The organism is Corallococcus sp. AB045 (genome assembly GCF_003668895.1).
In the GTDB taxonomy this organism is placed as follows: Bacteria; Myxococcota; Myxococcia; order Myxococcales; family Myxococcaceae; genus Corallococcus; species Corallococcus coralloides.
Genome location: NZ_RAWN01000064.1, coordinates 1 through 47,623 on the forward strand (window position 1 = coordinate 1; position 47,623 = coordinate 47,623).

The 47,623-nt window shown below is 70.4% G+C and carries 27 protein-coding genes; 13 read left to right on the forward strand and 14 right to left on the reverse strand.

Annotation, left to right across the window (positions count from 1 at the left end; translation table 11 throughout):
- Positions 1–171 precede the first annotated feature (171 nt).
- Entirely contained in the window at positions 172–690 is a 519-nt protein-coding gene (locus D7Y21_RS17390) for a GNAT family N-acetyltransferase (protein WP_120563597.1), read from the reverse strand.
- 173 nt (positions 691–863) lie between these two features.
- Here D7Y21_RS17390 and D7Y21_RS17395 point away from each other — a divergent pair, with 173 nt between their 5' ends.
- Positions 864–2,360 (forward strand): NAD(P)/FAD-dependent oxidoreductase, encoded by a 1,497-nt coding sequence (locus tag D7Y21_RS17395; protein WP_233591568.1) that lies wholly within the window; start codon positions 864–866, stop codon positions 2,358–2,360.
- A 15-nt stretch (positions 2,361–2,375) separates the two neighbouring features.
- On the opposite strand, the gene D7Y21_RS17400 is transcribed toward D7Y21_RS17395, so the two are convergent.
- Positions 2,376–2,846: a DUF6321 domain-containing protein gene (locus D7Y21_RS17400; protein WP_120563596.1), complete on the reverse strand. Its 471-nt coding sequence runs from the start codon at positions 2,844–2,846 to the stop codon at positions 2,376–2,378.
- A 94-nt stretch (positions 2,847–2,940) separates the two neighbouring features.
- On the reverse strand, positions 2,941–4,341 hold the full coding sequence (locus D7Y21_RS17405) for a S41 family peptidase (RefSeq protein WP_158627305.1): 1,401 nt from the start codon (positions 4,339–4,341) through the stop codon (positions 2,941–2,943).
- A 115-nt stretch (positions 4,342–4,456) separates the two neighbouring features.
- Here D7Y21_RS17405 and D7Y21_RS17410 point away from each other — a divergent pair, with 115 nt between their 5' ends.
- The 4 genes from D7Y21_RS17410 (at position 4,457) to D7Y21_RS17425 (ending at position 9,650) form a co-directional block, all read left to right on the forward strand.
- Positions 4,457–6,523, forward strand: coding sequence for a carbon starvation CstA family protein (locus D7Y21_RS17410; RefSeq protein ID WP_120563762.1), 2,067 nt, complete (start codon positions 4,457–4,459; stop codon positions 6,521–6,523).
- Positions 6,520–6,726, forward strand: a complete 207-nt coding sequence (locus tag D7Y21_RS17415) for a YbdD/YjiX family protein (RefSeq protein ID WP_120563595.1) — start codon at positions 6,520–6,522, stop codon at positions 6,724–6,726. Before D7Y21_RS17410 ends, D7Y21_RS17415 begins: the two co-directional genes overlap by 4 nt.
- A gap of 86 nt (positions 6,727–6,812) precedes the next feature.
- Positions 6,813–8,234: an RICIN domain-containing protein gene (locus D7Y21_RS17420; RefSeq protein ID WP_120563594.1), complete on the forward strand. Its 1,422-nt coding sequence runs from the start codon at positions 6,813–6,815 to the stop codon at positions 8,232–8,234.
- 84 nt (positions 8,235–8,318) lie between these two features.
- The gene (locus D7Y21_RS17425; protein WP_120563593.1) at positions 8,319–9,650 is read left to right on the forward strand and encodes a hypothetical protein; all 1,332 of its coding nucleotides are present in this window, start codon (positions 8,319–8,321) and stop codon (positions 9,648–9,650) included.
- 6 nt (positions 9,651–9,656) lie between these two features.
- Here the strand turns inward: D7Y21_RS17425 and D7Y21_RS17430 are convergent, their stop codons facing one another.
- From D7Y21_RS17430 to D7Y21_RS17450, 5 genes are all read right to left on the reverse strand, one after another.
- Positions 9,657–19,961, reverse strand: a complete 10,305-nt coding sequence (locus D7Y21_RS17430) for a non-ribosomal peptide synthetase (RefSeq protein ID WP_120563592.1) — start codon at positions 19,959–19,961, stop codon at positions 9,657–9,659.
- 13 nt (positions 19,962–19,974) lie between these two features.
- Entirely contained in the window at positions 19,975–21,210 is a 1,236-nt protein-coding gene (locus D7Y21_RS17435) for an MFS transporter (protein WP_199724318.1), read from the reverse strand.
- Between the two features lie 94 nt (positions 21,211–21,304).
- Complete coding sequence (locus tag D7Y21_RS17440; RefSeq protein ID WP_120563591.1) at positions 21,305–22,381, reverse strand: HAMP domain-containing sensor histidine kinase; 1,077 nt, start codon at positions 22,379–22,381, stop codon at positions 21,305–21,307.
- Positions 22,378–23,844, reverse strand: a complete 1,467-nt coding sequence (locus tag D7Y21_RS17445) for an ATPase domain-containing protein (RefSeq protein ID WP_121714522.1) — start codon at positions 23,842–23,844, stop codon at positions 22,378–22,380. Before D7Y21_RS17445 ends, D7Y21_RS17440 begins: the two co-directional genes overlap by 4 nt.
- Before the next feature lie 223 nt (positions 23,845–24,067).
- The gene (locus D7Y21_RS17450; RefSeq protein WP_121714504.1) at positions 24,068–25,408 is read right to left on the reverse strand and encodes an MFS transporter; all 1,341 of its coding nucleotides are present in this window, start codon (positions 25,406–25,408) and stop codon (positions 24,068–24,070) included.
- Between the two features lie 237 nt (positions 25,409–25,645).
- On the opposite strand from D7Y21_RS17450, the gene D7Y21_RS17455 reads away from it, so the two are divergent.
- From D7Y21_RS17455 to D7Y21_RS17470, 4 genes are all read left to right on the forward strand, one after another.
- A complete protein-coding gene (locus tag D7Y21_RS17455) occupies positions 25,646–26,878 on the forward strand; it encodes a serine/threonine-protein kinase (RefSeq protein WP_233612142.1) in 1,233 nt (410 codons plus the stop codon).
- Between the two features lie 43 nt (positions 26,879–26,921).
- Complete coding sequence (locus tag D7Y21_RS17460; RefSeq protein WP_121714524.1) at positions 26,922–27,989, forward strand: PEGA domain-containing protein; 1,068 nt, start codon at positions 26,922–26,924, stop codon at positions 27,987–27,989.
- Positions 27,990–28,077: 88 nt separating this feature from the next.
- Positions 28,078–30,135, forward strand: a complete 2,058-nt coding sequence (locus tag D7Y21_RS17465; protein ID WP_120563588.1) for a TonB-dependent siderophore receptor — start codon at positions 28,078–28,080, stop codon at positions 30,133–30,135.
- Positions 30,136–30,204: 69 nt separating this feature from the next.
- Positions 30,205–33,150 (forward strand): DEAD/DEAH box helicase, encoded by a 2,946-nt coding sequence (locus D7Y21_RS17470; protein ID WP_121714508.1) that lies wholly within the window; start codon positions 30,205–30,207, stop codon positions 33,148–33,150.
- On the opposite strand, the gene D7Y21_RS42780 is transcribed toward D7Y21_RS17470, so the two are convergent.
- The 4 genes from D7Y21_RS42780 to D7Y21_RS17490 form a co-directional block, all read right to left on the reverse strand.
- Positions 33,116–33,883, reverse strand: coding sequence for an immunity 52 family protein (locus D7Y21_RS42780; RefSeq protein WP_233612144.1), 768 nt, complete (start codon positions 33,881–33,883; stop codon positions 33,116–33,118). The genes D7Y21_RS17470 and D7Y21_RS42780 overlap by 35 nt on opposite strands.
- Positions 33,884–33,895: 12 nt before the next feature.
- Positions 33,896–35,329, reverse strand: a complete 1,434-nt coding sequence (locus D7Y21_RS17480) for a Tox-REase-5 domain-containing protein (RefSeq protein WP_255427332.1) — start codon at positions 35,327–35,329, stop codon at positions 33,896–33,898.
- Positions 35,330–35,677: 348 nt separating this feature from the next.
- Positions 35,678–36,784, reverse strand: a complete 1,107-nt coding sequence (locus D7Y21_RS17485; protein ID WP_233612146.1) for a winged helix DNA-binding domain-containing protein — start codon at positions 36,782–36,784, stop codon at positions 35,678–35,680.
- A 23-nt stretch (positions 36,785–36,807) separates the two neighbouring features.
- Positions 36,808–37,770, reverse strand: coding sequence for a TIGR03885 family FMN-dependent LLM class oxidoreductase (locus D7Y21_RS17490; protein WP_121714514.1), 963 nt, complete (start codon positions 37,768–37,770; stop codon positions 36,808–36,810).
- 158 nt (positions 37,771–37,928) lie between these two features.
- Here D7Y21_RS17490 and D7Y21_RS17495 point away from each other — a divergent pair, with 158 nt between their 5' ends.
- Positions 37,929–39,593, forward strand: a complete 1,665-nt coding sequence (locus D7Y21_RS17495) for an alpha-amylase family protein (protein WP_121714516.1) — start codon at positions 37,929–37,931, stop codon at positions 39,591–39,593.
- On the opposite strand, the gene D7Y21_RS17500 is transcribed toward D7Y21_RS17495, so the two are convergent.
- The gene (locus tag D7Y21_RS17500) at positions 39,590–40,771 is read right to left on the reverse strand and encodes a hypothetical protein (protein ID WP_120563581.1); all 1,182 of its coding nucleotides are present in this window, start codon (positions 40,769–40,771) and stop codon (positions 39,590–39,592) included. The two genes, D7Y21_RS17495 and D7Y21_RS17500, sit on opposite strands and share 4 nt — an antisense overlap.
- 226 nt (positions 40,772–40,997) lie before the next feature.
- Here D7Y21_RS17500 and D7Y21_RS17505 point away from each other — a divergent pair, with 226 nt between their 5' ends.
- From D7Y21_RS17505 to D7Y21_RS42785, 3 genes are read left to right on the forward strand one after another with little or no spacing between them, the layout of a single operon-like run.
- Positions 40,998–41,774 carry a CPBP family intramembrane glutamic endopeptidase gene (locus tag D7Y21_RS17505; RefSeq protein WP_120563757.1) on the forward strand — a complete coding sequence of 259 codons (777 nt, stop codon included), beginning with the start codon at positions 40,998–41,000 and terminating at the stop codon, positions 41,772–41,774.
- 50 nt (positions 41,775–41,824) lie between these two features.
- On the forward strand, positions 41,825–43,486 hold the full coding sequence (locus D7Y21_RS17510) for a DUF262 domain-containing protein (RefSeq protein ID WP_120563580.1): 1,662 nt from the start codon (positions 41,825–41,827) through the stop codon (positions 43,484–43,486).
- Between the two features lies 1 nt (position 43,487).
- Positions 43,488–45,482, forward strand: a complete 1,995-nt coding sequence (locus D7Y21_RS42785) for a HipA domain-containing protein (RefSeq protein WP_233612155.1) — start codon at positions 43,488–43,490, stop codon at positions 45,480–45,482.
- On the opposite strand, the gene D7Y21_RS17520 is transcribed toward D7Y21_RS42785, so the two are convergent.
- Positions 45,479–47,371, reverse strand: coding sequence for a Hint domain-containing protein (locus tag D7Y21_RS17520; protein ID WP_121714518.1), 1,893 nt, complete (start codon positions 47,369–47,371; stop codon positions 45,479–45,481). The genes D7Y21_RS42785 and D7Y21_RS17520 overlap by 4 nt on opposite strands.
- Positions 47,372–47,623 lie beyond the last annotated feature (252 nt).

A 47,623-nucleotide genomic window follows, 5' to 3' on the forward strand; every position in this document is an offset into this window, starting at 1 on the left:
GGGGGTGGCGGCAGTGGCGGGAGTGGTGGCAACGCGGGCGGGACCCTCCCGGGCACGACGACGAACGTCGACGCCGCCGTGGGCATGGGCGGCTACTTCCTCCAGACCATTGCCCCGGAACCCGAGACGCTGCTGGGTCTGTAGGCGCGGGGCCTCACGGGACCGGCATGCTCACCTGCCGCCGGTTCTTGCGTCGCCCTCCGGAGCCCGCCACTGGAGCTCCAGGTAAGGCGACGCCGGGTCGCTTCCCGGCACGGACGTGAAGCCGTGCCGGGTGTAGAGCCGCCGCGCCGGATTGTCGCGCGTGACATGCAGCAGCACGGGCACGCGCGCCCGCGCCGCCTCCGCTTGAATCGCTTTCAGCAGGTGCGTGCCCAGGCCTTGTCCCCGCCGCGTGGGAAGCAGGGTCACGTCCACGAGCAGCAGCTCCGAGGAGGTGCGCACGAGCCACTGGCGGCCCACGGGCACTCCCTCCACTTCGATGATGGCGTGGCCCTCCGGGGGATATGTCGCCGCGTAGTGGCGGGCCTGTGCCTGGTGCTGCATGCGCAGGAACAGCTCCGTTTGCGCGGGCGGCCAGCCCCACGCGGCCAGTTCCTGTTCGCGCGTGCTCGCGTAGAGCGTGAAGAGGAACGGTTCGTCCTCTGAGGTGACCGTGCGCAGGCAGGGCGCGAAGGAGGGGGGCGTCATCACGGCGGGGAATCCTACGCCGCGCGAACCTGTCCGACAGTCGGACAGGTTTGGGCCACCTCGGCTGGCGTCCCCAGTCCGCCGGACCTTCCCGTGGGTGCCGTGGCGGGCGGAATATGCACAGCATGAAGTTCAGGGGCTCCGTGCCCCATCGCTTCCAGGAGGTCCGTCCGGTGTCTTCCCGTCTTCCTCAGCACGTGCGCGTCGCCATCGTGGGCGCGGGCTTCGCCGGGCTGGGCATGGCCATCCGGTTGAAGCAGGAAGGCATCGACGACTTCGTCGTCCTGGAGCGCGCGGGCGACGTGGGCGGCGTCTGGCGCGACAACGTCTATCCCGGCTGCGCATGCGACGTGCAGTCGCTGCTGTATTCGTTCTCCTTCGCGCCGAACGCCGGCTGGTCGCGCGCCTACTCACCGGGCTGGGAGATCCAGGAGTACCTGCGCGACTGTGTGCGGCGGTTCCAGTTGGAATCCTTCCTGCGCTTCGGGCACGCGGTCCTCCGCGCGAAGTGGGACGTGGCGACGCGGCGCTGGGTGCTGGAGACATCCCACGGCACCCTCACCGCGGACGTCCTCGTGGCGGCGGTGGGCACGTTGAGCGAGCCCGTGATTCCACCCCTGCCCGGGCTGGAGCGCTTCCAGGGCAAGGTGATGCACTCGGCGCGGTGGGATGCGGGCTACACACTGGCCGGGCGTCAGGTGGGGGTGGTGGGCACGGGCGCGTCGGCGGTGCAGATCGTGCCGGCCATCCAGCCGGAGGTGGGCCGGCTCGTCCTCTTCCAGCGCACGCCCGCATGGGTATTGCCCCGGGGCGACAAACCCAACAGCGCCCTGCGAAAGGCCCTGTACCGGTGGGTGCCAGGCGCGCGGTGGCTTCTTCGTGGGGCGCTGCGCATCCTGCGCGACAGCCTGGCTTTGGGCTTCCAGCACCCATGGATCCTCCGGCTCGCGCAGCGATGGGTGCTCCGGCACATGTTGAAGGGGGTGAAGGATCCTTCGCTCCGCGAGCGGCTCACGCCCCGGTACACGATGGGGTGCAAGCGCATCCTCGTCTCCGACGACTATCTGCCGGCCCTCACGCGCCCGAACGTGGAGGTCGTCACCGCGTCCATCCGCGAGGTGCGCGAGGACGCGGTCGTCACCGGCGATGGTGCGGTCCACCCGGTGGACACGCTCATCTTCGGCACCGGGTTCCAGGCGACGGACATGCCCATGGGGCACCACATCCAGGGCCGGGACGGCCGGACGCTCGCGCAGGTGTGGGCGGGCAGTCCCCGGGCCTTCCTGGGCACCACCGTGAGCGGCTTCCCCAACCTCTTCCTGCTTCAGGGGCCCCACACCACCCTGGGCCACACCTCCGTGCTGTTGATGATGGAGGCCCAGGTGGAGCACGTGCTGGGCGCGCTGCGCTACCTGGAGGCCCGGGGCGCCGCCGCCGTGGAGCCGGATCCAAAGGCCCAGGACGCGTTCGTGCGTGAGCTGGAGGCGCGACTGTCCCGCTCGGTGTGGAACCAGGGGGGATGCCGGAGCTGGTACATGGACGCCACGGGGCGCAACTCCGCCCTCTGGCCCGGCACCACCGGGGCCTTCCGCCACCGGGTGGAGCACTTCGAACCGTCGGACTACGTCACGCTTCCGCGGGCGAGCGTGCCTCTCACGCTCCGGCCTTGAGGCAAGAGCGGGGCTTCAGGACTTCTTCGCGCGCTTCCGGGTCGTGGTCTTCCTCGCCGTCGCACGGCGGGCGGCCACGGCGGTCCGCGTCTTCTTGGCACCGGAGCGTTTGGCGGCGGGCTTCGAGCGCTCCTGCGACGCGTGGTAGCGCTCCAGGAGCTTCGTGCCCTTGGTGGCGAGCCGCTTCGCTCCAGCGCTGTCCTTCGGCACGGGTTCGCCCCAGGCGCGAGCGGACAGGGCGAGGCGCGTGGGCTTGCCCTTGTCATCCACCATGGGCCCGCGCGGGTGCGCGAAGTGGCGGAGCAGGAAGCTGCCCTTCCTGCGCATCTTCTCCGGTGTGTCCGCCTTGCCCTTCACGCCGGGCTTGAGGTTCGCGCCTTCCTTCTCGTGGAACCACTCGCGGCCCGCCGCGGTGAGGCCGCCCTTCGGATCCTTCAGGCGCCGCGTCCGCGTGACGCTCTTGCGAGTGGGGGAACGGGTCGGCATCGGACGTGCTCCTCTTTGGACGGAGGTGAAGGCTTCCGCATGAGAGGTAGGTCGTCCCGTCCTTGTTGGCACGCCGTGACAGGCTGCCTGCTTCCTACGGCGTGGGCTTCGCCTCCGGGGGCACCAGCGAATCCGCCAGCGCACGGATGGCGCGCGCGTGCGAGTGCCACAAGTCCTCGCCCTTGAAGAGGTCCAGCGGACGCTGGGGCGGCAGACCCCGGGCCTCGAAGTCCTGGCCCTGCGCGTCGGCGTAGTGCTCGTTCGACAGGTGCACCGTCCACCCGTTGGGTAGCGGCTTGACGAGCATGTCGGAGAACGCGCCCCGCGTGGCCATGCCCACGTGGACGACGTTCGGAAGCGCTCGCAGGGCCAGCGTGAGGACCTCGCCCGCGCTGACCGTGACGTCGCTCGTCACCACGTACACGGGCCCGTGGAAGGACGGACGCGATGAGGGCTGGAGTGTGAACACCTGCGGCGGAACATCCTTCGCGCCCGTCGCCCATTTGGAATACGCGCGCACGGGTTGGGCCGTGAAGCGCTCCGCGACGGCGCGGGCCACGGCGTCGTAGCCGCCCCGGTTGTTGCTCACGTCCAGGATGACCGCGTCCGCACCCGCGAAGGCCGTCAGCGCCTCGTCCAGCACCGGCTCCAGCGCGGCCAGTTCCTGGGCCAGCGTGGGCGTCTGTTCTCCCTCGCTGGCGACGAAGCCGCCCATCGTCAGCAGGTTGAGGTATGCGACGCGGGGCGCGGCGAAGCCCCTGAGGACGCGCTGGTTCGCGGCGTGATGCCCCTCGCCGCGCAGCACCGTCTGGAGGATGCCGTCGCGGTAGGCGCGCATCCATTCGCGCTGCACCTCGCGCTCGGGACGCCCCATCACGACCGCCGCCTGCTTCAACATGGCGAACGTGCCCGTGGAACGGGGCTCGTACGTCAACGTGTCCGAAGACGCATCGTCAGCGATCAGCTCCACGTGCGCATCGTTGAGCGAACGGAGTGCGTCCGCGAAGAGGGTGAACAGCGCGTGGCCGTCCATGCCCGGTGTCACCCGCGAGCGCTGCGCGTCCAGGCGGGCCAGCCAGTCCGGGTCTCGCTGGGGGAAGGCGGCGTAGTGCTCCGCGAAGGTCGCCCGGAACACGTCGAACATCTCCAGCGCGCTCCACACGTGTGGCGTGTCGCAGCTGGCGGGCAGGGCAGCCAGGCGGTCGAAGCGGTAGCGCGTCTCCCCTGGCCCGGCGAGGAAGTCACGGACGTCCGCCGAGGGCCCCGGCTCCTGCACACCGAACATCTCCACGAGCTCCGCCGACGATGACGGATCCGGATGGCACCCCGCCGCCGTCTCGTGGTGCAGGCGCAGGCCCTCCGGCGTCACCGAGAGCAGCCAGCCGTAGCCGCGAGAGCGCCACACGCCGTACGCGTCCGCGGCGCTGGCCTTCGACGCGGCATGCGGCGCGGCGCACGCGGTGAGCAGGCCCGCGAGGCCGAGGAGAACGGCCACGCGCCAACTTCCTCCACCACCCGACACCCCGCCGTGAGCGGGGCGGGGGGATGCGGGGCGTGCGCTATAAACCCCGCGCGGGGTGGGGGTGGCCTGCCCGCTGATGGGAGACATCATGGGTGGAGTCGCTCGGAAGTTGGGATGGGTGGCCCTGGCGCTGGCCGGGGCCTTCTGTCTGGGCGTGGTGGCGCTGCACCGGGGAGAGTCCATCAGCGCCATCTGGCTGGTGGTCGCCTCGGTCGCAACGTTCATGCTGGGATATCGTTTCTACGGCCGTTTCATTGCCGAAAAAGCGCTCCAGGTGGACCCCTCGCGCGCCACCCCCGCCGAGCGCCGCAACGACGGCCTGGACTACGTGCCCACGGACCGGTGGGTCGTGTTCGGCCACCACTTCGCGGCCATCGCGGGCGCGGGGCCGCTGGTGGGCCCGGTGCTGGCGGCGCAGATGGGCTACCTGCCCGGCACGCTCTGGATTCTCGCGGGCGTGGTGGTGGCCGGCGCGGTGCAGGACTTCGTGACGCTGTTCCTGTCCGTGCGCCGCGACGGCAAGTCGCTGGGCGACATGGTGCGCATGGAGCTGGGGCCCGCAGCCGGCGTGACGGCCATGGTGGGCGTGCTGATGATCATGATGATCATCCTGGCGGTGCTGGCGCTGGTGGTGGTGAAGGCGCTGACGCACAGCCCCTGGGGCACCTTCACCGTGGCGATGACCATCCCCATCGCGGTGGCCATGGGCCTGTACCTGCGCTACGTGCGGCCCGGCAAGGTGCTGGAGGTGTCCATCGTCGGCTTCGTGCTGCTGATGCTCAGCATCTGGCTGGGCGGCCAGGTCTCCGAGTCCGCCACCTGGGGCCCCTGGTTCACCTTCGACAGCCGCACGCTGGCGTGGCTGCTCATCGGTTACGGGTTCTGCGCGGCGGTGCTGCCGGTGTGGCTGTTGCTCGCGCCGCGCGACTACCTGTCCACCTTCCTCAAGATTGGCACCGTGCTGCTCTTGGCGGTGGGCATCATCCTGGCGGCGCCGCACATGAAGATGCCGGCGGTGACGCGTTTCGTGGACGGCTCCGGGCCGGTGTTCTCCGGCAGCCTGTTCCCGTTCCTCTTCATCACCATCGCGTGCGGCGCGGTGTCCGGGTGGCACTCGCTCATCGCGTCCGGCACCACGCCGAAGATGCTCGCCACGGAGGGCGACGCGAAGCTCGTGGGCTACGGCGCCATGCTGATGGAGGCCTTCGTGGCCATCATGGCGCTCATCGCCGCGTCGGTGCTGGAGCCGGGCGTCTACTTCGCCATGAACTCGCCCGCGGCGCTCATCGGCACCGAAGCGGCGCAGGCGGCGGCGACGATCAGCCAGTGGGGCTTCGTCATCACCCCGGAGGTGCTGGAGCAGACGGCGCGCGACATCGGTGAGACGACCATCCTGTCCCGCGCGGGCGGCGCGCCCACCCTGGCGGTGGGCATGGCGCAGATCCTCCACGGGCTGGTGTCCGGTAAGGGGATGATGGCCTTCTGGTACCACTACGCCATCCTCTTCGAGGCCCTCTTCATCCTCACCACCGTGGACGCCGGCACGCGCGTGGGGCGCTTCATGATTCAAGAGCTGGCGGGCCTGGTGTACGCGCCGCTCAAGCGCACGGAGTCCTGGGGCGCGAACCTGCTGGCCACCGGGCTGTGCGTGGCCGCCTGGGGCTACTTCCTCTACCAGGGCGTGGTGGATCCGCTGGGCGGCATCAACACGCTGTGGCCGCTGTTCGGCATCGCCAACCAGATGCTCGCCGCGGTGGCGCTCACGTTGGGCTGCGTGGCGCTGGTGAAGATGAAGCGCGAGCGCTACGTCTGGGTGCCCGGCATCCCCGCCGCGTGGCTGGTGCTGTGCACGCTCACCGCCGGCTTCCAGAAGGTGTTCGGCGGTGACGTGCGCGTGAGCTTCGTGGCCCACGCGCGGGCCTTCTCCCAGGCGGTGGCCGAAGGGCGTCTCATCGCCCCCGCGAAGTCCGTGGAGGAGATGGAGGCCATCATCCACAATGACTACCTGGATGCCGGCCTCACCGTGTTCTTCATGGGGGTGGTGGTGGCGACAATCCTCTTCGGCGTGCGCGCCGCGCTCCGGGCCCGGAGTTCGCCGGTGCCCACGTCGCACGAGACGCCCTACGTGGCCGCGGCCGTCCCGGTGAAGCCGTGAGGCGCGCACTCACGCAGGCGCTCCAGCGCGGCTGGCGGCAGGCCGTGCGCACCGCGCGGCTGATGATTGGCGTGCCGGATTACGACACCTACGTCGCCCACATGCGCCGTCATCATCCGGACAGGCCGGTGATGACCTACGCGGAGTTTTTCAACGACCGCCTCCAGGCCCGCTACCGCGGCGGTGGCGGCCGGTGCTGCTGAGAAGATGAATCGTTGAGTCTTCCAGATAAAGCTGCTTAGTGGGTTTTACGGGTCAAGCCCGTTCAACCCCTTCGCAGGAGTCTGCCGTGTCTCGTACCTCGACGCCGTTCCGGACGTGGGCGCTGGGCGCCGTGTTTCTCGCATCGTTGGGCGGCTGCTCGGGCCCGGAGGACGCGCCTGTCGCCGGGGAGCCGGTGGGGAACGTGGAGTCGGCCGCGCTGTCGACGCGGGTGGTGGGCTACCTGCCGACGTGGGCGGGGGATGTGAATGCGCTGCAGTACTCGAAGCTGTCTCACATCAACTACGCGTTCGTGTTGCCCACGGCGTCCGGCGGGCTCACGGGGGTGAGCAGCTCTGACGCGCGGCTGCGCTCGCTGGTGACGCAGGCGCATGCGCAGGGTGTGAAGGTGCTCATTGCCGTAGGCGGCTGGAACGACGGCAACGACAGCGCCTTCGAGCAGATGGCGGCCAACGCGAGCACGCGCACGGCGTTCGTGAACTCGGTGGTGAACTTCGTCAACGCGGCCGGGCTGGACGGCGTGGACATCGACTGGGAGTACCCGGACCCCGGCACGTCGGGGAACAACTACGCGGCGCTGATGCGCGAGCTGGGCGTGGCCATGCACAGCCGGGGCAAGCTGCTCACGGCGGCGGTGGTGGCCAACGGCTACACGGGCGGCGGCGTGCAGGCGTCCGTGTTCAACGACGTCGATTTCCTCAACATCATGGCCTACGACGGCGGGCAGCCGCATTCGACGTATGACCTGGCGGTCCAGTCGCTGAACTACTGGAAGGGGCGCGGGCTGCCGGCGTCGAAGGCGGTGCTGGGCGTGCCGTTCTACGGGCGCTCGCCGTCGAGCTACGTGGGCTATTCGGAGCTCGTCGCTCGCGACTCGCAGGCGCCCTACAAGGACAACGTGGGGGACGTCTATTACAACGGCATCGCGACCATCCAGGCGAAGACGCAGCTGGGGAAGCAGAACGGCGGCGTGATGATCTGGGAGCTGTCCCAGGACACGTCCGGGAGCACATCGCTGCTCAACGCCATCTACTCCGTGGCGCAGGGCACGGGCGGCGGCACGGGGGCGTACCGGCTGGTGAACAAGGCCTCCAGCCGGTGCATGGACATCAACGGCCCCAGCACGGCGGACGGCGCCACCATCCACCAGTGGGCCTGCCACACGGGCGCAAGCCAGCAGTGGTCGATGGAGGCGACGGACAGCGGCTACTACCGCTTCGTGTCGCGCTACAGCGGCAAGGCGCTGGACGTGCGGGACGTGAGCACGGCGGACGGCGCGGGGCTCCAGCAGTGGTCCTACGGCGGCGGGAGCAACCAGCAGTTCAAGCCGGTGGCCCTGGGCAACGGCTACCACCGCCTGGAGGCGCGCCACAGCGGCAAGGTGCTGGACGTGACGGGCTGCCAGCAGGGCAGCGGTGACGGCACGCTGCTCCAGCAGTGGACCTGGTCCAACAACGACTGCCAGCAGTTCCGGCTGGAAGCGCTGTAGCCCCTTGGCGGGAGGCGGGACCGGCGCCGTGCCGGCCCCGTCGTGCCCCGGGAGCACGGGGCGGATGGTATAGGGGCGTCCGCGATGACCGACTCATTCTCCCGGTGGGGGCAGCTGCTCCGTCGTCCCATCGACCTGGGGTGGGAGCGCCTGCGCGCCCCGTACGCGACGGCGCTGGGGTTGTGCTTCGCGGTGCTGGCGCTGCGCTCGCACGCGCGGCTCTTCCAGGCGCACCTGTGGGCGGAAGATGGAGCGGTGTTCCTGACGGATGCGCTCGCGCACGGCCTGGGCGCCACGTTCATCCCCTACGCGGGCTATCTGCACATCGTTCCCCGGTTGCTGGCCTGGGGCCTGTCGTTCCTGCCCATCGAGGCGTTCGCGCTTGGGCTGGCGTTCGTCATCCTGGCCATCGACGCGGCGGTGTTCGCGCTCATCGCGCGGGTCCGCTTCCGCTGGCTGGTGCCCCATGACGGCGTCCGCGTGCTCGCCGCCATGGCGTTCTGCTTCCTGCCGGGGACCTGGGAGGTGACGGGCAACCTCGCCAACCTCCACTCCATCCTCTTCTACGCGGCCATGCTCGTGGCGCTCCAGGACCTGGAGCGGCCGCTGGGAATCGCCGACGGCGTGGTGCTGCTCGCGGCGGCCTCGAGCGCGGGCGAGAGCGTGTTGCTCGCGCCGGTCTTCCTGCTGCGTGGCGTGATGCGGTGGCGCGACGGCCGGCCCGCGCGTGAGGTGCTCTGGGAGGGGATTGCGGTGGTGGTGCTGACCGTGCCGGCGGGGGTGAACATGGTGCTCTTCCGTCAGTCGGGCATGCCCGCTTCGGACTTCGCCCACTGGCCGCTCTCCCGCATGGCCGAGCACCTCTGGAACACGTTCAACGTCCGCTACGTGCTGCACCCGGTGCTGGGCGACGGAGGGACGCTGTCCTACTTCCGCCGGCCGCTCGTGGTCCGGATCCTGGTGGCGTGCGGGTTCATCGCCGTGCTCGTCCTGGGCCTCCGCCGGGTGCCCGCGCGTCCACGCGTGTTGCTGGTGGCCGCCTGCGCGTGTGTCTTCCTGTTGATCCCGCTCACCTGGTACGTGCGCTCCGGATCCGCCGAGTACCCCACGTTCGGCGCGTTCCGGGATCCGGGGGTGGTGGAGGACCGCTACATGCTGTTCGCGCTCCCGGCGGGTGTCGTCCTCTGGGTGGCGGCGCTGGCGAGGTTCCGGCCCCTCTTCGCCGCGGGCCTGTGCGTCGCCGTGATGGTGCTGGCCTATCCACGGTGGGCCTTCGAGCCGTGGGGCCCCGAGCGCGACTGGGCCCGGACCGCCCACCTCATCCGCGTGACCCGCGAGACACCGGGCGCGGAGGCTTACGTGCCCATCAATCCCATCGGGTGGTCCGTCTTTGTCCGAGGCGCCCCGCGCCCGTGACCGCTGTCAGGGCTCCTGGGCCTTCGAGAGCGCGTCGCGCAGCCTGTCGGCCAGCACCTGGACGTGGGGTGACTTCAGGAAGGAGTAGTGGTCTCCGGGCACCGGGTGCACGTCCAGTCCGCCAGGCGCGTAGGCGGCCCAGCCGTGGTCCCAGCGTGAGTCCTCCGCTTCGAACACGGTGAAGGGCCCGCTGGCCGGAGGCGGTGCGTAGACCCAGGCCGCGTGCAGGTGGACCTCGAACGCGTGGCGCATCTCGCGCAGCGGTTGCTCCGACGCGAACAGGGGCTGGCTGGCCTGTTCCAGCGCTTCCATCCACTGGTGGGGGGAGAGCCCTTCGTTCGGAGGCAGCGGCTGGCCCGAGGCGCGCAGTAGATCCTCCAGGAACATCGCGCTCAGCCGCGCCTTCGCGTTCACGTCATCCGGGTTGCCCGAGTGCAGTCTCGCGGAGGTGTCCAGCAGCGCGAGCAGCGCCACCGTCTCGCCTTCGCGCCGCAGCTGGTGGGCCATCTCCCACGCGACGCTGCCGCCCATGGACCAGCCGCCCAGCAGATAGGGGCCGTGCGGTTGGACCTCGCGTATCGCGCGCACGTAGAGGGCCGCCATCTTCGGGATGGATTCGCAGGGGGGCTCCGCGCCGTCCAGACCGCGGGCCTGGAGTCCGTAGAACGGCTGCTGGGGCCCCAGGGCTCGGGCCAGCTCCGCGTAGGGGACGACGTTGCCTCCCACCGCGTGGACGCAGAAGAAGGGACGCACGCCTTCCTGTCCCTCCTGGATCGCGACGAGGGGCGTCCAGGGCGCGGCGTCGTCCCGGAGCAGGCCCGCCAGGTGCTCCACGGTCGCGTTCTGGAAGAGGGCCGCCACGGGCAGCGGACGGCCCAGCCTGGCGCGGATGGCGGACTGCAACCGCAAGGTCAGCAGCGAGTGCCCGCCCAGTTCGAAGAAGTTGTCGCGCACGCCAATGGGGTGCACGCCCAGCACCTCCTCCCAGATGCGCACGAGCCGCAGCTCCAGCGGCGTCCGGGGCGCCACCAGGGTCCGCGTGTCTTCACGACCTCCTTCGGGCGCGGGCAGCGCCTTGCGGTTCACCTTGCCCGAGGGCGTCAGCGGGAACCTCTCCATCGGGACCCAGCGCGCGGGCACCATGTATTCCGGCAGCCGCTGCTGGAGGAAGCTCCGCAGCGCGCCGACGTCCAGGGACTTCCCGGCGGCGCCCACCACCCAGGCCACCAGTCGCTTCTGGCCGCCGCCGTCGTCCCTTGCGTCGACGATGCAGTCCCGCACCGACGGGTGCTGCGCCAGCGCCGCTTCGACTTCTCCCAGCTCGATGCGGAAGCCGCGCACCTTCACCTGCGCGTCGCGCCGGCCGAGGAACTCCAGCGTGCCGTCCGGCAGGAACCGGGCCCAGTCGCCCGTGCGGTACAGCCGGCCTCCCGGCGTGGGGCTGTGGGGGTCGGGGATGAAGCGGTCGGCGGTGAGGCCGGGCTGCTCCAGGTAGCCGCGGCAGACCTGGACGCCGCCCACGTACAGCTCGCCCGTCACGCCTCGCGGCACCGGGCGCAGGTGCGCGTCCAGCACGTGGATGGCCACGTTGCTCAGGGGCTTGCCAATGGAGGGCAGGTCCGGCCACGCCGCCGGGTCGCCCTTCAGCGACAGCGACGTCACCGCGTGGGCTTCGGAGGGCCCGTAGTGGTTGTGCAGCACGGCGCCCGTGCGCTTCATGAAGCGGCGGAGCGCGGGCGTCATGCGCAGCTGCTCACCCGCGACCATGATCTCCCGGACGCGCGTGGGGAAGGTGCCCTCGCGCTCGGCCACCTCCGCCAGGTTCTGGAGCGCGACGAAGGGCATGAAGAACCGCTCGATGCCCGCGCCCTCCAAAAGCGCGAGCAGCTGGCTTGCGTCTCGGCGGACCTCGTCGGTGAGCAGCACCAGCTCGCCGCCCGCGGCCCAGGTCGCGAACAGCTCCTGGAAGGATACGTCGAAGCTCAGCGCGGAGAACTGGAGCGTGCGCGCCCCGGGCGCCACCGAGTCCCCCAACTGCCAGTGGAGCAGGTTCACCAGCGCCTCGCGGTGCATCGCGATGCCCTTGGGCGTGCCGGTGGAGCCGGAGGTGAAGATGACGTAGGCGAGCGCCTGCGCGTTGCCCACGGGGTCGGGACGCGCGTCGGACTCGCGGGTGAGGAGGTCCGCCTGCGTGTCGAGCTCCAGCGACAGCGCGGTGCCACTGGCCAGGACGCCGCGCAGCGCACGCGACGTGAGCAGCACCGCCGCCCCCGACGCTTGGAGCATCGCGGAGAGCCGCTCCGGCGGATAGGCCGGATCCAGCGGCACGTAGGCGCCCCCCGCCTTGAGCGTTCCCAGCACGGCCACGGCCAGCTCCAGCGAGCGGTGCAGATGGATGCCCACGCGGACGTCGGCGCTCACGCCGTGCCGGCGCAGGTGGTGCGCGAGTTGGTTGGAGCGGCGCTCCAGCTCTCCGTAGGTGAGCGTCTGAGCTCCGAAGCGCACCGCGATGGCGTCAGGCGTGCTCGTGGCCGTGGCTTCGAAGAAGGCATGGACGCTGGGCACGGCGGGGTAGGGCACCGATTGGAGCGTCCACTGCGCGAGCTGTCGTTGCTCCGTGTCGGTGAGCAGGGGCAGCGTGGTCAGCGGGGCATCCGGTGCCGCGAGCGCGCTTTCGAGGAGCTGCGTGTAGTGGTCCGCGAAGCGCGCGACCGTGTCCTCGTCGAAGAGGGCGGTGTTGTACTCCCAGGCGCTCGACCATCCATCGGGCGACTCGCGCACGAAGAGGGTGAGGTCGAACTTGGCCATTCCAGGCTCGAAGGTCAGCGCCCGCACGGAGACACCGGGCAGCTCCCAGGGAGCGCCCGCGTTCTGGAAGACGAACATCACCTGGAACAGCGGCGAGCGGCTCAGGTCACGCGAGGGAACGAGCGCATCGACGAGCTGTTCGAAGGGCATGTCCTGGTGGGCGTAGGCACCGAGGCAGGCCTCGCGGACGCGGCCCAGCAGCGCGCGGAAGCTCTCCGCGCCGGAGGCATCCACGCGAAGCGCGAGGGTGTTGGTGAAGAAGCCAATGAGGTTCTCCACCTCGCGACGGCCGCGCCCGGCGATGGGCGTGCCGACGACGATGTCCTCCTGGCCGCTGTGACGGGCGAGCAGCGCATGGAAGCCCGCGAGCAGCAGCATGAAGGGAGTGACACCGGCATCGCGCGCCAGCGATTGGATGGCGGCGGGTAGAGAAGCAGGCAATGGGCGTGAGAACTGGAGGCCCTTGAAGGACTGCACGGGCGGACGCGGCCGGTCCGTGGGCAGGTCCAACGTGGGAGGAGCACCCTCGAGGTGCTGTTTCCACCACGTGCGCTGCGCCTCCAGGGTTTCCCCCTGCATCACCTGTCGCTGCCAGACAGCGAAGTCCGGGTACTGCACGGGGAGCTGGGACAGGGCCGAGGACTCGCGCCGCACGCTGGCGGCGTAAAGGGCCCTGAGCTCGCGCACCAGGATGTCGATGGACCAGAAGTCACAGACGATGTGGTGCATGACCAGCAGCAACGCGTGACGCTCCGGCGCGGTGCGTACCAGCGTGGCGCGCACGAGCGGCCCATGCTCCAGGTCGAAGGGCTTGCGCACCTCCGCTTCCGCACGCTGGCGGAGCGCATCGTCCGAGGCCTCCTCCAGTGCGAGCGTCAGGGGCTGATGCGCACGGACGTGCTGCACGGGCTGTCCGTGCGCTTCGGAGAAGGTGGTGCGCAGGGCTTCATGGCGCTGGACGAGCGCGTCCAACGCGGCCTCCAACGCGCGAGCATCCAGCGGTCCCTCCAACTGGAAGAAGAAGGGCACGTTGTACGCGTACCCTTCCGGCTCCAGCCGCGCGAGGAACCACAGCCGCTGCTGCGCGAAGGACAGGGGAAGGGACTGCTCGCGCGACACCTCGACGATGGGCGGCACCAACTGCCCGGTGCCTCCCTTCTTCATCGCCTCCAGCCGCTCGGCGAACCTCGCCACCGTGGGCGCCTCGAAGAGCAGGCGCACGGGGACGTCCTGCTGGAGTACGTCCCGCAGGCGCGACACCACGCGCGTGGCCAGGAGCGAGTGGCCTCCCAGCTCGAAGAAGTTGTCGTGCGCACCCACGCGGCTCACGTTCAGGAGCGGCGCCCACAGCTCCGCGACCAGGGACTCCCAGCCCTCTCGCGGCGCGACGTAGGTGTCCTTGCTCCCGCTCGCGTCCGGTGCGGGCAGTGCCTTGCGGTCCACCTTCCCCGAAGGCGTGAGCGGCAGCCGCTCCAGCTTCACGATGGCGGAGGGCACCATGTGCGCCGGCAGCTTCGCGGCGAGGCTGGTGCGCAGCGCGACCTGCTCCACCTCCGCGCCGACGACGTAGGCCACCAGGCGCTTGTCGCCGGGGACGTCCTCGCGCACGACGACGACCGCGTCCGTGACGCCCTCCGAGTCCTTGAGGGCGGTCTCGATTTCTCCCGGCTCGATGCGGAAGCCGCGCACCTTCACCTGTGAGTCGTTCCGGCCGAGGAAGTCGAGCACGCCGTCGGCGCGCCACCTCGCGCGGTCACCCGTGCGATACAGCCGCGCTCCTGGCGTGGTGCTGAATGGATGCGGAACGAAGCGCTCCGCCGTCAACGCGGGCTGGTACAGGTAGCCCCACGCCAGACCGTCACCGCCCACGTACAGCTCGCCCGCCACACCCACGGGGGCCGGGGCGCCCAGCGCGTCCAGCACGTAGGCCTGCGAGTTGGCGATGGGCTGGCCAATGGAAATGGGGGCTCGCGCATCCGCGGGTACGGTCAGCCGGTGCGCGGTGGAGAGGGTCGTGTTCTCCGTGGGGCCATAGGCGTTGACGATGAGCTGGCCCTCTTCCAGAAGTCTCCGCGCGGCCACCGGGGACATCACGTCTCCGCCCGTCAACACCTGCCGTACGCGCGCGAGCGCGCGGGGCTGTGCCATCACCATCTGCTCGAACAGCGCGGTGGTGAGGAACAGCGTGGTGATGCCTTCGCGCTCCAGCGTGGAACCCAGCTCCTCCAGTGACGGCTGGTGCGCCGGGAAGACGACCAGCTTCGCGCCGTGCAGCAGCGCGCCCCACAGCTCCAGCGTCGCCGCGTCGAAGGAGATGGGCGCCAGCTGGAGGAACACCTCCTCCGGCCCGAACCGCGCGTAGTTCGCGCCCGTCACCAGCCGCACCACGCCCCTGTGCGGGATGCACACGCCCTTGGGCCGGCCGGTGCTGCCGGATGTGTACATGACGTAGGCCAGCGCCTCGGGAGGCACGTGGATGCGCGGCGCGTGCGTGGACTCCCTCGCGAACGGACGCCACGACGGCTCCAGCACCACCACCCGCGCCTCCAGCGCCGCGAGCTTCTCCTCCTGTCCCGGTTGCACGAGCAACACCGGCAATTGCGTGTCCCGGGCCATGAAGAGGAGGCGCTCGGCCGGGTAGGACGGATCCAACGGGACGTAGGCGCCACCGGCCTTGAGGATGGCCAGCGTGGCCACCACCATCTCCAGCGAGCGGCCGGTGCACAGGCCCACCGGGGTGCCTGCGCCCACGCCCAGTCCTCGAAGGTGGTGCGCGAGCTGGTTCGCGCGGGCATCCAGCTCCGCGTACGTCAGTTGGCTGCCTTCAAACGACACCGCGATGGCATGCGGCGCGCGCGCGGCCTGCGCTTCGAAGAGGGAGGGCAGGGACGCATCGCGTGGATAGTCGGCTTGGGTGTCGTTCCAGGACACCAGCAGCTGCTGACGCTCCTCCTTGGAGAGCAGCGAGATGCGGGAGAGGGGCCGCTCGAAGTCGGAGACGGCGGCCTCCAGCAGGCGCGTGTAGTGCGCGGCCATGCGCGCCACCGTCGCCTCCTCGAAGAGGGCGGTGTTGTACTCCCAGAGGAAGCCCAGGCCCTCCTGGGCCTCCTGCGCGAAGAGGGTGAGGTCGAACTTCGACATCCCTGTCTCCACGTCCAGCGGCTCCACGGCCAGGTCCGGCAGCGCCCGCGCCGGAGCGCCTCCGGCGTTCTGCAGGACGAACATCACCTGGAACAGCGGCGCGCGGCTGGAGTCGCGCTCGGGCTGGAGCGCGTTCACCAACTGCTCGAAGGGCAGGTCCTGGTGGACGAAGGACTCCAACGTGACGTCGCGCGCGAGCCCCACCAGGTCGTGGAAGCTCGTGTCCCGGGTCGCGGTGATCCGCAAAGGCACCGTGTTGATGAAGAAGCCGACCAGGCCTTCCAGCTCCTGCCGCTGACGGCCCGCGAGCGGCGCTCCGATGACGAGGTCGTCCTGCCCGCTGTAGCGGGAGAGCAGGGCGTGGAATCCCGCAAGCAGCAACATGAAGGGTGTCACGCCGTGGCGCTGGCCCAGGGCCTCCACGGCCCGAGACAGCGCGGGCGAGGCCTTCCATGCCAGGTGCGCGCCCTCGAAGGTCTGCACCGCCGGACGAGGAAGGTCCGTGGGCAGCATCAGGGCGGGAGGCGCATCCTGGAGCCGGGCCTTCCACCATCCGAGCCGCTCATCCACCGTCGCGCCCACCCACGACAGGCGCTGCCAGCGAGCGAAGTCCGCGGGCTGGAGCGGCATCGCGGGCAGCTCCGCCGAGGATCCACCCGTCTCCTCGCGGTAGAGCGCCGTCAGCTCGCGCTCCATCACGCCCAGCGACCAACCGTCGCAGATGATGTGGTGCAGCGTGATGAGCAGGGCATGGTCCCCGTCACCCACGCGCACCAGCGTCGCGCGCAGCAGGGGGCCTTCGGCGAGGTCGAAGGGACGGCGCACCTCTGCCTCCGCCCGACGCGTGAGCGCGTCCGGCGAAGACACCTGCTCGCGGAGCAAGGGCACATCCAGCACCGAGGCAATGCGCTGCACCGGCTGGCCCTGGTGCTCCACGAAGGTCGTGCGCAGCGCCTCGTGCCGCTGGACCAGACGCTGGAGGCCGCGCTCCAACGCGTCCGCGTCCAGAGGGCCCGTCCAGCGCGTGAACCAGGGCAGGTTGTACGAGAACCCGTCCGGATCCATCCGGGTGAGGAACCACAGGCGCGCCTGCGCGAAGGACAGGGGCGTCTCTCCAGGTGGGCGCGGCACGAGCGGCGGCTCCGCGCCCTGGCCGGCCTCCGGCTTCAGCGAGGCCAGATGCTCCGCCAATTCCTCCACGGTGGGGAAGGCGAACAGCGCGCGCACGGGCAGGTCCACCTGGAGCCGGTCGCGCAGCCGAGACGTCACCTGCGTCGCCAGGAGAGAGTGCCCACCGAGCTCGAAGAAATGGCCGTGCACGCCCACGCGAGACAGTTGCAGCAGCGAGGCGAAGACGGCCGCCACCTCCGTCTCCAGCGGCGTGCGCGGGGCCACGAAGTCCCGAGCTGCTTCCGCGTCGTCGTCCGGGGCCGGCAGGGCGCGGCGGTCCAGCTTGCCGCTGGGCGTGAGCGGGAACGCATCCAGCAGCACGAAGGCTGCGGGCACCATGTACTCCGGCAGCCGCTCGCGCAGCGCCGCCTTGAGCTCGCTGGCATCCACGGCCGCCCCTGGCTGTGTCACCACGTAGGCCACCAGGTGCTTGCCCCGGGCCGCGTCCTCGCGGGCCACCACCGCCACGTCCTTCACGCCCGGCAGCTTCGCCACCGCCGCCTCCACCTCCGGCAGCTCGATGCGGTAGCCGCGCAACTTCACCTGCGCGTCGCGCCGGCCCAGGAACTCCAGCGTGCCGTCCGGCAGATACCTGGCGAAGTCACCGGCGCGGTACATCCGCGCGCCCGGGTGCGGGCTCAGCGGATCCGGCACGAAGCGCTCCGCCGTCAGGTCCGGCCGGTGCAGGTAGCCTCGCGCCAGTCCCGCGCCGCCGATGTACAGCTCGCCCGCGACGCCCACCGGCACCGGCTCGCCGCGCGTGTCCAGCAGGTACGTCCGCGCGTTGGTGATGGTGCGGCCAATGGGCGGCAGGTCCGGCCACGCATCCGGGTTCCCCTTCAGCACGTGCGCGGTGGCCGCATGCGTCTCCGTGGGGCCGTAGTGGTTGTCCAGCACGCACCCGTCCAGCGCGTGGAGCAGCCTGCGCAGCGCGGGGGTCATCCGCAGTTGCTCGCCGGCGGTGTTGATCTCCCGCAGCGTCGTGGGCACGAGCCCTTCCGCGTCCGCCACCTCCGCCAGGTGCTGGAGCGCCACGAAGGGCAGGAAGATGCGCTCCACGCCGTGGGCGCGCATCAGCGTGAGCAGGGCCCGGCCGTCGCGCCGCGTGTCCTCCGGCATGAGCACCAGCTCTCCGCCCGCGGCGAAGGTGGGCAGCATCTCCTGGAAGCAGACGTCGAAGCTCAGCGCGGAGAACTGGAGCGTGCGTCCCCGGGGCGCGGCGGAGCGGCGCACCTGCCACTGGATGAGGTTGAGCAGCGGGCGGTGCGGCATCGCCACGCCCTTGGGCACGCCCGTGGAGCCGGACGTGAAGATGACGTAGGCCAGCGTGTCCGGCCCTCCCACTGGCACGGGCGCTGTCGCGGGTGTGCCAGGGTCGTCCTCCAGGAACAGCCGCTCCACGCCGTCCTCCGGTAGGCCGGACGCCAGCGAGCGCCGGGTGACGAGCACCTTCGCGCGAGACGTCTGGAGCATCAGCGCCAGCCGCTCCGGCGGATAGGCCGGATCCAACGGGCAGTAGGCCGCCCCCGACTTGAGGATGCCCAGCACGCCCACCGCCAGCTCCAGCGAGCGGTCCACGCACAGCCCCACCGCCGTGTCCGGCGTCACGCCGCGCGCCCGCAGCGCATGGGCCACGCGGTTCGCCCGGGCCTCCAGCTCCGCGTACGTCAGGTGCGCGTCTCCAAAGCGCACCGCCACCGCGTCCGGGCTCCTGCGCACGCTGTCCTCGAAGAGGGCGTGCACGCCGGAGCGCACCGGCACCTCCGCGAAGGTGTCGTTCCAGTCCACCACCGCGCGCTCCCGCTCGCGCGGCGTCAGCAGGGGGAGCTCGGAGACGGCAGACTCCGGCCGGGCGACGGCGCCCTCCAGCAGGCGCGCGTAGTGCGCGGCCATGCGCGCCACCGTCGCCTCGTCGAAGAGGTCCGCGTTGTACTCCCAGCGGGCCTCCATGCCGCCGGGGTCCTCGTAGAGGAAGAGGGTGACGTCGAAGCGCGCGACGCCGGGCTCGAAGTCCACCTCCGTCACGGTGAGGCCGGGCCACTTGAGCGCGGCCCACGGCGAGTTCACGTGCACGAACATCGCCTGGAACAGCGGCGAGCGGCTGGGGTCGCGCTGGGGCACCAGCAGGTCCACCAGCTGTTCGAAGGGCATGTCCGGATGCGCGTACGCGCCCATGCACACGTCGCGCACGCGGGCGAGCAGCGCGAGGAACGTCGGGTCGCCAGAGGCGTCCAGCCGCAGCGCCAGCGTGTTGGCGAAGAAGCCGATGAGCCGCTCCACCTCGCGACGGCCGCGCCCCGCCACGGGCGTGCCCACCACCAGGTCCTCCTGCCCGCTGTAGCGCAGCAGCAGCACCTGGAACGCCGCCAGCAGCGCCATGTACGGCGTGACGGCCGCCTTGCGGCTCAGCTCGCGGATGCCCGTGGCCAGCGCCGGAGACATGGGCAGGCGGTACACCGCGCCCCGCGACGTCTGGCGCGGCGGGCGGGGCCGGTCCGTGGGCAGCTCCAGCGCGGGCGGCGCCCCCGAAAGCCGCTCCTTCCACCACGCGCGCTCGGCCTCCAGGAAGTCGCCCGTGAGCGCCTGGCGCTGCCAATGCGCGAAGTCCGCATACTGCGCCGGCAGCTCCGGCAGGCGGGGCGGCTCGTTCCGCGTGAAGGCGGTGTAGAGCGCGCTCAGCTCGTTCGCCATCCACCCCAGCGACACCGCGTCGCAGACGATGTGGTGCGTGACGAAGAGCAGCGCGTGCTCGTCCGGAGCGAGCCGCGCCAGCGTGGTCCGCACCAGCGGCCCGCGCTCCAGGTCGAACGGCCCACGGGCCTCCGCCTCCGCGCAGTCGCGAAGGGCGCGCTCACGCGCATCCCCGTGCGTGGACAGGTCCACCCCGCGCAGGGGCACATCCAGCGCCGGAGCGATGCGCTGCACCGGCTGTCCGTCCACGGCGGCGAACGTGGTGCGCAGCGATTCATGCCGGGCCACCACGGCCTGGAGCGCCCGCTCCAGCGCGCCCGCGTCCAGCTCCCCCTTCAGCCGCACGAAGAAGTAGACGTTGTACGTGGCGCTCGTGCCCTCCAACTGCGCCAGGAACCACAGGCGCTGCTGCATGAAGGACAGCGGGAGCGCCTGCGCGCGGGAGACGAGGGGCAGCGGGGCGCGCTTCTTCCCCGGCGTGGCCGGCGAGGACGTCGTCATCGGAATGGCTCCGTTACACTTCGAAGGCGGCGAAGCCGCGCGAGCGCAGGGCGCGCAACAGCACGGCGAGGACGAAGAACCCCAGGGCCGCGCTCGCGGTGACCCACCGGATGCCCCAGCGGTCCCCCAGCGCGCCCTGCAACCACACGCCCAACGTGAAGCCCACGAAGAGCAGCATCGCGCTCAGGCTGGCGATGCGCGCCTGGAGCTCGTTGGACACGCGCGCCAGACACAGCGCGGACAGCCCCGTGAGCGTCAGCATGTACAGCGCGCCCAGCGCCATCACCGCGACCGCCGCGACCGCCAGCGACGGTGACAGCCAGTACGCCGCCGCCGTGGGGCCAATCAGCAGCAGGCCCACTTCCAGCAGCCGCCCCTTGCCAAACCGGTCCGCGAGCGCCCCCGCGCTCAGCGCCGCCAGGAGCGAGCCCACGCCCTGCGCCGTGACGAGCACCGATGTCGCGCCCGCGTCCAGCTGGAACACCTGGATGGCCATCACCGGCGCCAGCGCCGTGAAGGGCGCGATGCACACCGCGATGGCCAGCGTGCCACCCAGCGCCACCACCAGGGCCTCGTCCGCGAGCGCCACCCGGAAGCCCTGCCGGATGCCCGCCCACAACCCGCCGAAGTCCGCCGTCTTCCCCGCGGCCGTGGCCCGCACCTGCGTGAGCGACAGCACCACCGCGCCAAAGGACAGCGTGTTGAGGAGCAGCGCCCAGGCCACGTCCGCGTGCGCGATGACGAGCGCCCCCAGCGCGGGCCCGCAGATGCGGCCCAGGTTGTTCTGCGCGGCGTTGAGGCTGAGCGCGCTGTGCAGGTCCTCCTTCGGCACCGACACGGCGATCATCGCGGAGTACGCGGGCGTGAAGAGCGTCACCGCGCAGCCGTTGAGGAAGGAGATGACCGCCACCCACTGCACGGTCAGCCTTCCGCTGAAGGCCAGCGCCGCCAACGTGCCCGCGAGCACCATCTGCACCAGCGCCCCCAGGCCCACCGCCCGGCGCCGGTCGAACCGGTCTCCCAGCGCGCCTCCCAACGGCGACAGCACGATGGCCGGCAGGAACGTCAGCGCCGCCACGCCCCCCGTCCACTCCGCCCGGCCCGTGACCTTCGTCACGTACACGCCCAGCGCCAGCACCTCCATCCACGTGCCGATGTTGGACAGCGCCGCTCCGCTCCACAGCAGGGCGAAGTCGCGGTGCTTCATCACGCGCAGCGAGGACAGACGGGACGGAGGAGGCGTGGACACACTCGCTTTCTAATTCACCGAGAGCGCCGGGTGTTCACGGACTTCCAAGCTGGTTGGTTTAGATGGAGTTCCGGCGGAAACGTGCAGTGCTGCTTCAGTTCCTCCGGGGCAGGCGCAAGGTGAAGGTGGAGCCTTCACCCAGGGTGGAGCGGACGGAGAGCGAGCCGCCGTGCAGCTTCGCGAGGGCCGCGGCGATGAAGAGGCCCAGGCCGTGGCCGCGCCCGCGGTCCTCGTCCGCGCGCTGGAAGCGGTCGAAGACGTGGGGCAGGGCGTTGGCGGGAATGCCCACGCCCCAGTCGCGGACGTGGACGAGGACGAGGCCCGGGTTGAGCGTCACGCCCAGCTCGACGTGGCGCGACGTGCCGCTGTACTTCACCGCGTTGGACAGCAGGTTGTTGAGCACCTGGCGCAGCCGCTCCGTGTCCAGCATCAGCGACTCCACCGGATCCAGGGCGTGCAGGGAGAAGTCCATCTCGGGTTGCAGCTCGCGCCACTCCTGGACGAGTTCCTGGAGGAAGGGCGTCAGCTCCGTGGACGCCAGCTTCAGCTCCAGCTTCCCGTCCGCCAGCCGGGAGGCGTCCAGGATGGACGTCACCAGCCCGTTCATCCGGTCCAACTGGCGCAGGACGGCCTCCGCGGAGCGGCGCTCGTCGTCGATGCCTCGCTTCTGCACCTTGCGCAGGAGCAGCTGCGTGTTGAGCCTCGCGGAGCTGATTGGTGTCTTCAGCTCGTGCGCCACCCAGTTGAGCATCTCCTCGCGGGCCAGGCTCAGCGCGTTGGGGGCCTCGCGCGCGGCGGGGGGCCCTTCCTGGCGGGCGGCCTGATGGTTCTGGAGCGCGCTGCTCACCGCCTGCTCGAAGGTGGACAGGTCCACCGGCTTCGCGAGGAAGGTCTGGGCGGCTTCACGCCCCTGCGGACGCGCGGCGCTCAGGAGCAGGAAGGGCACGTCCGACAGGGTGGGCTCGGAGCGCATGGCGTGCAGCAGCTGCATGCCCGTCCTGCGCGGCATCATGTGGTCGCTGACCACCAGGTCCGGCGTCTCCGTGCGGGCGAGCAGCAGCGCCTCTTCGCCGTTGTGCGCGCGCACCACGCGGTGGCCCAGGTCCTCCACCACCTCGGAGAAGACCTCCAGGAGCGCCTCTTCATCCTCCGCGATGAGGACCAGGCTCATTCACCCACTCCTCCAATGGTGGTGCCCAGCGGCCGGGCCTGTCCGGTGAGCAGGCCCATGGCGGAGCGCAGCGGGGCGAGCACCTTCAGTCCCGTGTTGTTGATCTGGAACTCGCGCAGGTCCGCGGTGTATTCGCTGTCGCGCATCTTGAGCACGGACAGCAGGCGGTGCATCTGGCCGTGTAGCTCCACGTAGCGCAGGAGCAGCAGGTTCTCTCCCAGGCTTGCGACGGGCGCGTCGTTGAAGTCCAGCTCCGTGCCGACGATCTTCGACACCTCGCGGGTGAACAAGCTGGTGACCCCCCGCATGCGCAGCCGCATCGCGAGCGCCGCCAGGAAGGTGCGCCGCCGGGAGGGGTCCAGGATGGACAGCTCCAGCTCCGTGAGCCCGTCCAGCACCAGCCGCTGGACGCCGAGCGCGTCCACCTGCTCCAACAGGTCCCGGACGATCGCGTCCGCCTCCAGCTCCATGGGCGGCAGGTGGCGCAGCGTCAGCCGGCCATCGTCCAGGAGGGGGGCCACGTCCAGCCCCACGCGCAGGGCGCGGGCCCGGAGCATGGCCGGAGCATCGAAGAAGGAGATGTAGAGCGCCTTCTGGCCCTGGCGCGCGCCAGCCGCGGCGAAGTGCATGGCCACCAGCGTCTTGCCAATGCCCATGCTCCCCGCGAGCATCGTGGTGCTGAGCTCCGGAAGCCCCCCCTGCATCAGCGCGTCCATCTCCGGCAGGCCGAAGCCCATGCGCTTGAGCGTGGGCGGTTCGTCCCGGAGCTCCAGGGGAACGGCCTCCAGGCGCGGGATGAACTCCACGCCGCTCTCGCGCATGAGCATGGTGTGCTCACCGGACAGGTGGGGCCGGCCTCGCAGCTTCACTACCTCCACCCGGCGCACCCGGCGGGAGCCATGGGGCTGGACGGACAGCGACAGGATGCCGTCCACCGTGGTGGCCTCCGGCAGCGCCATCAGCCGCTCCAGCGGATACTCCGTGGTGAACAGGCCAATGCAGTTGCTGGCGGCCAGGCCAATGCCCAGCTCGTAGAGGAACTCGCGCAGCCGCGCTTCGTCCTGCCATAGGTCGCGGATGGAGCGCAGCCCGTCGATGAAGAGCATCGCCGCGCCGCGCTCGCGCACCGTCTGCAGCAGCAGCTCCCGGGCCTCCTTCGCGCCCCGCTTGAGCGCCGAGTAGGCGCTGATGAGGAAGAACTTCTCGCCCAGCACCTCCGGCTGGAAGAAGGAGAAGCCGGACAGGGCCTCCATCAGCTTGTCGTGGGGCTCCGAGGTGACGGTGGCCACCACCACGGGAACGCCGCGCGCCGCGGCCGCGAAGGCGATCTGGCTGCACAGCACCGTCTTCCCCGACCCGGGCGTCCCGGTGACGATGAAGGACTGGCGTGGGGGGATGCCGCCTCCGAGAATGGCGTCGAGGCTGGGGATGCCGCTCTGGAAGAGCGGGGGCTTGCTGGGCATGCCGGGTTCCATCGGAGAGGGTCAATGCGCGGAGCTTCCGCCTTCCGGAAACACGCGCCGGGACAAGGTGCGCACGGGAGGGGAACAGGGCATGTCCAAAGTCCCCTCCGCTGTTCCCTCCGCATAGCCGACGCGCCCCGGACGGGGTTGGCTTCGTGAACTCGCGCGTCCCATCTGTCGGCTATACGTCAACACCCCTGGCCGCCAGGTGGGCGGACGGGCGTCAGCGCGACGGCGCGGGCTGCTCGTCCGGGGCGCTGGCACGGGCGGTGAAGCCCCGGAAGAGCAGCAACGACACCACGAGCCCCACCGCGCACACCGCGGAGACGTAGTGCGCGGGCGCGAGCGGGTTCTCCTTCAGGGCCAGCGTCACGGCGAGCGGCGTGAGGCCGCCGAACAGCGCGTACGCCACGTTGTAGGAGAACGACAGGCCGGAGAAGCGCACCGCCGGGGGGAAGGCCTGCACCATCACCGCGGGCACCACGCCGGCCACGCCCACGCAGAACCCCACGCCCGCGTAGAGCGGCACCAGGTGCTCCGGCGCGCTCGCCACGCCCCGGTAGAACACCTGCGCGGCGACGAGCAGCATCCCCGAGCCGATGGCCATGGCCCGCGTGGGTCCCAGCCGGTCCGCGAGCAGCCCGTAGCAGATGCAGCCCACCGTGAGCGTGAGCGTGGCCACGCTGTTGGCCGCCAGCGCCTTCGCGGGCGGGATGCCGTGCAGCTGCTGCATCAGCGTGGGCGTCATCAGGATGACCACCACGATGCCCGCGGTGAGCACCCAGGTGAACAGCATGGACACCACGACGGCGGGCGCGTGGCCCCGGAGCGCGGCCTTGAGCGGCAGCTCGCGCACCAGCGCCTTCTTCTGGCGCATCTCCTCGAAGACGGGCGTCTCCTGGAGCCAGCGGCGCAGGAACACGGCGAAGAAGCCGAACACGCCGCCCACCACGAAGGGCACGCGCCAGCCGTACGCCAGCACCTGCTCCGGCGTGAAGGCGGTGTTGACCGCCGTGGCCACCAGCGAGCCCAACAGGATGCCCAGCGTGAGCCCGGAGGTGAGCGTCCCGCACGCCAGGCCCACGCGGCGCTCCGGCACGTGCTCGGAGACGAACACCCACGCGCCCGGCACCTCGCCGCCCACCGCCGCCCCCTGCAACAGCCGCAGCGTGAGCAGCAAGAGCGGCGCCGCGTACCCGGCCGTGGCGAACGTGGGCAACAGGCCCATGCACAGCGTGGGCACCGACATCAGGAAGACGCTCAACGTGAACATCCGCTTGCGCCCGGTCCGGTCCCCGAAGTGCGCCATCACGATGCCGCCCAACGGCCGCGCCAGGTAGCCCGCCGCGAACAGCCCGAACGTCTGCAACTGCCGCAGCCAGTCCGCCGTCTCCGGAGGGAAGAACAGCTTCCCCATCACCGCCGTGAAGAACACGAAGATGATGAAGTCATAGAACTCCAGCGCGCCCCCCAGCGCCGCCAGCCCCAGGGTGCGGATGTCCCGGGCGGACAGCGGACGGGGAGCGGCCAGCGGGGACGGGGCGTTGGAAGGGGAGGTCGCCATGCGGGAGGACCGGGAGGATATGCCGGACGCCTCGGGTGTCAGCGATCCATCACGTTGTTAAAGTGTATTCACCGTAAAACCTGTTGACACGTTGTGCGAAACTTGTGGGGAGGTCTCGGCATAGGTATCTTCCGGGAATTGCGAGTTCCGTCCCGGGAGTACAATTTGGACAGGGTTGATACCGCGACGCCTTCGCCGGCCGCACCCGGGGTGAACATCCTCTTCGGGAAGTACCGAATGGTGCAGCGGCTCGCCACGGGCGGGATGGCGCACCTGTTCCTGGCGACCATCGACGGTCCGGACGGCTTCTCCAAGGCGTGCGTCATCAAGCGCATCCTGCCGGAGTACGCGAACCTGGAGCCCTTCGCGCGGATGTTCGCGGACGAGGCGAAGGTGGCGGCGCTGCTCACGCACCCGAACATCGTGCAGGTGTTCGACTTCGGGAAGATCGACGGTCAGTACTACCTGGCGATGGAGTGGATCCAGGGCCAGTCGCTGGACCGCATCATGCGGCACGCGGGGGCGGCGAACATTCCGCTGGGGCCCCGGGTGACGGTGGACGTGGGCCTGGCCATGTCGGACGCGCTCTCGTACGCGCACGCGAAGACGCTGTCGGACGGGACGCCGCTAAAGCTGGTGCACCGGGACATCACGCCGGGCAACGTGCTGGTGTCGCGTGACGGCATCGTGAAGCTGGCGGACTTCGGCATCGTGAAGAGCTCCGTGAACCTGGAGCGCACGGTGGCCGGGGTGGTGAAGGGCAAGTACGCGTACATGTCCCCGGAGCAGATCACCAACCGGGAGCTGGATCACCGCTCGGACCTGTATTCGCTGGGCATCGTGCTCTACGAGGCGTCCACGGGGCGCCGGCTGTTCAAGCGCGACACGATGGAGGCCACCATCATGGCCGCGTCGGCGGGGGACGTGCCGCCGCCGTCGCACGTGGCCCCGGGCTTCCCGCCGGACCTGGAGCGCATCCTGCTCAAGTGCCTGGCGAAGGACCCCGCGCAGCGCTACCAGACCGCGCGCGAGCTGCACGACGACCTGGAGCGCTACCGCACGGCGCAGCACTGGACGTCCGGCGGCCGGGAGCTGGCGGCGCTGATGGCCACGCTCTTTCCTCCGGATGCCTCCGGCCGCGTGTCCACGGCGCTGGCGGTGCCGGGGTCCATGCCGGGCTCGTCGCCGGGGGCGTCCGCGGACGCTTCGGGCATGGGCTCCACGCGCATGCCCAGCGGTATCTCCGGCCCGTCGCCCTTCGCGCCGCCGGAGCACGCGGTGGACCTGCGCGAGCCGAGCGCGCTGGTGCCCACGGGCATGCTGCCCCGGAGCACCGGGACGGGCTCCACCACGGGCGTCATCCCGCCGCCGGAGCAGGCGGCCGCGGCCGGGGCGTTCCCCTGGTGGCTGGCCGCGGCGGCGGGTGTCGCGCTGGTGGGCAGCGCGGTGTTCTGGCTGTTCATCGCGTGAAGGGCGGGCGCACCGTGTCGTCGTGGGAAGTGGGACTTTGAACGTGAAGAATCAGAAGACCTGGGTCGCCGTCATCCTGCTGGGCACCGTGGCCGTGAACGCCGGGGCGTACCTGGTGGTCCGCTCGCGCAAGGCCGCGCCGCCCGAGCCCGTGGCCGCGCGGCCTCCGGAACCCACGCCCGCCGTGGCCCTGCCTCGGACCGTGGCGGCCGTGGCCCCGCCCAAGGAGGACTCGAACGCGGGGCTGGTGCGGGCGCTGCGCGCGTCGGGCCTGGCCGCGCTGGAGGACCGCGACTACGAGCGCGCGGTCGAGCAGTTCACGGAGGCGCTCAAGCTGCGCCCGGATGACAGGGACAGCGACCTGACGCGGCTGTTGGGCATCGCCACCGACCTGCGCTCGCGCGAGCAGACGCGGACCGTGCATGCGCCCACGCCGCGTGAGCCGGCGCCTGGCCGCGCGCCGCCGCGCACCCGCGCCGCGAAGCTCGCCGCCGCGCGGGCCGCCCGCGAGCAGCAGGCCACTCCGGCCGCCGCGCAGGAAGAGGCGAGGGGCGGGCTCCTGCTGGTGACGTCCACGCCGCCGGGGCTGGTGGTGATGGTGGATGGCAGGGCGGTGGACCTGACGCCGGCGCGGCTTCCGGTGTCCGCGGGCGCGCACCGCGTGGTGCTCGCGCAGGGCGACCGCCGCCTGTACGAGGAGACGGTGGAGGTGGACGCGGACTCGGTGCGCTCGCTCAACCGCGACCTCTCCGCGGAGTTGACGCCGTCCGCGCCGAAGCCGGCCGTGACGCCGGTGGCGGCCGTCGCCCCGGCCTCGCCCCCGGCGGCGGATGGAACCGTGGCGTCCCCGCGCGACCCGGAGCCCTCGAAGCCGCCGGAGCCCTCCGTGGCGAAGGCCGCGGTGGCGCAGCGGGGCGACCTGGAGGTGACGTCGCCAGGGCTCTACGGCGAGGTGTGGATCAACGGCCGGCCGTATGGCTTTCCGCCCATCTCCGCGCAGGCCCTGCCTTCCGGCCCCGCGAAGGTGGAGGTCCGCGTGAACGGCGAGGTGAAGCGGCGCATGACGGTGGACGTCGAACCGGGCCGCAGCACCCGCGTGCGCGTGAAGTGAAGTGAAGTGAAACAAGGCTTACGCCCGCATTCGATGCAGTACGCGCAGTCCCAGAACCTACCCCCCAACTTCGAGAAGGTTGTTTCGTATGGGTTTCACCAGGCACGGGCGTCGTGTGTGTGTATGGCTTGCGTTGCTGGGCTCGGGCACGGGCTTCGCGCAGACGGCGCCGGAGCCCACCCTGGATCCAGGGGCGCCGGAGATGCCCTCCGCCCAGGAGCAGCGCGAGGCCCAGCTGGAGGAGGAGCCGGAGGTGCACAGCCAGGTGGCGTCGTTCGCCATCACGAAGCTGCATGACTCGCCGGCAGTGGTGACGGCCATCACCGCGGACGAGATTCGCGCCTCCGGTGCGCGGGACCTGATGGACGTGCTGTTGCAGGTGCCCGGCTTCTTCTTCGGCGTGGACGTGCAGGGCACGGTGGGACCGGGCTTCCGGGGCCTGTGGGGCCAGGAAGGCAAGGTGCTGCTCATCATCGACGGCAAGGAGATGAACGAGCAGCTCTACTCCACGATGCAGCTGGGGCACGAGTTCCCGGTGGAGCTGATCGAACGCATCGAGGTCGTGCGTGGCCCCGGCTCCGTCATCTACGGCGGCAACGCGGAGCTGGCCGTCATCAACGTCATCACCCGGGGCATCCAGGGCAGCACGGACGCGCTGGCGGTGGGCACGTACGGGCAGCTTTCGCACGGCCTGGGCCGCCGCAGCCTCACGCTGTCCGGCCGCAAGGTCTTCGAGAGCGTGCCGGGACTGAGCGCGTTCGCCTCCGCGTCGCTGGGGCAGGGGCAGCGCAGCGACGCCGTGTTCGACGACTTCTATGGCGGCTCCGCGAGCATGAACGGCGCGTCGCAGCTGGACCCCACGGTGGTGCAGGCGGGCGTGGGCTACCGGGACCTCCAGCTGAGCATCCTGTACCAGCGCCAGGACACCACGTCGGTGGTCTCCGTGGACGAGGTGCTGCCCGCGCCCGCGAACACCGACTTCGAGTCGTTCCATGCCGAGCTGAGCGACCGCTTCCGGCCCACGGACCGGATTGAAATCATCCCCCGGCTGAACCTCACGCTGGGCGAGTCCTACCGGGACTCCGACGAGTCGTCGGACTTCTTCTACGACAAGCGCTACCGGCGCCTGCGGGGCCGGGCCCTGGCGCGCTGGGCGGCGTTCGACTTCCTCCAGCTCACGGGCGGCGTGGACCTGGCGTTCGACCAGGGGCAGCTCCGGGGCCCCGCGGGCATCGGCCTGCAGGAGCCCTTCAACGGCGACGAGGACGTCGTCTCCTACCGCAACGTCGCGGCCTTCATGGAGGTGTACTCGGACAACCCCATCGCCACGGTGGTGGCGGGCGCGCGCTTCGAGGACCACAGCGCCTTTGGCAGCTCGTTCGTGCCGCGCCTGGTGCTGCTCAAGTCCTTTGGGCCGGTGAGCGGCAAGGCGCTCTACAGCCGCGCCTTCCGCGCGCCGGGCATCGAGAACATCTCCCTGGGCGACGACGTCCGGCCGGAGCGCACCACGGTGTACGAGTTGGAGGCCACCGTGCGCATGGGCGAGGGCCAGAGCTTGAGCGCCAACGCCTTCGACGTGGGCGTGACGGACCCCATCATCTACTCGTACGACGCGGACACGGGGACGGAGGCGTACCGCAACCTGGGCCGCCTGGGCAGCCGGGGCATCGAGCTGGACTACCGGCTGCGCGGCTCTTGGGGCCGCGTGCAGGCGGGCTATTCGTTCTACCGGCCGGGCGGGCGCAACGACGTGGAGGACTACCTGGTGCCCGGCCAGCCCAAGGCCTTCACCGGCCTGCCCACGCACAAGGTGACGCTGGCGGGCACGGCGAAGGTGCTGCCGTGGCTGTCCGTCAGCCCCACCGCCGTGCTGGTGGGCCAGCGCTTCGCCGTGGGGGCGCCGGACGAGGAGGGCGTGTCGGAGGTCCAGACGCTGTCGCCCCGGCTGCTGCTCAACCTCTTCGTGCGCGCGGAGAACGTGGGGACGAAGGGCCTGGAGATTGGCGCGGGTGTCTACAACCTGCTGGGCAGCGACTTCCGGGTGGCCCAGCCGTACAACGGCGGACACGCGCCCCTGCCGGTGTTCAGCCGCGAGTTCATGGTGAAGCTCACCTACCTTTTCGAGCCGTCGTACGACGACGAGTAGCCTGGCCGTCAGCCGAGGTGCATCCGACGTTGCGCAAGGGCGTGGCGGGGCGTAGGGAAGCCGCCTGCCATGTCCGAGAACACCCAGCTCCTCGAAGCCGTCCGGAAAGAAGCCAAGCCGGGACTCTGGTCCAAGGGCGTCAGCCTCGCGCGGGACGGCGCGGTGGCGCTCCAGTCGCGCACGGGCTCGGAGGTCGAGCTGCGCGTGAAGGTGGCGGGCCGGGCCGTGGCCTTCACCGTCGTCCTCTACCCGGGCGACGAGGCGTGGGAGTGCGACTGCCCCAGCCCGGTGGACCCGTGCGAGCACGTGGTCGCGGCGGCCATCTCCCTGGACAAGGCGGAGAAGCAGGACGCGCCGCTGGAGGCGGTGTCGGAGCGCTGGTCGCGCGTGGTGTACCGCTTCACGCGTGTGGAGGGCGGGCTGCAGCTGCACCGCGTCCTCGCGCACGCGGACGGCACGGAGGAGCCGCTGGAGGACCTCACCGGGCGCCTGGCGAAGCCCCAGGCCGGCGTCACGTTGCAGGTGGAGCAGGTGGACCTGGTGATGGAGCGCCTCTTGGAGCGGCGCACCCGGGGACCGCTGCTCGCGGAGAAGCTGGACGCGCTGCTGAGGGCCCTGGAGCCCGCGCGCAACGTGCTCCTGGATGGCCGGCCGGTGGCGGTGTCCGGTGAGGTGCTGCCCCCGCGCGCGAAGGTGGAGGACAAGGGCCAGCAGTGGGTCATCACCATCACGAGGGATTCGCGCATCACGGAGGTGGTGAGCCCCGGCGTCGCGCTGACGGCGGAGTCCCTGGTGCGCCTGGGCGAGACGGCGATGACGGGCGCGTGGCTCCAGCACCTGCCGCTCGTGCGCACGTATTCGCCGGAGCAGCTGGGGGAGTTGTCCGCGAAGATATTGCCGGAGCTGGCGCGGCGCATGCCGGTGGACATGCGGAGCCGCCGCCTGCCGCCGCTGGACCGCGACCTGAAGCCGCGCATCCTCCTGGAGCTGAACCAGCTCACCCAGGGCCTGTCGGTGCTGCCCACGCTGGTGTACGGCGCGCCGCCGACGGTGCGCATCGACAACGGGCGCATGGTGTACCTGCGCGGCGCGGTGCCGCTGCGTGACGAGGCCGCGGAGCAGAAGCTGCTCCACCAGCTGCGCGACGAGTTGAACCTGGTGCCCGGCCGCCGGCTGACGGTGCAGGGGCCGGAGATGATGCGCTTCGCGGACAAGCTGCGGAAGTTCCGGGGTGACCTGGGCGGCGACGCGGCGGGCATCGTCAGCCCGGACATGCGCCTCAAGCCGTCCCTGCGCGTGGAGGGCGGCGCATCCGGCGCGGGTGTGCCGGAGGTGCGCTTCGCGCTGGAGTTCGAGGTGGAGGGCGGCAAGGGCGGCGCGCGCACGGTGGACGCGGCGGCGGTGGTGCGGGCGTGGACGGAGGGGTTGGGGTTGGTGCCGCTGGACGGTGGCGGCTGGGCGCCGCTGCCGCGCGCGTGGCTGGACAAGAACGGGCAGCGCGTGGCGGACCTGCTGGCCGCTCGCCAGGAGGACGGCCGCGTCGCGAACCACGCGCTGCCGGAGCTGACGCAGCTGTGCGAGTCGTTGGACCAGCCGCCGCCTCCGGGGTTGGACAAGCTGGCCCCGCTGGTGGAGGGCTTCGAGAAGCTGCCGCCGCCGGTGCTGCCCGCGGAGCTCAACGCCACGCTGCGCGCGTATCAGCAGCAGGGCGTGAGCTGGCTGTCGTTCCTCAAGGGCGCGGGGCTGGGCGGCATCCTCGCGGACGACATGGGTCTGGGAAAGACGCTCCAGACCATCTGCATCCTGGGGCCGAAGTCGCTGGTGGTGTGCCCCACGAGCGTGCTGCCCAACTGGGTGGCGGAGTTGCAGCGCTTCCGGCCGTCGTTGAAGGTCTGCGTGTACCACGGTCCCGGCCGCAAGCTGGACCCGGCGGCGGACATCACGCTCACCACGTACGCGCTCTTGCGCCTGGACGCGGCGGTGCTGGGCGCGCCCACGTGGGAGGCGGTGGTGCTGGACGAGGCGCAGGCCATCAAGAACCCGGAGAGCCAGGTGTCGCGCGCGGCGTTCGGGCTCAAGGCGAACCTGCGGCTCGCGCTCAGCGGCACGCCGCTGGAGAACCGCCTGGACGAGCTGTGGAGCCTGATGCACTTCACCAACCCGGGCCTGTTGGGTGGCCGCCGCCAGTTCGAGGAGAAGACGGCGCAGCCCATCGCGGACGGCAGGCCGGGCGCGGCGGAAGGCCTGCGCCGCCGCATCCGCCCGTTCATCCTGCGCCGCCTCAAGCGGGACGTGGCGCCGGAGTTGCCGCCGCGCACCGACTCCGTGATGCACGTGCAGTTGGATGAGCGCGAGCGCTCCGTCTACGACGCGGTGATGGCCGCGACGCGAGCGGAGGTGGTGGCGCTGCTCAACGAGGGTGGCAGCGTGCTCAAGGCGCTGGAGGCGTTGCTGCGGTTGCGGCAGGCGGCCTGCCACTCGGCGCTGGTGCCGGGGCAGCACGCGAAGACGTCCTCCAAGGTGCAGACGCTGGTGGACGCGCTGGAGACGGCGGTGTCGGAGGGCCACAAGGCGCTGGTCTTCTCCCAGTGGACGTCGCTGTTGGATCTCATCGAGCCGGGCCTCAAGGGTGCGGGCATCGGCTTCGAGCGGCTGGACGGAGCGACGGCGAACCGGGGCGAGGTGACGTCGCGCTTCCAGGGGCAGGACGGAGCGCCGGTGCTGCTCATGTCGCTGAAGGCCGGCGGCACGGGCCTGAACCTCACGGCGGCGGACCACGTGTTCCTGATGGACCCGTGGTGGAACCCGGCGGTGGAAGCACAGGCCGCGGACCGGGCCCACCGCATCGGACAGGAGCGGCCGGTGATGGTCTACCGGCTCGTGTCCCAGGGCACGGTGGAGGAGAAGATTCTCGGCCTCCAGGAGAAGAAGCGAGCCCTGTTCGAAGCCGCGCTCAGCGAAGCCTCGGGCGCTGCTGCCATCACCCGAGAGGACCTGCTCCAGCTCTTTGCATGAGCCCTGCCTGGGCCAGCAGTTCGCGCACCCGCCGAGCCAGCGCGATGTGCTCGGGGTTGGCCACGGTGAAGCGTTCGGGGGTCAGGATGATCAGCGTGCCCTTGTCTTCCACCGGCTCGATGCGCACGGGGGCGGGCAGTGGCGGCACCGTGCCCCGGTGACGGGCGAGGTACGTCACCCAGCCGAGCCACGGGTCGTCCTTGCCCTGCCTGCCGTCCATCCCTCGATACGTCTCGGACATGGCCACCGCCCAATCGGGTTCCCAGGCCAGCGCCATGCTGCGAGCCACTTTCGTCAGCATCGAGGCCGTGATGAGGCGCTCCGCACTCTCTCCTTTCGATGGGAGATACAGGACGCAGACGTTGTTGTTTTGCTCATAGGCTCCGCAGTTCATGCTGACGGACACCATTTCCCCAGGCGGGCCATCGTTGTATGCGCTGACCCTCAGCCCCAATTGCTCGAAGGCGGGTCCGCCCGGCTCACGGTTGACACCACGACGGAACGCTTCGGTCAGGGTGGGCAGGTCGGGAGGCATGAGGGGCGTCTTGCGTCCCTTGCCGCGCGGCTTGGGGATCTTGTTCCAGTGCGCCAGCAGGGGATCGCATGCGGCCAGCAGGTTGAAAAAGGCCGCCGCATGCTGGGCACATGCCTCGGGCGACTCTCGTCGCGGACCCCAGTAGGCACCTGCGTAGTAGGTCTCTGGATAGGTCCTGGAATCAGCGAGGGTCGTCATGACGTGTGTCTCTCAAGGGTTCAACGGGTGCACCAGCGTTGGGATGACGGTGATTCCCGTGACGTTATTGCCCTCTAGCAACTTCCGAATGGAGTCTGCCGCATGCTTCTCAGCGACGTGCCATTCAATCCGAATTCCCATTCCACGGACGGCTCTGACCTGTCGCATCCCTTGGGTCACGAGTTCGTCGGCCTTGCCCGAAGAAATGAACCAATTCTTGGGGGAGAGATCCTCATTGAAGAACGCCGCGTAGCCAGGCCCCTTGGCGTCCAGTAGCACGTCATCTCTGAACCCATCGAACTTGACGCCTCCGGCCTTCGTACTCGTGCCGCCGACCCAATACGCCTCATCCGCCGTGTGTCCGGTGATCTGCTCCTGGTAGCGTCGGGCACGCGGAGACATCGCCTCGTTGGTGGGCGCCCACTGCCCGGGCCCCTTGGATGGAGCCGCGCCACTGCCAGTCGTGTTCGCGCGCTGGAGGAGGATGGCCGCCCCGGGCCCGCCGCTCAGTGCCGCCGCCGCGCGCCCTGCTGGTACCGCGACGCGTTCCAGTGCCAGCGCCCCCTCCGCCGACAGCGAGAGCACCGGCATCGAGACTTCCGCGCCGACCGCCATTCCCTTCAGCGTCCGCGTCGTGGCCGAGGCCGCTCCCCCGGTGAGGAGCAGCCCCGTCGTCAGCCGCGATACTTCACGGATCTGCTCACCACGGGTCATGGACTGGAAGCGCTCCCAGTACGCGGGCGATGAAGCGATGAGCGCCGCCACGCCGGCTGGCAGGTGGCTCAGGCCCGCGATGCTGTCCACGGGACGCGAGAGCAACTGTCCCAGCGCGTGGTACAGCTCCGCGAAGGCATCCTCGGCGCCATCCAGGGTTCGGCTGATGACGTCCGCGTCGTCGTACACGTCCGCCAGAGGCCGCCAGTCCGAAGCCTGGAGCTGCGCGTCCACGGTCCGGAAGACGCCGCCCTTGCCGCTGTAGAAGCGGCCCAGTTCGAAGCCATGCGCGAGGAAGGCACCGTCCTTCCATTCGACCGTTGCCACCTTCTGCTGGGTGCGCCCGGTGAGTGCCCACGCGAGATAGCCGTCGGGTCGCAGCACAGCGATCCGTTCCCGGGAGAATCGCGCCACCCGCCGCGAAAGCTCCTGCCGTGTGACTTCGCCGCCCTCCATCACCTCGCGGAGGATGAAGCTCGCGGCCATGCGAGGCGGGAAGGTGCTCGACGTGACGGGCTTGCCCAGAAGCACTCCCATCAGTCGCGCCGCTTGCTTGGGCGTCAGCACGCCTTCCAGCGGACGTTCGTCTCGTGCCTCCATTCCTGCGTTCGTCAGCAACTGCTCCCAGGCATCCGGTTGCACGTCGTCGGAGCGGGCGGCGTCCGCCATGGCCACCGCACGAACGGGGCTTGCCCCCGTCGCCAGTTCGCGCTCGGCCTTGCGGCGGTACAACGGCTGCGTTGTCTTGAGAGGCGTAACGCTCGACGCCGGAGCGGATGCTCTCGGCGCCTCAGTGTTCGACGCACGCACGCCGGGGGAGTCCGTGGCCGTGCGGGAGGTGTAGCTCAGCGAGCTTCGATGCCCGGAAGGCACCGAGGCGCAGCCGGTGAAGAGAAGGGCCAGGCACGTCAGCAGGACGCCAGCCCGCATTGTTCGCACCCAGGCCCACCAGGGGTTCCCCATCGCGCGCGCCTCTTGACTGCACTCCGGTGTGGCGTGCAGAGCCCGGTCATAACCGCCGGGTCCGACAACTCGGCCAAGCCGGCGGGGCCATGTCAGGAGTCGAGAGGTCCTTCGGCGCTACTTCGCGGCGAACGTCACCGCCACCTTCGCGGCGTCCGGGTCGCTGAAGCGCAGGAGGTCCTCTCCCTCCTGCACCAGTGCGTCGCGGACGGGCTTCTTCAGCGGGTCGAAGGCGTTGCACACCAACGTCGCGGTGCCCTTCGTGCGCTCGGTGGTCCAGACGCCAGCGGTGCGCCCGTCCACGAGGAACACGTTCAGCACGCGCAGGTTCTTCGTGGACAGCTTCTCGCGGTGCTCCTCCGGCACGACGCGGGTGCGGTCCGCGTGGGAGAGGATGAGGTTGTCGAAGTCCGGCAGGAAGCGCACCGGCGCGGGCGTGTCTTCCGGCGGGCGCGGGGCCTTGGGCAAATCAAAGAGGACGCGCTTCTTCTCGTCGCGGAACTCCACCAGCTTGCCGCGCACCTTCTCGAAAGCGTCCTTCAACGGCTTGATGCCGGACCAGGACTGCATGTCCGCCACGGTGGCGGGACCGAAGGCGGCCAGGTAACGCAGCACCAGCGGTGACGCGTCATCGTCCGTGGAGAGCTTCTCTCCCAGCCACGACTCCGCCAGCGTGAAACCGGAGTTTCCGGGCCAGCCCCACTCCAGCCCCTCCTCGGGCACCTGGACGAGCGGCAATCCCATCCGCGTAGCGAAGCCCATCGCCCGCTCATCGCCGTCCACATGGTGCTTCATCAGGTGCTCGCGCACCTCCTCGAAGGTGCGGGGCTGCTCCTGGAGGAAGGGCTTCGCGGTGGCCAGCAGCGCGGGCAGATCCAACGCCGCGGCGCGCTCCTTCAGCACGGAGCGCATGGCCGCGTTGAGCAGGGGCTGGAAGAGGCCGCGGTAGCGCAGGTAGTCCTTCGCGGTCATCAGGTGCAGCGTGCCGCGCATCATCGTGCCGCGCGCCAGCTCCCGCTTCAGCGCCAGCTTCGTGAGCGTGTCGCGCTGGAAGCCCTGGAGGCGCGACCAGAGGGCCAGGTACGGCGGACGCGCGAGCTGGGCTTGCAGCCCCACCAGGTGCTCGATGGCGCGCGGCACGGTCATCTTCTCGCGCGTGAGCAGCAACTGACGCGCGAGCGTGGCGCGGTTGAGGGCCTGACGGGACAGCACTTCGGTGGACATGCGCCCGAGCATAACCAGCGGCTTCAGCGGGTGAGGGCCGGAATCACCTTCTCGCCGAACGCCTCGATGAAGCCGTCCTGCTCGCGGTTGACGTTGTGCAGGTACAGCCGGTCGAAGCCCAGGCGCAGGTCCTCGCCCAGCCAGTCCACGTGCTGCTGAAGGCTGCTGGAGACGCGCAGCGGGCCGTCCAGGTCGTGCGGCTGCACCACGTTCGCGGCCTCCTGGAGCTGCGCGGGGGAGCGCAGGTCGGTCAGCACGCTGTTGGCGAAGATGTTGGACGCCCACTGGTTGTACGCGCCTTCACGCGCGAGCTCGTCGTCCTTCGCGTAGGACAGCTGCACCTTGAGGAACATCGGCTTGCCCTCGCCGCCGCCCTCGCGGAAGGCGTCCACCACCTTGCGCAGCTCCTCCGGGGGCCTCGCGGTGGTGATGAGCCCGTCCGCCCAGCTGCCCACCCAGCTCGCCGTCTTCGGCGTCACGGCCGCGCCCACCAGCAGGGGCATGTCCTTGGGGCGCGTGTAGAGCTTCGCCTCCTCCACCGTGACGAGCCCCCGGTGCGTCACCGTCTCGCCCCGGAAGAGGGCGCGCATGATGTCCACGCACTCCTTCAGGCGCGCGTTGCGCAGGTCCTTCGCGGGCCAGCCCGTGCCGGTGATGGCCTCGTTGAGGTACTGGCCGCTGCCGAGCGCCATCCATGCCCGGCCGGGATACATCTCGTTCAGGGTGCCCAGCGCCTGCGCGACGATGGCCGGGTGGTAGCGCTGGCCCGGCGCCGTGACGGAGCCGAAGGACAGCCCGGTGGTCGCGAGCGCCGCGCCCATGAACGCCCAGGCGAAGCCGCTCTGCCCCTGCGCTTCCGTCCACGGGTGGAAGTGGTCGGAGTTGAGCGCGGCCTGGAAGCCCGCGCCTTCCGCCCTCTGACTGAGGCGCAAGAGCTCGCTGGGCGGGAACTGTTCGTGCGACGCGTGGAATCCGATGAGGGGCATGGATGCGTCCACCCTGGAGCCGGAGCTGCCCTCCCGCGAGGCCCGTGTTCACGCGAGTGTTGGCTGAACGAAGCCTGTCTGCCCCCGGGTGTGGGGTTCCTCACGGCGCGCAGGAGTCTCCGGATGCCGCCCGGGAACGGAGGGCTAAAGGGAACGGCATGATTGAAGACCTCTGGTACAAGAACGCGGTCGTCTACTGCCTCGACGTCGAGACGTTCATGGACGGCAACGGCGACGGCGTGGGGGACTTCACGGGCCTGCGCCGCAAGCTGGACTACCTGGCGGGCCTGGGCATCACCTGCCTGTGGCTCTTGCCCTTCCAGCCCACGCCCAACCGCGACAACGGCTACGACATCAGCGACTACTACGGCGTGGATCCGCGCCTGGGGGACCTGGGCGACTTCGTGGCCTTCACCCACGAGGCGAAGCTGCACGGCATCCGCGTCATCATCGACCTGGTGGTGAACCACACGTCGGATCAGCACCCGTGGTTCCAGGCCGCGCGCAAGGACCCGGACAGCCGCTTCCGCGACTACTACGTGTGGGCGAAGAAGAAGCCCAAGGACGCCAACAAGGGCATGGTCTTCCCGGGCGTGCAGCCCTCCACGTGGACGTACGACAAGGAGGCGCGCCTCTGGTACTTCCACCGCTTCTTCGACTTCCAGCCCGACCTCAACGTGGCGAACCCGGAGGTGCGCGAGCAGATCCTCAAGGTGATGGGGTACTGGCTGGAGCTGGGCGTGTCCGGCTTCCGCGTGGACGCGGTGCCCTTCCTCGTCGAGCTGAAGGGCGTGAAGAACCCGGACGTGAAGAACCCCTACAAGCTGCTGGAGGAGATGCGCGAATTCCTCTCATGGCGCAAAGGGGACGCCATCCTGCTCGCGGAAGCCAACGTCACCATGCACGAGGTGGTGGAGTTCTTCGGCGACAACGACCGCATGCAGATGGTGTTCAACTTCCTGGCGAACCAGAACTTCTACCTGGCGCTCACGCGCGGGGACGTGACGCCGCTGGTGCAGGCGCTGAAGTCAGCCCCCAAGCTGCCGCACACGGCGCAGTGGGCGAACTTCCTGCGCAACCACGACGAGCTGGACCTGGGGCGCCTGTCGGACGAGGACCGGCTGGAGGTCTTCGAGGCGCTGGGACCGGACAAGGGCATGCAGCTGTATGACCGGGGCCTGCGCCGCCGGTTCGCGTCGATGCTGGACGGGGACCGCCGCCGCATCGAGGTGGCCTACAGTTTGATGTTCTCACTGCCGGGGACTCCAGTGCTCTGGTACGGCGACGAGCTGGGCATGGGGGAGAACCTGTCACTCGTGGAGCGGCAGTCGGTGCGCACGCCCATGCAGTGGAGCCCGGAGCCGCACGGCGGCTTCACGCTGGCGGAGGCGCCGGTGAAGCCCCTGGTGTCGGAGGGGCCGTTCGGCTTCCGGCAGGTGAACGTGGCGCAGCAGCGCCGCGACCCGGCCTCGCAGCTCAACTGGACCGAGCGCATCATCCGCGCGCGCAAGGAGTGCCCGGAGCTGGGGTGGGGCGCGTGGAAGGTGCTGCGCACGGGCAACAAGGGCGTGCTGGCCATCCGGTACGAATGGAAGGGCAACGCGCTGGTGGTGCTGCACAACCTGTCCGCCCGGCCCTGCACGGTGAAGCTGGATCCGGGCGGCGAGGCGCCGTGCACGCTGTTCAACGTGCTGAGCGAGGACCACTCCGAGCCCGTGGACGGCCAGCGCCACGGGCTCACGCTGGAGGGCTACGGCTACCGGTGGTTCCGCGTGGGGTTGGAGAACCCCGCGCGCAAGCACCGGACGGAGCCGTTGCCCTAGAACAGGTTGGCGATGTCCTTCACCGGCTGCGGGGCGGCCTCGGTGCTGCCCAGCGCGCCCATGACGCCTCCGAAGATCATCCCGGCCGGGTTGGCGCGGCCCTTCGTGATGGAGCCGATGACGCCCTCCGCGGCGCCCTTCAGGGTGTTGACGTAGCCCTTCGCGGCGCCCTCGAGGACGCCCTTGAAGCCGCCCTCCGAGTTGCCCACGCCCGTCAGGACGTTGCTGACTCCCGGCAGGAACCAGAGGGCCTTGCCCGCCTCGCCCGCGGCCCACTGGAAGTTGTCCTTGTTGCTGCCGTCCGCCTTCACGTGGGTGTCCTTGGTGGTCGGCAGCTGGTGCTCGCCCAGGAAGGAGTAGCCCTTCTCGGCGAAGTCCTTGACCATGCCGGCCTCCGTGCCGTGGCGCGCGTCGCCGTCCTTGGTGATGCCCTCGATGTTGCCGTCGCCCTTGCCGTTCTGGACCTTCTTCGACCGGTCGTCGCCCGTGGAGGCCTTGGCGCTGTCGATGAACTCCAGCACCTTGGCCAGACGGTAGACACCGTCGGCGTTCTGCTTCGGGTCCTTCAGGTCCAGCTTGGGGTCGACGCCCGTCTGCTTGCACAGCTGCTCGAACTTGATGTCCTTCTGGCGGCCCAGGTTCTTCAGCGCGGGCGTGTCGTCGACGATCTGCGCGGCGGACCGCTTGTCCCCGGCCGGGCGCTTGTCATTGGCGCTCGGGACGCCGGAGTTGGAGGCCTGCGGAGCCGGAGCCGGCTCCTTGGTCTGAGCCGGAGCCGGGGCCAGGTCCTGGAGCTGCGGGGGGAGCCCCCGGGGGGCGAAGGTGACCGGTGCCGGCGCCAGGTCCTGGAGCTGCGGGGGGAGCCCGCGGGGGGCGAAGTTGACCGAGGCCGGCGCCAGGTCCTGGAGCTGCGGGGGGAGCCCGCGGGGGGCGAAGGCGGCCGGGGCGCCGAGCATGTCCGCCGCCCCCTCCAGCCCGGGCATCGCGAGCGGCTGCCGCCGGTTGATGATCACGGGCTCGAACGAGTCCACCTGGCTGAAGCCCCGCGCGGGCATGCTCCGGGAGGCGTCCGCCACGGGCCCCGCGGAGAGCTGTGCCTTCGGGTTGACGAGCGCGGACTCCGCGGCGTTGGGGCGCATCAGGGAGGAGGAGCGGGCCGTGGCCTTGAGGTCGATCATGGTTTTCACCTGGGGTCTGAGCAGCGACGTTGCCCTCACCCATTGCAGCGCGCATGCCGCCCCGGGGCCGCTCGTAACTCGTGGATTTTCCAGGGATGAGGATGCGGTGGCGGGCGCTCCGGCGGTGACTCCAGTCACCAGGAGGATGGCGCCAGTCACCACGGCAGGGGCTTCAAGGTTGGCTGTGCGGTGGGGACATTTCCCGCGTTAAGAGGGGGCCTTGTTCATGAGCCACGCACCTTCCGAGTCATCGTCTCCTCCGGGCGTCGCGCTGCGCTACGCGTTCGCGTTCGCTGTGCTGTTCGCCTGCTACGAAGCGCCGGAGGGGATTGGCGGCCGGGTGCTGGGCAGCTTCGCGGTGACGGCGGCGCTGATGCTGCTCTTCCACGCGGTGGCCTGGGGCGTAGGGCGGTGGCTGGGCTACCGCAATGGCTTTCATGCGTATGCATTGGAGTGGCGTGGCTCCGCGCTCGCGCGGGCGCTGGCGGTGATGCTGGTGCTCAAGCCGCTGTCCGTGCTGGTGGGTGTGGCGGTGGGCGTGATGCGCGTGCAGCCCCTGGAGAAGCCGCTGATGGGCACGACGCTGCTGGTGGCCGCGCTGGGCGTGGCGGTGTCCACGTTCGTTCCCTCCGTGGCGGAGGACATCGTGGCGCGCGGCTTCTGGTACCGCGCGTGGCCGGTGGCGGGGCAGGGCGCGGGCTACGTGGCCCTGTCCGCGGGCGTGTTCGTGCTCACGCACGTGTACCGGTTGGGGAATGGTCCGCTGGAGTGGCTGATGTTGTTCTGCACGGGGCTCGCGTACGCGGCGGCGGTGGCCCGCACGGGCTCACTGTGGGGCGCCGTGGGGCTGCATTGGGGCTGGAACCTGGCGAACGCCTTGCTGGACCTGCAGCTGGACATCAACGCGGTGGGGCAGGGTGGCCGCGTGCTGTCCGCCGTGACGGGCCTGGTCGCGCTGGGACTGGTGGGGCTGCTGCCGAAGCGACGTGGCTCCACGGTGTAGGTGGCGGGTTCGGGAGCTTCGGGTTACAGACTTGGGGGAGGAGGCTCGCGATGCCCGCTCCCCTGACGCGGCGCCCGGAGACGAAGTCGTTCAGCATCGAGGACCTGCTCGACCGCGTGCGGCGCGGCGAGGTGCGCATCCCCGACTTCCAGCGCCCCCTGCGGTGGACCGCGGAGGACGTGCGCGACCTGCTGGACAGCGTGTACCGGGGCTATCCCATCGGGACCCTGTTGTTCTGGCGCCGGGAAGCCCCCGCCGCCAATGTCAGCTTCGGCCCCGTGCGCATCGACGCGCCCTCCACCAGCCAGGGCCTGTGGGCCGTGGATGGACAGCAGCGCGTGACTGCGCTCGCGGGCGTGCTGCTGCATCCGTCCTATGGCGACGAGGCCGGACGCGATGACTTCCACCTGTACTTCGACCTGGAGACGGAGGAGCTGCACGCGCCTCCGGAGGCCGGGGCACCGCCACCGCACTGGCTGCCGATGAACGAGGTGCTGGACAGCGAGTCGCTGCTCCACTGGCTCAACCGCTACCCGGGCCGTGAGGCGCACCCGGAGCACCTGCGCGCCGCCATCCGTCTGGGCAAGGCCATCCGCGAGTACCAGGTGCCCGCGTACGTCGTGGACACGGCGGACGAGAAGGTCCTCCGCATCATCTTCAAGCGCCTCAACACCGCGGGCCGCCCGCTCACGGATGAAGAGGTGTTCAACGCGCTGTACGTGGGCTCGCGCTCGCTCAGCCTGGAGTCCGTGACCGAGGGGCTGCGGGAGCTGGGCTTCGGGAGCATCCCGGAGTCGCTGCTGCTGCGCGCCGTGCTGGCCGTGCGTGGCCTGGACTTCACGCGGGGCTACCAGGAACAGCTCAACCAGGACGACGAGCTCACGGAGACCGTCCGCCGCACGGACCGGGCGCTCCGGGACGCCATCGTGTTCCTCAAGCGCGATGCGTTCATCCCGCACCTCAAGCTCCTGCCCGCGCCGGAGAACTCGCTGGTGCTTTTGACGCGGTTCTTCCAGCTGCACCCGGAGCCGACACCGCGTTCGCGCGAGCTGTTGTCGCGCTGGCTCTGGCGCCACATCGTCTTCGGCGGCTGGGAGCTGAAGCCCCCGGAGGCCCTCCAGGTCTTCGCGGCCATCCGCTCCGACGAGGAGCGCTCCCTCCAGACGCTGCTGGCGCAGGTGCCGCCGCCGCTCATCCGCTGGTGGATGGAGACGGGCATGCCCGTCATTCCCCACTCCATCGCGCGGCCCCCGCTGGTCCTGCGCATCGCGATGCTGTCCCTCCAGCCGCGCCACCTGCTGACGGGCGCGGTGCTGGAGCCCGGGGAGCTGCTGGAGCAGCCGGGCGACGGCTTCCAGCCCCTCCTTCCCGCGGGCGACCCCCGGTGGAGCACGCAGCGGGTCTTTGACCGGAGGACGGTCCGGCGCCTGATGGAAGGGACCTTCAACTTCCTCTTCCATCCCCCGGTGCCGGGACACGCCCTCTCCCAGATGCTCGAAGCGCAGCCGCCTCCGGGCGAGGACATCCTCCACAGCCACGGCCTCAGCCCGCAGGCCCTGGAGTCCTTGCGGCGCAATGACGGCGCGTTCCTCCACCTGCGCCAGATGGTCCTGGAGCCCGTCCTGCGCCAGTTCATGGAGGCCCGCACGCGCTGGGACGACTCGGACCGGCCTTCGCTCCAGTCGATGATCATCGACGACGATGAGGACTGACATGGACCCCACGCTCCCCGTGTCCACCACGGGCATCCTCGACGTCCTCATTGGAGACGTGCACGTCGGCACGCTCACGCTGCTCGCGGACGAGCGCATCGAGTTCAGCCTCTCCGAGGACTACCGCCAGCGCTACCCGCGCCCCGTCCTGGGCCAGTTCTTCGAGGACGACCTGTCGCGCCGCCACACCAGCCGCATGCGGCTGCCGCCGTTCTTCTCCAACCTCCTGCCCGAAGGCCCGCTGCGCGACCTCATCTCCGAACGCCAGCACATCGCCCGGCAGCGCGAGTTCTTCTTCATCGCCCACCTGGGCGCGGACCTCTCCGGCGCCGTCATCGTCCGCCCCGCGGGTGAGCTCGCCGGCCACGACGCGCCGCTCGTGGACGTCCCCGCGGAGCCCGTGTCGGACGGCGAACCGCTGCGCTTCTCGCTCGCGGGCGTGCAGCTCAAGTTCTCCATGCTCCGGCGCGACCGGGGCATGACGCTGCCCATGGGCGGCCTGGGCGGAGACTGGATCGTCAAGCTCCCGGACAACCGCTACGACCGCGTGCCGGAGAACGAGCTGTCCGTGATGACGTGGGCGCGGGCGACCGGCATCGACGTGCCGGAGCTCCAACTGCTCCCGGTCTCCGAGCTGCACGGCCTTCCGGAAGGCATCACCCTGCGCGAGGACCTGGCGTACGCCATCCGCCGCTTCGACCGGCCGTCCCCCGGCCGCCGCGTGCACATGGAGGACCTGGCGCAGGTGCTGGGGCTGTACTCCGACGAGAAGTACAAGAAGTACAACTACGAGACCATCGCCAACGTGCTGCTCAAGGTCGCGGGCCTGGAAGCGCTCCAGGAGTTCCTGCGGCGGCTGGTGTTCATCATCGCGTGCGGCAACGGCGACGCGCACCACAAGAACTGGTCGCTCTACTATCCGGACGGCACGCGCCCCACGCTGTCGCCCGCGTACGACTTCGTCTCCACCATCCAGTACATGCCGCAGGATCAGCTCGCGCTGAACCTGGCGAAGTCCAAGCGCTTCGAGGACGTGTCACTCCAGAGCTTCGAGCGCCTGGCGCGCAAGCTGGGCCTGGCGGACGAGGACGTCCTCCCGGTGGTGAAGGGCGCCGTCGAAGTCGCGCTCGACACGTGGACCACGCTGCGCGCGGACCTGCCCATGCCGGAGCTCTTCAAGCAGCGCATCGAGGAGCACTGGAAGCGCGTCCCGCTGCTCCAGGGCAACGTGAAGCGCAGCGCGGGCGAGCTGCGCCAGACGGTCAACGCCTTCTTCACCCTCTACAACGAGCTGCCCCGCCTGGGCCCCGGCAGCGACGCCTGCACCCGGGAAGCCCTGCGGCGCCTGTCCCCGCTGCCGCCCTCGCCGCGCGTGCTGGACCTGGGCGCGGGCACCGGACGGCAGTCGCTGGTGCTCGCGCGGGAGCTGGGCACGCGCGTCACCGCCGTGGACCTGCACCGGCCCTACCTCGACAGGCTGGAGCGCGAGGCCCGCGAGCAGGGACTGGCGGACGCCATCGTCACGCGTCAGGAGGACATGAGCGCGCTGTCGCTGCCGCCTGCTTCCGTCGACCTGCTCTGGTCCGAGGGCGCCATCTACCTGGTGGGCTTCGAGCAGGGGCTGCGCCAGTGGCGGCCGTTGCTCGCGCCCGGTGGGCAGGTGGCCGTCACCGAGTGCACCTGGCTCACGGACGTCCGGCCCCCGGAGGCGGTGCGCTTCTGGTCCGCCGGGTACCCGTCCATGGGCAACATCGCCCAGAACCGAGCCAGCGCGGAGGCGGCGGGCTTCACGGTGCTGGACACCTTCACGCTGCCCGCGTCCGCGTGGTGGGACGACTACTACACGCCGCTCCTGCAGCGCATCGAACGGCTGCGCCCCACCGCGGACGCGGCGCTGCGCGAGGTCATCGCGGCGGCGGAACAGGAGGTGAACCTGTACCGCCGCCACGGGGACAGCTACGGCTACGTCTTCTACCTGCTGCGTTCGCGCGATTAGCGGCGGCTGTTCAGGTAGTCCGCGTGCCACGCGGCGGGCAGCACGGCCAGCACGTCCGAGGAGACGGGCGAGTGCTTCTCACGCGCCAGGTCCGTCTGCATGCGCGCGTCACCGACCAGGAAGCCGTTGGCGATGAGCGTGTGCTCCTTCGCGCCCACGTCCAGCAGCTCCGTGTCCGTGCCCAGGGTCAGGTTGTAGACCTGGCCCTTGAAGGGCACGCGCTCCACGGAGGCCAGCGTCGCCTCGCCGTCCTTCGTCAGCAGCACGTCGCCCACCGCGAGCTCGCCCGCCGTCACGACGCCGCGGGTGCGGCTGACCATGGGGTGGGTGTTGGTGACGAGCACGTCCTGGCCCTTGCCCGCCTTCAGGCGGACCATGGGCTGGGACTCGGTGCCCTTCGTCACGGTGGTGACGGTGAGGGCGCGGCCGTCCGTGTTCGACAGCACGCGGTCACCGACCTTCACGGACTCCACGGGGACGGACTTGCCGTCCGCGCGCAGCACGCGCGTGCCCGCCGCGAGGCAGCTGTTCTTGAAGTCCAGCACCGCCAGCCGGCGGAAGCCCACGCGCGTCACCGGGCTGAAGCCGCCACCGGAGCGGGGGCACGTCGCCACCACGGTGGTGAAGGCCTGCATCGCCACGTCCTGCTCGTGGGCCAGGCAGTCCGTGCCCAGGTCCATCAGCCCGTTGAAGGGAATGCTGGACGCGTCCACGCCCGTGCCCAGCGGCAGGCTGCCCGTGAGCACGACCTGTCCCGGCGTGGTCGCCGCGACGTTGTTCACCTTGCAGCGGCCACCCGCGCTCAGGAGGACGATGTTCACCTCGCTCTTCACCGACTGCACGGAGCAGTTGGCCGGCAGGCCCGTCACGTAGGTGCCCTGCGCCGGCAGGTACAGCTTGGCCGCGTTGAACGCGCCCGGCGTGGGCCAGTAGGCCGTCGTGTCCGGCAGCCACTTCTTCGCGACCACGGACTGCTGGGCGTTCACCGCCGCCACGCCCGTGTAGCCGCCCGCGAAGGCGGTGATGTTGCCGGCCGCGTCCTTCTTCGCCAGCGTGTAGTCGCAGTCCAGCGCGCCCGTCGCGGAGCCGCGCTCCAGGCAGGTGCGGATGGCGTTGCCCGCCAGGCCCGTGCCGATGAGCTCACGCGGGTGGTCGAAGTTCAGACCCGGCGGCAGCAGCAGCACCGTGGTGTCCGCGGTGGAGTAGAAGGTCTCCATCCGGCCGCTGGCCTCGTCGTAGGCCATGGCCACCGAGTCGTAATACAGGACCCGGTCCGGACCCGCGTCCAGCACCACGTTCAGCGGATCCGTCTCCAGCGTCTTGGCCAGGTAGTCCTCCGTGGCCGTCGTGGCCAGCAGCTGGAACTCCTGGCGGTCCGGCGTCGTGGAGTACGCGTTGAAGTCCACGTAGGAGTAGTCCGCCCCGCCAGCGCAGGTGAGGTAGCCCGAGCCCTCGAACGTCGTCTCACCGTTGCCGTGAGCAATCTCCTCCAGCGGCAGCAGGTGGCCGCACCACTCGGCGGTCGTGGTCTGTGCCTTCACGTCGCCGGAGGCCCTCTGGGCCAGCACGCGCTCACGCTGCCGCGACAGGCTGGAGAACAGGCGCGGGGAGTTGGCCGGGGTGTTGCCCGCCGCCTCCAGGCGCTTCATCAGGAAGGCGTACTGATCCGCGTCGCCCAGGTCGAGCGGCATCTGGGTGCCATTGGCGTGCTGCTGCTTCCACTGCGCGTACAGCTTCGACATCTTCAGCGAGTCGTGGGCCCGGTCCTGGCGCACGGCGGCCGCCGGAGCTTCGCGCGTGGGCTCGGCCGTGCAGCCGGCCATGAGGGGAGTCGAGAACACCATCGCCGACAGGGCGAGGCGCTTCCAGCTGGGGGTGACGTGGAGCATCGGGGAACTCCTCGAACCGGACGCCGTCTCACCATGAGTATTGGCTCGGTTCACATTGAGTATGCATCCGACAGTTCCTGATGTCCCATGAAATCAGATTGACGTCTGTGACATCTGGGTGCCTGTGATTAAGAGGGTGGGGACGACAGGGATTGAAACATCCCGGGTCGCGGCTGAGCGGGGATGTAGCGCGGGAGGGGACGAACGGAGAGGATGGGCCGCGCATGCCGGCCCCCGCCCCCCGAGCCGTCC

Coding starts and splice junctions, on each gene's coding strand:
- D7Y21_RS17390 (WP_120563597.1), bottom strand. CDS start 690: ATGACGCCCCCCTCCTTCGCGCCCTGCCTGCGCACGGTCACCTCAGAG.
- D7Y21_RS17400 (WP_120563596.1), bottom strand. CDS start 2,846: ATGCCGACCCGTTCCCCCACTCGCAAGAGCGTCACGCGGACGCGGCGC.
- D7Y21_RS17410 (WP_120563762.1), top strand. CDS start 4,457: ATGGGTGGAGTCGCTCGGAAGTTGGGATGGGTGGCCCTGGCGCTGGCC.
- D7Y21_RS17425 (WP_120563593.1), top strand. CDS start 8,319: ATGACCGACTCATTCTCCCGGTGGGGGCAGCTGCTCCGTCGTCCCATC.
- D7Y21_RS17430 (WP_120563592.1), bottom strand. CDS start 19,961: ATGACGACGTCCTCGCCGGCCACGCCGGGGAAGAAGCGCGCCCCGCTG.
- D7Y21_RS17440 (WP_120563591.1), bottom strand. CDS start 22,381: ATGAGCCTGGTCCTCATCGCGGAGGATGAAGAGGCGCTCCTGGAGGTC.
- D7Y21_RS17445 (WP_121714522.1), bottom strand. CDS start 23,844: ATGCCCAGCAAGCCCCCGCTCTTCCAGAGCGGCATCCCCAGCCTCGAC.
- D7Y21_RS17450 (WP_121714504.1), bottom strand. CDS start 25,408: ATGGCGACCTCCCCTTCCAACGCCCCGTCCCCGCTGGCCGCTCCCCGT.
- D7Y21_RS17455 (WP_233612142.1), top strand. CDS start 25,646: ATGGTGCAGCGGCTCGCCACGGGCGGGATGGCGCACCTGTTCCTGGCG.
- D7Y21_RS17465 (WP_120563588.1), top strand. CDS start 28,078: ATGGGTTTCACCAGGCACGGGCGTCGTGTGTGTGTATGGCTTGCGTTG.
- D7Y21_RS17470 (WP_121714508.1), top strand. CDS start 30,205: ATGTCCGAGAACACCCAGCTCCTCGAAGCCGTCCGGAAAGAAGCCAAG.
- D7Y21_RS42780 (WP_233612144.1), bottom strand. CDS start 33,883: ATGACGACCCTCGCTGATTCCAGGACCTATCCAGAGACCTACTACGCA.
- D7Y21_RS17485 (WP_233612146.1), bottom strand. CDS start 36,784: ATGTCCACCGAAGTGCTGTCCCGTCAGGCCCTCAACCGCGCCACGCTC.
- D7Y21_RS17490 (WP_121714514.1), bottom strand. CDS start 37,770: ATGCCCCTCATCGGATTCCACGCGTCGCACGAACAGTTCCCGCCCAGC.
- D7Y21_RS17495 (WP_121714516.1), top strand. CDS start 37,929: ATGATTGAAGACCTCTGGTACAAGAACGCGGTCGTCTACTGCCTCGAC.
- D7Y21_RS17500 (WP_120563581.1), bottom strand. CDS start 40,771: ATGATCGACCTCAAGGCCACGGCCCGCTCCTCCTCCCTGATGCGCCCC.
- D7Y21_RS17505 (WP_120563757.1), top strand. CDS start 40,998: ATGAGCCACGCACCTTCCGAGTCATCGTCTCCTCCGGGCGTCGCGCTG.
- D7Y21_RS17510 (WP_120563580.1), top strand. CDS start 41,825: ATGCCCGCTCCCCTGACGCGGCGCCCGGAGACGAAGTCGTTCAGCATC.
- D7Y21_RS42785 (WP_233612155.1), top strand. CDS start 43,488: ATGGACCCCACGCTCCCCGTGTCCACCACGGGCATCCTCGACGTCCTC.
- D7Y21_RS17520 (WP_121714518.1), bottom strand. CDS start 47,371: ATGCTCCACGTCACCCCCAGCTGGAAGCGCCTCGCCCTGTCGGCGATG.